This window comes from Syntrophorhabdaceae bacterium (assembly GCA_036504895.1).
GTDB lineage: Bacteria > Desulfobacterota > Syntrophorhabdia > Syntrophorhabdales > Syntrophorhabdaceae > PNOM01.
The window spans coordinates 1-45,802 of record DASXUJ010000119.1; the positions used below are offsets into that span (position 1 = coordinate 1).

At 52.8% G+C, this 45,802-nt stretch carries 46 protein-coding genes; 13 read left to right on the forward strand and 33 right to left on the reverse strand.

Annotation, left to right across the window (positions count from 1 at the left end):
• Positions 1-6: 6 nt before the first annotated feature.
• The 13 genes from VGJ94_16895 to VGJ94_16955 all read right to left on the reverse strand — a co-directional run bounded on the left by VGJ94_16895 (position 7) and on the right by VGJ94_16955 (position 11,488).
• A complete protein-coding gene (locus VGJ94_16895) occupies positions 7-918 on the reverse strand; it encodes a hypothetical protein (protein ID HEY3278294.1) in 912 nt (303 codons plus the stop codon).
• 250 nt (positions 919-1,168) lie between these two features.
• Positions 1,169-1,690: a sigma-70 family RNA polymerase sigma factor gene (locus tag VGJ94_16900; GenBank protein HEY3278295.1), complete on the reverse strand. Its 522-nt coding sequence runs from the start codon at positions 1,688-1,690 to the stop codon at positions 1,169-1,171.
• Positions 1,691-1,946: 256 nt separating this feature from the next.
• On the reverse strand, positions 1,947-3,215 hold the full coding sequence (locus tag VGJ94_16905) for a GAF domain-containing protein (GenBank protein HEY3278296.1): 1,269 nt from the start codon (positions 3,213-3,215) through the stop codon (positions 1,947-1,949).
• 95 nt (positions 3,216-3,310) lie between these two features.
• Positions 3,311-3,979 carry a Crp/Fnr family transcriptional regulator gene (locus VGJ94_16910; GenBank protein HEY3278297.1) on the reverse strand — a complete coding sequence of 223 codons (669 nt, stop codon included), beginning with the start codon at positions 3,977-3,979 and terminating at the stop codon, positions 3,311-3,313.
• A gap of 31 nt (positions 3,980-4,010) precedes the next feature.
• A complete protein-coding gene (gene alaS / locus VGJ94_16915) occupies positions 4,011-6,632 on the reverse strand; it encodes an alanine--tRNA ligase (GenBank protein ID HEY3278298.1) in 2,622 nt (873 codons plus the stop codon).
• A complete protein-coding gene (recA, locus tag VGJ94_16920) occupies positions 6,632-7,645 on the reverse strand; it encodes a recombinase RecA (GenBank protein HEY3278299.1) in 1,014 nt (337 codons plus the stop codon). The genes alaS and recA overlap by 1 nt, the downstream gene beginning before the upstream one ends.
• A 3-nt stretch (positions 7,646-7,648) precedes the next feature.
• Positions 7,649-8,194 carry an RNA 2',3'-cyclic phosphodiesterase gene (gene thpR, locus VGJ94_16925; GenBank protein HEY3278300.1) on the reverse strand — a complete coding sequence of 182 codons (546 nt, stop codon included), beginning with the start codon at positions 8,192-8,194 and terminating at the stop codon, positions 7,649-7,651.
• Complete coding sequence (locus VGJ94_16930) at positions 8,191-8,670, reverse strand: nicotinamide-nucleotide amidohydrolase family protein (protein HEY3278301.1); 480 nt, start codon at positions 8,668-8,670, stop codon at positions 8,191-8,193. The genes thpR and VGJ94_16930 overlap by 4 nt, the downstream gene beginning before the upstream one ends.
• The gene (locus tag VGJ94_16935; GenBank protein HEY3278302.1) at positions 8,667-9,116 is read right to left on the reverse strand and encodes a phosphatidylglycerophosphatase A; all 450 of its coding nucleotides are present in this window, start codon (positions 9,114-9,116) and stop codon (positions 8,667-8,669) included. The genes VGJ94_16930 and VGJ94_16935 overlap by 4 nt, the downstream gene beginning before the upstream one ends.
• Positions 9,100-9,477, reverse strand: a complete 378-nt coding sequence (hisI, locus tag VGJ94_16940; protein ID HEY3278303.1) for a phosphoribosyl-AMP cyclohydrolase — start codon at positions 9,475-9,477, stop codon at positions 9,100-9,102. Before hisI ends, VGJ94_16935 begins: the two co-directional genes overlap by 17 nt.
• A 27-nt stretch (positions 9,478-9,504) precedes the next feature.
• Positions 9,505-10,260, reverse strand: coding sequence for an imidazole glycerol phosphate synthase subunit HisF (gene hisF, locus VGJ94_16945; GenBank protein HEY3278304.1), 756 nt, complete (start codon positions 10,258-10,260; stop codon positions 9,505-9,507).
• Positions 10,254-10,958, reverse strand: coding sequence for a 1-(5-phosphoribosyl)-5-[(5-phosphoribosylamino)methylideneamino] imidazole-4-carboxamide isomerase (locus tag VGJ94_16950; GenBank protein HEY3278305.1), 705 nt, complete (start codon positions 10,956-10,958; stop codon positions 10,254-10,256). The genes hisF and VGJ94_16950 overlap by 7 nt, the downstream gene beginning before the upstream one ends.
• Positions 10,955-11,488, reverse strand: coding sequence for a hypothetical protein (locus VGJ94_16955; protein ID HEY3278306.1), 534 nt, complete (start codon positions 11,486-11,488; stop codon positions 10,955-10,957). The genes VGJ94_16950 and VGJ94_16955 overlap by 4 nt, the downstream gene beginning before the upstream one ends.
• 247 nt (positions 11,489-11,735) lie before the next feature.
• Here VGJ94_16955 and VGJ94_16960 point away from each other — a divergent pair, with 247 nt between their 5' ends.
• Together VGJ94_16960 and VGJ94_16965 are read left to right on the forward strand one after the other, a co-directional pair.
• Positions 11,736-13,121 carry a UTP--glucose-1-phosphate uridylyltransferase gene (locus tag VGJ94_16960; GenBank protein ID HEY3278307.1) on the forward strand — a complete coding sequence of 462 codons (1,386 nt, stop codon included), beginning with the start codon at positions 11,736-11,738 and terminating at the stop codon, positions 13,119-13,121.
• 108 nt (positions 13,122-13,229) lie between these two features.
• Positions 13,230-13,862, forward strand: coding sequence for a response regulator transcription factor (locus tag VGJ94_16965; protein HEY3278308.1), 633 nt, complete (start codon positions 13,230-13,232; stop codon positions 13,860-13,862).
• Positions 13,863-14,315: 453 nt separating this feature from the next.
• Here the strand turns inward: VGJ94_16965 and pyk are convergent, their stop codons facing one another.
• Positions 14,316-15,752 (reverse strand): pyruvate kinase, encoded by a 1,437-nt coding sequence (gene pyk, locus VGJ94_16970; protein ID HEY3278309.1) that lies wholly within the window; start codon positions 15,750-15,752, stop codon positions 14,316-14,318.
• 86 nt (positions 15,753-15,838) lie between these two features.
• On the reverse strand, positions 15,839-17,926 hold the full coding sequence (gene recG, locus VGJ94_16975; protein ID HEY3278310.1) for an ATP-dependent DNA helicase RecG: 2,088 nt from the start codon (positions 17,924-17,926) through the stop codon (positions 15,839-15,841).
• Between the two features lie 169 nt (positions 17,927-18,095).
• Between recG and VGJ94_16980 the strand changes: the two genes are divergently transcribed.
• From VGJ94_16980 to VGJ94_16995, 4 genes are all read left to right on the forward strand, one after another.
• On the forward strand, positions 18,096-18,644 hold the full coding sequence (locus VGJ94_16980; GenBank protein ID HEY3278311.1) for a macro domain-containing protein: 549 nt from the start codon (positions 18,096-18,098) through the stop codon (positions 18,642-18,644).
• Positions 18,645-20,027: an amidophosphoribosyltransferase gene (gene purF / locus VGJ94_16985; protein ID HEY3278312.1), complete on the forward strand. Its 1,383-nt coding sequence runs from the start codon at positions 18,645-18,647 to the stop codon at positions 20,025-20,027.
• 2 nt (positions 20,028-20,029) lie between these two features.
• On the forward strand, positions 20,030-20,575 hold the full coding sequence (gene pyrE / locus VGJ94_16990; GenBank protein HEY3278313.1) for an orotate phosphoribosyltransferase: 546 nt from the start codon (positions 20,030-20,032) through the stop codon (positions 20,573-20,575).
• A 78-nt stretch (positions 20,576-20,653) separates the two neighbouring features.
• Positions 20,654-20,962, forward strand: a complete 309-nt coding sequence (locus VGJ94_16995; protein ID HEY3278314.1) for a hypothetical protein — start codon at positions 20,654-20,656, stop codon at positions 20,960-20,962.
• 379 nt (positions 20,963-21,341) lie between these two features.
• Here VGJ94_16995 and yihA read toward each other — a convergent pair whose 3' ends face one another.
• A complete protein-coding gene (gene yihA / locus VGJ94_17000; GenBank protein ID HEY3278315.1) occupies positions 21,342-21,932 on the reverse strand; it encodes a ribosome biogenesis GTP-binding protein YihA/YsxC in 591 nt (196 codons plus the stop codon).
• A 360-nt stretch (positions 21,933-22,292) separates the two neighbouring features.
• On the opposite strand from yihA, the gene VGJ94_17005 reads away from it, so the two are divergent.
• The 4 genes from VGJ94_17005 to VGJ94_17020 are packed head-to-tail and all read left to right on the forward strand — an operon-like array spanning position 22,293 to position 25,951.
• Positions 22,293-23,291 carry a substrate-binding domain-containing protein gene (locus VGJ94_17005; protein ID HEY3278316.1) on the forward strand — a complete coding sequence of 333 codons (999 nt, stop codon included), beginning with the start codon at positions 22,293-22,295 and terminating at the stop codon, positions 23,289-23,291.
• Positions 23,292-23,349: 58 nt separating this feature from the next.
• Positions 23,350-24,246, forward strand: coding sequence for a phosphate ABC transporter permease subunit PstC (gene pstC / locus VGJ94_17010; protein HEY3278317.1), 897 nt, complete (start codon positions 23,350-23,352; stop codon positions 24,244-24,246).
• The gene (pstA, locus tag VGJ94_17015; protein ID HEY3278318.1) at positions 24,243-25,091 is read left to right on the forward strand and encodes a phosphate ABC transporter permease PstA; all 849 of its coding nucleotides are present in this window, start codon (positions 24,243-24,245) and stop codon (positions 25,089-25,091) included. Before pstC ends, pstA begins: the two co-directional genes overlap by 4 nt.
• A gap of 11 nt (positions 25,092-25,102) precedes the next feature.
• Positions 25,103-25,951, forward strand: coding sequence for a phosphate ABC transporter ATP-binding protein (locus VGJ94_17020; GenBank protein ID HEY3278319.1), 849 nt, complete (start codon positions 25,103-25,105; stop codon positions 25,949-25,951).
• Between the two features lie 28 nt (positions 25,952-25,979).
• On the opposite strand, the gene VGJ94_17025 is transcribed toward VGJ94_17020, so the two are convergent.
• The 15 genes from VGJ94_17025 to cysC all read right to left on the reverse strand — a co-directional run bounded on the left by VGJ94_17025 (position 25,980) and on the right by cysC (position 42,088).
• The gene (locus VGJ94_17025) at positions 25,980-26,870 is read right to left on the reverse strand and encodes a hypothetical protein (protein ID HEY3278320.1); all 891 of its coding nucleotides are present in this window, start codon (positions 26,868-26,870) and stop codon (positions 25,980-25,982) included.
• Positions 26,867-28,027 carry a glycosyltransferase family 1 protein gene (locus VGJ94_17030; GenBank protein ID HEY3278321.1) on the reverse strand — a complete coding sequence of 387 codons (1,161 nt, stop codon included), beginning with the start codon at positions 28,025-28,027 and terminating at the stop codon, positions 26,867-26,869. Before VGJ94_17030 ends, VGJ94_17025 begins: the two co-directional genes overlap by 4 nt.
• Positions 28,028-28,177: 150 nt before the next feature.
• The gene (locus tag VGJ94_17035) at positions 28,178-29,011 is read right to left on the reverse strand and encodes a class I SAM-dependent methyltransferase (protein HEY3278322.1); all 834 of its coding nucleotides are present in this window, start codon (positions 29,009-29,011) and stop codon (positions 28,178-28,180) included.
• Between the two features lies 1 nt (position 29,012).
• Entirely contained in the window at positions 29,013-29,597 is a 585-nt protein-coding gene (locus VGJ94_17040; GenBank protein HEY3278323.1) for an acyltransferase, read from the reverse strand.
• Positions 29,594-30,385: a hypothetical protein gene (locus VGJ94_17045; GenBank protein ID HEY3278324.1), complete on the reverse strand. Its 792-nt coding sequence runs from the start codon at positions 30,383-30,385 to the stop codon at positions 29,594-29,596. Before VGJ94_17045 ends, VGJ94_17040 begins: the two co-directional genes overlap by 4 nt.
• 109 nt (positions 30,386-30,494) lie before the next feature.
• Complete coding sequence (locus VGJ94_17050; GenBank protein ID HEY3278325.1) at positions 30,495-31,568, reverse strand: glycosyltransferase; 1,074 nt, start codon at positions 31,566-31,568, stop codon at positions 30,495-30,497.
• A 23-nt stretch (positions 31,569-31,591) separates the two neighbouring features.
• On the reverse strand, positions 31,592-32,209 hold the full coding sequence (locus VGJ94_17055) for a DapH/DapD/GlmU-related protein (protein HEY3278326.1): 618 nt from the start codon (positions 32,207-32,209) through the stop codon (positions 31,592-31,594).
• A complete protein-coding gene (locus VGJ94_17060) occupies positions 32,196-33,293 on the reverse strand; it encodes a Gfo/Idh/MocA family oxidoreductase (protein ID HEY3278327.1) in 1,098 nt (365 codons plus the stop codon). Before VGJ94_17060 ends, VGJ94_17055 begins: the two co-directional genes overlap by 14 nt.
• 6 nt (positions 33,294-33,299) lie before the next feature.
• The gene (locus VGJ94_17065) at positions 33,300-34,409 is read right to left on the reverse strand and encodes a DegT/DnrJ/EryC1/StrS family aminotransferase (protein ID HEY3278328.1); all 1,110 of its coding nucleotides are present in this window, start codon (positions 34,407-34,409) and stop codon (positions 33,300-33,302) included.
• Complete coding sequence (gene asnB, locus VGJ94_17070) at positions 34,409-36,328, reverse strand: asparagine synthase (glutamine-hydrolyzing) (GenBank protein HEY3278329.1); 1,920 nt, start codon at positions 36,326-36,328, stop codon at positions 34,409-34,411. The genes VGJ94_17065 and asnB overlap by 1 nt, the downstream gene beginning before the upstream one ends.
• 4 nt (positions 36,329-36,332) lie before the next feature.
• Positions 36,333-37,322: a sulfotransferase gene (locus VGJ94_17075; protein HEY3278330.1), complete on the reverse strand. Its 990-nt coding sequence runs from the start codon at positions 37,320-37,322 to the stop codon at positions 36,333-36,335.
• Positions 37,319-38,656 carry a flippase gene (locus VGJ94_17080; protein HEY3278331.1) on the reverse strand — a complete coding sequence of 446 codons (1,338 nt, stop codon included), beginning with the start codon at positions 38,654-38,656 and terminating at the stop codon, positions 37,319-37,321. The genes VGJ94_17075 and VGJ94_17080 overlap by 4 nt, the downstream gene beginning before the upstream one ends.
• Before the next feature lie 86 nt (positions 38,657-38,742).
• Positions 38,743-40,545 carry a GTP-binding protein gene (locus VGJ94_17085; GenBank protein HEY3278332.1) on the reverse strand — a complete coding sequence of 601 codons (1,803 nt, stop codon included), beginning with the start codon at positions 40,543-40,545 and terminating at the stop codon, positions 38,743-38,745.
• A gap of 35 nt (positions 40,546-40,580) precedes the next feature.
• Complete coding sequence (gene cysD, locus VGJ94_17090) at positions 40,581-41,465, reverse strand: sulfate adenylyltransferase subunit CysD (protein HEY3278333.1); 885 nt, start codon at positions 41,463-41,465, stop codon at positions 40,581-40,583.
• Complete coding sequence (gene cysC, locus VGJ94_17095; GenBank protein ID HEY3278334.1) at positions 41,462-42,088, reverse strand: adenylyl-sulfate kinase; 627 nt, start codon at positions 42,086-42,088, stop codon at positions 41,462-41,464. Before cysC ends, cysD begins: the two co-directional genes overlap by 4 nt.
• A gap of 344 nt (positions 42,089-42,432) precedes the next feature.
• On the opposite strand from cysC, the gene VGJ94_17100 reads away from it, so the two are divergent.
• Both VGJ94_17100 and VGJ94_17105 read left to right on the forward strand, forming a co-directional pair.
• Complete coding sequence (locus VGJ94_17100) at positions 42,433-42,750, forward strand: zinc ribbon domain-containing protein (protein HEY3278335.1); 318 nt, start codon at positions 42,433-42,435, stop codon at positions 42,748-42,750.
• A complete protein-coding gene (locus tag VGJ94_17105; GenBank protein HEY3278336.1) occupies positions 42,751-42,906 on the forward strand; it encodes a hypothetical protein in 156 nt (51 codons plus the stop codon).
• Between the two features lie 95 nt (positions 42,907-43,001).
• Here the strand turns inward: VGJ94_17105 and cobA are convergent, their stop codons facing one another.
• Positions 43,002-44,498: a uroporphyrinogen-III C-methyltransferase gene (gene cobA, locus VGJ94_17110; GenBank protein HEY3278337.1), complete on the reverse strand. Its 1,497-nt coding sequence runs from the start codon at positions 44,496-44,498 to the stop codon at positions 43,002-43,004.
• 361 nt (positions 44,499-44,859) lie between these two features.
• Between cobA and VGJ94_17115 the strand changes: the two genes are divergently transcribed.
• Positions 44,860-45,063: a cold-shock protein gene (locus tag VGJ94_17115; protein HEY3278338.1), complete on the forward strand. Its 204-nt coding sequence runs from the start codon at positions 44,860-44,862 to the stop codon at positions 45,061-45,063.
• A gap of 14 nt (positions 45,064-45,077) precedes the next feature.
• Here the strand turns inward: VGJ94_17115 and mazG are convergent.
• The coding region (mazG, locus tag VGJ94_17120; protein ID HEY3278339.1) for a nucleoside triphosphate pyrophosphohydrolase at positions 45,078-45,802 on the reverse strand (725 nt) is incomplete at its 5' end.

The following is a 45,802-nucleotide window of genomic DNA, read 5'->3' on the forward strand; positions in this document are numbered from 1 at the left end:
AGGACTTTAAAAATTGTATGCGAAATTTACTCCATACACGAAGTTGCTCGTTACATATCCGTTCGGATTAAAGGATATCCGTTGTCCGGTCGCCGGACTGGTGCCGAAGGTCCTGTTCGCATCCCCTGAAAGAGGGAAATAGTACTGGACGAGAGGCTGAATAATGAATGCCTTGGTCACAGGTATTGTAAAGCCCGCCTTGACCATGCCGTCATGAAGACCTTTATACCTGCTGCCCGTATAAGCGCCCGTGCCGGTCTCGTAAGTCCGCCAGAAATTGCTTTGCCCCGATTCGTACCCGAAGGAGGCGCCGAGATCGAGAGTAATATCCTTCGGCAGGTTGATCGAATGGGCAAAAGAAAGGTTCATATATGTCCCCAGATAAGAGTTGATGTCCTGATAAACCGTAAAGGTGGGTTTGCCGAGCATGTCGTAGGCGACGGTGAAGAAGAATTCTTCCGTATCCTGCGCATATTTCAGATTGTAGTAGATGTATCCGCCGGTAAGGGCCAGCTTATCGATATTGTAGGTATAGCTCAGGGTAAGGTCTGTCTCGTCCCACCCTTTCTGCCCCTCGTTCGAGAAGACGGCGGTAGTGGTATTCCTCTGATTTGTATCCATATTGCCCCACAACGTTGCGGTAAAACCTTTGAACGAAGCGGAGAGGGACGGCTGGATCACGAGACCGCTCTTACCGATCTCATATCCACGGAATATATACCTGTTGAGAAAAGCCATGGAAGCGGTGCCCGTAACCTTGTCCTCCGGAGCCTTTTCAGCCGCCTTTTCACCGGCAGGCCTGTCGGACGCCTTCACCTCCGGGAGACCCTGAGGTTCTTTCGCCTCCTGAGCAGAGACGATGCCTGTAAAAAGAGAGAAAACTCCACAAAACAGTGCCAAAAATATAAACCTTTTCATCTCACACCTCCTGATTATTCGATTCATTGTCGCCTATTAAACCCTTTTTTTATTACTAAACTTCTTTTCCCGTCCTGTCACCTCCTTCCATTTTTTTTAAAACTTTCTTTCCTTCCGCCAGAGGCTGATAATAAAAAAAAATGGCGCCCTGCCCTGCAGAACGCCATCGTTTCATTCACATCAATGTGAGGTTCCCACCCTTTACATCGGGTTATAGCACTACAAGTCGGATCGAGTAGACGCCGGTAACCTAATTCCTCATTTCCTTATTGAACCGGGTATATTTATCTTTAATCCTGTTTCGTATCTTGAGTACCATCACGTGGGAGATCCCGAGCCTCCCCCCTATCTCTCTCATGGACATCCCTTCCATGAAGAGCATGAGCACCCTTGTCTCCCTTTCAGTGAAGTACATCTTTTCCGCCACTTCCATCTGCATTCTGCTTTCGAGCTGCTCGAAGGTAAGGTTATCATCCGATGCCATGGAATCTTCGAGTCGTCCCCCGTCTTCACCCATGGGGGCATTCAGACTCAGGATGGTGACGTTGTCCTGGACCTTTCGGAGGTAATTCCTCAGATGGAAGTAACAGCCCTGAAGGATGTAACTGTCCGTTTTGTCTCCCAGCACCCCTTCCCTGTAATCAATCCACAGCCGCGTCAGGGCTTCCTGGTAAAGGTCCTCGTCATTGAAAAAAGAATAGTGTCCATTGAGTTTTCTGGTGATCCTTTTGAGTGTCGGAGAAATGCGGTGGACCAGACTATCGAATGTCATCTTAAGCCTCCCGAGGACCTCAAAATAAAAAAGGCGTCTCAAACCACTTTCGGTGATTTGGACGCCTGAGTCCTCTTTTCGTGTAGCAGCTCGCGCTGCGAGACCTCAATGTCTGCTTTGATATAGGATATAGACTAAAATGCCCGATGTCAAGTTATTCGAGCGGAGGCTTGGTAACCTCCCCCCCCCGGGGGCGCTACAATTGGTAGTCCTCCCTTCGGAAGCCCTACAATTGGTAGTCCTCCCTTCGGAAGCCCTACAATTTCCGTTTAAGGTCGGAAGTAAGTATTATGGCTTCGGCGATCTCTTTCATTGTTTTTCTTAGATCCATGCTCTTCTTGTGGATCTTCTTGTACGCCTCGTCTTCGGTTACCCCCAGTTCCTTCATAAGGATGCCTTTCGCTCGTTCTATGGTCTTTCGGGCTTCGAGGGCTTCTCTTGCAGCGAATATCTCCTGGCTCAGGTGGGTATTCTCTATTGCCACGGCAGCCTGGTTTGCCACGGCCTGGAGGATATCTATCTCCTCTTTTCTGAAGCTGTGCTCGCTTTTCGTATAGCTGTTGATAACACCGATAACCCTGTCCTTGATCATCATGGGTACCGAAAGGAGCGAGACTATGCCTTCCTTTTTCGCCACATCCGGGTACATGAAGCCCTTTTCCTTGGTCACATCGAGGACGGTTATGGGCTTTTTCTCGAGCACTATCCTTCCACTCACCGATTGACCCACTTTCAGGTTCGGCTTATTCACGTAGTCCTGGCTCAGGCTCTGGGTCGCCGCAATTACGAGCTCTTCTCTTTTTTCATCAAGGAGCATGATGGAGCATATCTTCGAATCCATCACCTTGGCCGTCATGGTGACAATAAGCTGAAGGATCTCCTTGAGATAATAATCGGAGACTATCGTGCGGGAGACCTCTGAAAGCAGATCGAGCTGTCGCGCCTTGCTCACTACCTCATCATAGGTGCGGGCATGGGAGATTGCGCTGCCAAGATACCGGCTGACGGTGAAAAGCAGATCTATCTGGTGGGACGGATAGGCGTGCTCTTCCCGGTTCCTTATATTCATCACTCCTGCTATCTCATTTTTAGAAAGTATAGGGATGGAGAGAAAGGCCTCATACTTTTCGTCATCCAGGGCGGCGAATGTTTTGAATCGCTGGTCTTTATACGCCTTCGACGCCAGGGCAAGTGGCTTTTTTTCTTTCGCTACCCATCCGGTCACGCCTTCCCCGAGCTTAAGCTTCACCATGCCCAGCATCTTGTGGTCCTCATTACTCGATGCGGTAAGGGTCAATTCATCGTTCCCTTTATCGTAAAGATAGATAAGGCATGAATCGGCCACTATCGTATTCATTACCATATCGACAATTTTTTCAAGAAGCTCGTGAAGCGAAAGATTACTACTGATGTCCTGGGCTATTTCATGCAGTATCTTCAACTCCTGCTCTTTTTGCTGCAAGCGCTCCTTCAATTCTTCGGTCATCATGTCCGTCTCTTTTTCCTTTTTTACCTTCAAAGTCATTGACTATAATATCTTTTCCCGCACCTTGTCAAACGATGCGCCCGCGACAAACCCCGAGTATGGCCGGGACCGCCATGACCTTCTTCTTCCGGGCGTCAGGTGGGATATACGGGACGCAGCGTATATTGCCGCTTGATCACGCTTATCTTATTCTTGTTGACGAGGCTTTTTATCATCCTCGAGACGGTCTCCCGCGAACAACCGCAGGAGTTGGCAATCTCGACCTGCGTGGGGCCCCGCTCGATGATCACCCTGTCCTTTATTCGTACCCCTGACTTCTCTCCTATATCGGCGAGATATCTTAATATCCTGTTTTCAACATTCAGAAAAGCGAGACCTTTAATGCGCTCGTTTGCCGCCCTTAATTTCTTGACCAGTGTCTTGAGTACATTTACGGTGAAGGCAGGATTGCTCATGAGGAGGTCAACAAAATCCTGCCTCTGTATTACCACGCATTCGGTCTCTTCCGTGGCGATGATATTGGCAAATCCGGTCAGCTCGTCGAACATGGAGAGCTCGCCGAAAAACCCGCCGGAGCCGATGACATCGAGCACGTATTCTTTGCCTTCTTCATCATAAAGGGAAATCTTGACCTTCCCGTGGAGTATGATGTGAAGGGCGGCACGGGTGTCGCCTTCTTCGAATATCACGTGCCCCTTATTGAATTTCCTGATCTTTGCGATTTTTAAAAGGATGGAAAGCTCACCCCCGGTCAATACGGAAAAGAAACTGGCACCCTGTACTCGCTCAAGATATTCCTTCATTCAGTCCCTCTCGTCATTAGGAATGTCGCTGCTATATCAGTTCCCGCGCACTCTCAAGCACCTCTGCTATCTTGTCGCCGGGCACACCGCCCTGAGCAATCTGGGCTCCCCCGCCCCCTTTACCCTGATATTTTTCGGTCAATGCTTTAATGATTTTGCCCGCATGAAAGGTTGCCTGCAGGTCGCGACTCACCGCGACGACCAGCATACCTTTCCCTTCTTCCTGTGACCCCGCCACCACGATGCAGCTTTTTACCCTGTCCCTGATCACATCCGTTACTTTCCGGAGATCGTCCGCTTTCCCGTTCACCACATTCATGGATATCAGTTTTACTCCATTCTTCTCGTATGCGGTAGTGATGGCCTCATCCACCCGGGAAAGGATGATCTCCTCCTTCAGACGCTCGATCTCTTTTTCCTTACGGTCGAGCTCGCCTAAAATCGATTCCACCCTCTCCTGCACCCTTTCGGTCTCCACATTGAGTGAGCCTGCAATCGACCGGATAGCGCCGTCAAGCTTTCTCTTGTACCGGATCGCCCCTTTTCCGGTAGCAGCTTCGATCCTCCGCACCCCTGAAGCGAGCGAGCCCTCGCTGATCACATAGAAACTGCCTATCTCGCCCGTATTACGCACATGGGTTCCCCCGCATAGTTCCACGCTGAAATCGCCAATTTTGACTACCCTGACCGTCTCCCCGTACTTCTCTTCGAAGAGCGCGGTAGCGCCTTCCTTTATTGCTTCCTCACGGTTTCTTACCTCCGTGGCAACTCCGTCACATCCCATGATCCTTTCGTTGACGATATCCTCCACCTTTGCCAATTCGAAGGCATCGAGCCCCTGGAAATGGGTGAAATCGAATCTCAGACGGTCCTTTTCCACGAGAGAGCCCGACTGTTTTACGTGATCGCCCAAGACCTGCCTCAGGGCATACTGAAGGAGATGGGTGGCCGTATGGTTTCTCGCCACACTGCGCCGTTTTTCCCTGTCTACCTCCAGGTTAACCTTCTGCCCCCTTGCGAGCGAACCTTCCTCAACGGTCACGCCATGGGAAAAGAGATCGGCCTTGACCTTTTTCACTTCCCGTATTATCGCTTTTCCGCCCGCCCAACTCACCAGCCCCTCGTCTTCAACCTGCCCGCCGCTCTCCGCGTAAAAAGGAGTGGTATCAAGGAAAATCTCTCCCTCTTCTCCCCGGGCGAGCTCCTGAACAGGTTTTTCCTCTTTCAGAATCGAGAGCACCGTGGCGTCTTTCACGCCGAGCCTCTCATATCCCACGAATTCACTTGTAATGCCTTCTTTAAGAACGGATATCTGGCCAACGCCCAGGGTCTCGCCTTTGAGCCTGGACCCCACTCTCGACCTCGTTTTCTGATCTTCCAGCGCCCGCTCGAACCCCTCCATATCCATGGTGAGTCCGTCTTCTTCCGCCATCTCCTGGGTGATATCGAGGGGGAAACCATAGGTGTCATAAAGCTTGTAGATGAGGTCGCCCGGTATGGTGCGCTCCCCCTTCTTCTTTATCTCTTCCTGGATTTCCCCATAGACCTTCATTCCCACGTTGAGGGTCTCCATGAACCTTTCCTCTTCTCCTCTTATCACGCGGGCAATATAGGGATGGTTATTCTTCACGTCGGGATATACATCTCCCATAAGGTCGACCACGGCGCCGGACAGACCGAAGAGGAACTCTTTCTCGATGCCTATCTTCTTTCCGTACCTGAGCGCCCTTCTGATGATTCTCCGGAGCACGTAAGCCCTGCCGTCCTTTCCGGGCAGGACCCCGTCGTTGATGATAAAGGTGGCACCCCTTGCATGATCGGCAATAACCCTGATTGCCGTGTCGACGGCTTCGTCTTCTCCGTAAATCCGCCGGGACATGTCTTCGATCTTCCTGATGAGAGGGAGAAAGAGGTCCGTCTCATAATTGCCGATCTTGCCCTGGAGTACGCTCGTGACCCTTTCGAAGCCCATGCCCGTGTCTATGGACGGCCTGGGCAGCTTCTTCATCTCCCCGTCGCTGGTGCGCTCGAATTCCATGAAGACAAGGTTCCATATTTCCAGATATCGGTCACAATCGCACCCCACCCTGCACTCGGGCCTCTTGCACCCTACGCTTTCACCGAGGTCATAGATGATCTCCGAGCAGGGGCCGCAAGGGCCTTCGTCGCCCATGGACCAAAAATTATCCTTTTCTCCGAGCCTGACGATCCTCTCCTTCCGGACCCCGATCGATTCCCAGATCGCGGCGGCATCGTCATCTTCCTCGTAGACGGTAACCCACAGCTTTTCCTCATCGAGCTTAATGACGCGGGTGAGGAATTCCCAGGCATAGGCGATCGCCTCTTTCTTGAAATAATCACCGAAGGAAAAATTGCCCAGCATCTCGAAAAAGGTATGGTGACGGAGTGTTTTCCCTATGTTATCGAGGTCGTTATGCTTTCCTCCGGCGCGCACGCACTTCTGGCACGTCGTCGCCCTATGATAATCCCTTTTCTCTATGCCCAGGAAGAGGTTCTTGAACTGCACCATGCCCGCGTTCACAAAAAGCAGCGTGGGGTCCTTCTCCGGCACCAATGAGGCGCTCGGCACGATTGTATGCCCCTTTCCGGCAAAATAATCGAGAAATATTCTTCTTATCTCTTTCGAATTCACTATTCACCCTTCTTCATTTCATAATGTGCGAGGATCTTCGCTTCGACCTCCTGAGCCACGGACTCGTGCTTCTTGAGAAAATCCTTGGCATTCTCCCTTCCCTGGCCGATCCTCGTCTCACCATAGGAGTACCATGCGCCCAGCTTCTCCACCACCCCTGCCTCGACCCCAAGATCAATCAGGTCCCCTTCCTTCGATATGCCGTAGCCGAAGATAATATCAAATTCCACTTCCCGGAAAGGCGGGGCAACCTTATTCTTCACGATCTTTACCCGGGTCCTGCTTCCCACCACTTCCTGACCGTCTTTAATGGCCGCTATCCGCCGGATATCGAGTCTCACCGACGCATAAAATTTAAGGGCATTTCCGCCAGTGGTAGTTTCCGGATTACCGAACATGACCCCGATCTTCTGCCTGATCTGATTAATGAAAATGACCGTGGTCATTGATTTGCTGATCGTGGCCGTGAGCTTTCTCAGCGCCTGGGACATGAGCCTCGCCTGAAGCCCCATATGGGCGTCTCCCATCTCGCCTTCAATCTCCGCCTTGGGCACGAGGGCCGCCACCGAGTCGACAACGATGATGTCCACCGCCCCGCTTCTCACGAGTATCTCAGTGATCTCCAGGGCCTGCTCGCCCGTATCGGGCTGGGAGATGAGGAGATCGTCCGTATTGACCCCGATCCGCTTCGCGTACGCCACGTCGAGGGCATGCTCCGCGTCGATGAAGGCCGCGGTCCCTCCCGTCTTCTGGATCTCGCTTACTACTTCGAGAGCGAGGGTTGTCTTGCCCGACGCCTCGGGACCATAAATCTCGACGACCCTGCCTCTCGGAAGGCCTCCGACGCCAAGGGCCATATCAAGGGCGATCGACCCTGTGGAGACCACGGGTATGGCTTCAATAGGCTTTTCACCAAGCTTCATTATCGAGCCCTTACCGAAAAGCTTCTCGATCTGGGTGACCGCCATATCGATGGCTCTTCCTTTGTTACCCTCTTTCGCCTCTTCTTTCACGCTCTATCCTCCAAGTTTGATGTCCCACTGAGGCGTGTACACGGCCCCCTCTTTTTTCAGGGTGGACTCAAAGAGCACCACCCTCTCCACGGGAAATTGCCTTCTCTCCAAAGGCTCTATATCTCTGTCGAGCAGGGGCCCGGGGATCTTTGCCCGCCCCAATGTAATGTGGGGCGTAAATTCCCGCGCCTCCGATTCAATATCCAGAGTGGAAAGTCCGATTTCCATGTCGTCAAAAATCTCTTTTATTGTGGCTGCTCCTTCTTCCAGATCGGCCATCACTACCCTCGCCCTCCTCCGGTTGGGGAAAGCGCCTATCCCTTTTATGGAAGCCGTAAAAGGCTTGTAGTCGGCACCGATAAAAGAGATGCTCTGCCTGATCCTGAGGGCGGTCTCCTGATCTATCTGCCCCAGAAACTTGAGTGTGACGTGAAGCTGCTCCTGCCGCACCCACCGGATCCCTTTGGCCCGCGCTGCCATGCGGGTAATCACATCGTAAAGATATTTCTTGAGGTCGTCGGGGATCTCGATTGCGAGAAAGGCCCTCACTCAAGCTCTCCTTTAAGGCAGGCATACAAGAGGTTCAGGGCCTCTTCGGCCGTCTTCGCCCTTATCTCGCCGCGGTCTCCCTGAAAAAGAAATTTTCGGACATGGCTCTTCCCCGCCCACGCCAGACCCACGAAAACCGTACCCACAGGTTTTTCGGGCGTGCCGCCCCCGGGTCCTGCTATGCCTGTCACGGAAAGGCTGATATCCGCCGACGCCAGTCTTCTCACCCCATCGGCCATGGCCGCCGCGACTTCGTTGCTCACCGCCCCCATTCGTGCCAGCAGTTCCCCCGGCACTCCCAGGATCGTTTCTTTTGCACGGTTGCTGTAGGTAATCACTCCCATCTCAAAATAATCGGACGCACCTGCAATATCGGTGATGAGCTTGGCTAAGAGTCCGCCAGTGCAGGACTCGGCCACGGAGATCTTCATCTCTTTTTCCCTGAGCAAGGCACCGACTTTCTCTTCCGGACTCATATTACCATTCCTATGGCGAGAAGGACAAGGTTTGCAAGAATTCCGGCAACCACGTCGTCGGCCACGACTCCGTATCCCCGCCTCAGTGCCTCTGCCTGGCGCACGGGGAAAGGCTTCACGATGTCGAAAAACCTGAAAAGGACAAAGCCCGCGACGATATTGACTATTGTCGGCCTATGGCCGGTCATGGTCACGTACATGCCTACCAGCTCGTCCAGAACGATGTAGCACGGGTCCTTCTCTGCCGACTTGAACAGGTTGATCAATATAACGGAAATCACACACAGGGAAGCGGTAAAAATTACATTAGCGGCAAGTGAGGAAAAAGGGAATAGGTACGCCAGGAGCGCCCCGAACGCCGACGCCCATGTACCCGGAGCAAAAGGCAGATAGCCTATGAACCCGCAGCTTACACAAAAGAGCAGGGCCTTATGTCTTATCTCCATAGACCTGTTTGTCGTCAAACACCTTTGTGCCTACCACTTTCCATCCTTTATCCCACACCCTGTAGAAGCAGCTCCAGAATCCCGTATGGCATGCAGCCACTTTCTGATTCACCATGAGCAATATCGTATCGTTGTCGCAGTCGATAAAGACCGACTTCACTTCCTGGGTATGGCCCGAGCTCTCCCCCTTGAGCCAGAGCTTGTTTCTCGAACGCGAGTAAAAATGCGCCTTACCGGACTGGAGGGTAAGGTCGAAGGCCTCTTTATTCATGTAAGCCACCATGAGCACGTCTTTCGTGCCCTCATCCTGGACCACCGCCGGGACCAGTCCTCTTTCATCCCATTTTATCTCTTCCATCATTATCCACCCATTCGGCTCGAGCCTCTGCTAAAGCCTTACGTTAACTCCTTTTCCCTTAAGATACCTCTTCGCGTCCATCACCGTGTGCTCCTTATAATGAAAGATGGATGCGGCAAGCACGGCATCGGCCTTCCCTTCTACAAACCCCTCGTAAAGGTGCTCCAGGGTACCCACGCCGCCTGATGCGATTACCGGTATATTCACTCTTTCCGAAATCATGCGGGTGAGCTCGATATCAAAACCTATTTTCGTCCCGTCCCTGTCCATGCTGGTAAGGAGTATCTCGCCCGCGCCGAGTTCCTCCACCTTCTTTGCCCATTCTATCGCGTCGACTCCCGTGGGCCGTCTTCCTCCGTAGGTAAAGACCTCAAAGCCATCGCCCTTCCTCTTCGCGTCAATGGCGATACATATGCATTGGCTGCCGAAGACCTCCGCGGCCTCCCGCACAAATTCCGGAAATTCCACCGCCGTGGTATTTATCGTTACTTTATCGGCCCCGGCAAGGAGTATCTCCCTGATGTCCTGCAGGCTCTTTATGCCTCCGCCAACCGTGAGGGGCATGAACACTTCGTGGGCGACCTTCTCCACTACCTTTATGATCGTTTTGCGTTTCTCATGGGACGCCGTGATATCAAGGAAACAAAGCTCATCGGCCATCTGCTCCTCGTAGCTCTGCGCATTCGCCACCGGGTCGCCTGCATCCCGGAGCTCGAGGAAATTTGTCCCCTTCACTACCCTTCCCTCCATCACGTCGAGACAGGGTATGATTCTCTTCGTCAACATAGGGCAACCGCCTCCTCGATATCGATCAATCCCTCGTATACTGCCTTACCGAGAATTGTCGCCCAGGCGCCCATATCTTTGAGCTTCTTCACGTCATCGATGTGCGTGACCCCGCCGCTCGCGATGACCGGAATAGAGGTCATTTTCATCATCTCCTCAAGTCCCCCGTAATCGGGCCCCGAAAGCATACCGTCTCTGGCGACGCTGGTACAGAGGATGGCCATAATGCCGATCCTCTCCGCCCCTTCGAGGATCTCTTTCACATCTTTATCCACCGCGGCCTTCCAGCCCCTCACCATGGGTTTGCCGTCGAGAAGGTCGAGGCCGAGCACCACGTTTTTGAATTTGGAAAGGCCTTCGAAAAAGGTCGGGTCCTCGAGGGCCTGTGTCCCCACAATGACCCCTTGAGCCCCACATTTCGTATAGTAGTCGATCTCAGCGTCGGTCCTGATACCGCCGCCCACTTCCAAATAGCCCTGCACCCTCGTACCGATATTTTCAATCACATCACGGTGGTGAGGCGTTCCCGTCCGCGCGCCGTCAAGATCTATGATATGGAAATCCCTGGCGCCCTTCTTCATCATCTCTTCGATTTTCGAGACGGGGTCATCGCTATACACAGTTACCTTCGTAAAATCGCCCTTCATGAGACGGACACACTTCCCGCCCATTAAGTCCATGGCAAATAAGGCTTTCATTCCACCACCTCAAGGAGATTATCGAGCCCTTTCGTGATTCCGTCTCCCGAAAGCCTTTCCACCGTCACCCATTTCCCGCCGCGTTTCATAAATTTCCCCAAAGTCAAAAGGTTATCCATAAGGGCTTGTTGGTCTTCTTCATAGACAAACACCCGTTTCATGACGCCTTTATTGATAAGATGCATGTGAAATCCCACCCGGGCCGGCCTGTCAACCGCAAAATCACCGCCCTGCCGCTCCTCGAACCTGTAAATAAGCACGTTGATATACTGTGTTCTTGCAGTACCTTCCAGAAACCCCATATCCTTATCCGTCAGGGCCGATTGCAATTGGTTTTTCACGATCAATTCCGCATCCTGGTGGACTCTTCCCACATTAATCAACCTTCCGCAATACCTGCACTTGTCAATGCCCCCTCCCTCGGATACCCTCTCCACTTCTATCCCGAGGTCGCCTATGGCCCGGCAGACATTGTGCCAGGGAGTAAAAATACTTAATATCAAAAAGAGCACGCTCAGGAAGGCACGCATTTTTCACCCCTTTCGAGTCGATAGTTCTTAATAATTGTATAGGAAAACGGCCATAAAGAAAAGACTAAAAGCGGAAAAGACCAAAGGATTTCGGGTTACATAAAGCGGTCCGCCTAAGGCAATACCGCCGGAGAGACAGGGGCGCCCGGTGCGGGGCCCATGTTTTCTTTCAAATCCTTCGGAAAAATGGTAAAAATATAAGAAATTGAGATATCGATAAGGAATCCTATCAACGGGTGTGGCCAAAATGACAGAAGAAATACTGGTTCAGATGTTGCGAAAATATCGACAGTCCTCAATCTTCGCTCACTACGCCTCTCTTTCGCAGGAGAAGAAAGTCGTCTTTCTGGAAGAATCGGGTCAGTTTGATTTCGACCTTGCCTTTTCTCTTTACGGTGATTCTCTCAAGACAAAAGCAGGCGCTGCCGGGGCAGACTCTATTGATCCGGCGCCTATCCTGACCATTCCCCGCACCGCCGAGGGGATCGCACGAAAAGAAGAAGCGCTCCGTGCGGGCGAGACCCTCCTCCGTGAAGGCAAGGTAGCAGTGCTCATCGTCGCCGGAGGCCAGGGTTCGCGCCTCGGATTCGAGGGCCCTAAAGGCGCATTCCCTATTTCCCCTATCAAAGGAAAAACGCTTTTCCGCCTCTTCTGCGAGTCCTTGAAAGCCATGTCCCTCCTTTACGGATGTCCCATCCCTCTCGTTATCATGACCAGCCGGGAGAACGATCTCGATACGAGGAAATACTTCGATTCCCATCGATATTTCGGCCTCGAATCCGGTAATGTCGATTTTTTTCAGCAGGGAATGCTGCCTACCGTCACGCCCGAGGGCGAATTTCTTTTAAAAGATGAAACCCATTTCTTCACAAATCCCGATGGACACGGAGGCTCTTTGAAGGGCATTTACGACTCGGGCCTCCTTGACCGTCTCATGTCCAGGGGTGTATCCGAACTTTTTTATTGTCAGGTAGACAACCCCCTGGTGAGAATGGCCGACCCGGTATTCCTCGGCTATCATCACCTTAAAGGATCGGAGATGAGTACGAAGGTGGTGAGGCGTGAAAATATCGAGGAAAAAGTAGGAGTTTATGTTACGGTGGGCGGCAAGGAAGCCATAGTCGAATATAGCGACCTCGGCGGCAAACATATGGAAGCCCTGGACGACAAGGGAAATATCCTTTATTGGGGTGGGAATACGGCAATTCATATCCTCAGCCTCGAATTCGTGAGACGCTTGAATTCCCACGGCTTCGTCCTTCCCTACCACCGCGCCTCAAGGCCTGTCGATGCGTGGAAGCCTGAGGGCGGCTTTGAACGGGCCGAAGGATGGAAGTTCGAGACTTTTGTATTCGATGCCATACCTTTTGCGGGAAAGACATGCGCCATTGAAGTCTCCAGGGAAGAAGAATTCTCCCCTGTCAAGAATAGCGAGGGCCCCGATTCACCCCGCACCGCCTCGGAGGCTATGAACAGGCTCTTCCGGAAATGGCTCGAGGATTCGGGGGTCTCCGTGGCGCCCGGCGCCCGGGTAGAGATCAGCCCTTTATTCGCCGTCGATAGGGAGCGGCTTGCGTTGAAACTGGCGGGTGAGAAAATCGAGATCACCCGGGATACCTACCTTGGCGATTAGGCGAATGAACACCATCACGGCAACAGGTGATCACGCAGGCGGTGAGTCTGTGCTGCCGGACCGTCATGGGTGCACCTGCGCCGGAGTGCGGGGAAGGGAGTGTCTCTCATGATAAGAATTCTCATTGCCGACGACCATCCCATCGTGCGACGGGGCCTGAAGCAGATACTCTCCGACGAGCCCGATATGGCGGTACCCGGCGAAGCCAGTGACGCCAATGAAGTGCTCGCCCTCATGACAAAGGGCACCTGGGATATCGTGATCCTCGATATCAAGATGCCCGGACGGAGCGGCCTGGACGTACTGAAAGAGCTGAGACAGAAATACCCTAAACTGCCCGTCCTCGTCTTAAGCATCCATCCGGAAGACCAGTACGCGGTGCGGGCACTGAGGACCGGGGCCGCGGGCTATCTCACCAAAGAGAGTGCCCCCGAAGAACTGGTAAAAGCCATCAGAACCATTCTCAATAGGGGGAAATACGTAAGTGCCAGCCTGGCCGAGCGCCTCGCCTTCGAATTGGAGACGGACGGCGGAAAGGCATCTCATTTTAAGCTGTCGAACCGGGAGTACCAGGTAATGCTCCTGATCGCCGGAGGTAAGCGGTTAAGCGATATCGCAGATGAATTATCCCTGAGCGTGAAGACGATCAGCACCTACAGGGCCCGTATCCTTGAGAAAATGAGTCTCAAAAATAATGCCGAAGTCACCCATTATGCGATAAAAAACCTTCTGGTCGAATAAATCTCCCTATTTGTAGGACAAATTCGGACATATAAATCAGAAATCAACCTATTTTCACACTTTCATCGATTTGATATGCTTATAGGGTAACAGATGAGGTGGCATACGGATGTTCGCACCGTGCGAATACTTCAAAAGACCGGACATCCGTAAGCCGATTCACTGAGTGAGGTACCGATTTTTAACCGGTCGAAGTTTAGTGGATTATCCCTCCGACACATCCTTTGGTATTTCAGAATGGAGGGTGACCGCTCACTGAAATAGGCTGCACCCCTGCCACCCCCCCTTCAGGTATGGGGTGCATCTATTTCGTGAGATTTTCGCTTACAATTTCTCAGCCATTTCTCTAAAGGGTTAAGCTTTTTAGATAATCCTGCGCCGCGCTGCCGGCCACCCTTCCCGGACCCGGACAAACAAAGGTATCAAAATCTTCGGATATACTTCGAATTCCCCCTAACGGCCCTCCAGCACATGAATCTTTATAAAATTAGTCGTACCTCCCACGAGCAGCGGCAGGCTCGCCACGATCACCAGTTTGTCGCCCACAGACGCGTATCCTAACTCGATGAGCTCCCGATCGAGGCGCCTTACAAGCTCTTCGGAGGTTTCGAGGCTTTCCACGCGATAGGGGAGGACCCCCCAATAAAGGGCCATACGGTTCACCACTTTTTCGTAGGGAGAAAAGGCCACTATGGGTGTTTCCGGCCTGAATTCAGAAATGAGGTGGGCTGTGAAGCCGGTGGTGGTGAAAGCGACGATAAACTTCGCCCCTACCTCCGCGGCCGCCCGTGACGCCGCATGGGCAATAGCTTCGGGTATCTCGCAGATCCTGTCCGGCCCGAAAGAGAAGGGCCGGTGTTCACCCGGGCCCACCCTGGAGCTTTCGGTATATCGGATAATTCTGCCCATGGTCTCCACTGCCTGGACAGGAAACTTCCCCGAGGCAGTCTCTTCGGAAAGCATGAGTGCGTCGGTCCCGTCAATCACCGCATTCGCCACATCAGTGGCCTCCGCCCTGGTCGGTCTCTCGTGGACCGTCATCGACTCGAGCATCTGGGTTGCCGTAATGACGAGCTTCCTGTTCCCCCGGGCTTTCTCGATGAGCATCTTCTGATAGAGGGGAACCTGTTCCAGGGGAGTCTCGACCCCGAGGTCCCCCCGGGCTACCATGATGCCGTCTACCTCTTTGAGAATCTCGTCGATGGCATCGATGGCTTCCTTTTTTTCGATCTTTGCGATAATGGGAATAGACGCATTTCTCTTCGCGAGCCAAGTCCTGGCCGCACGCACGTCCCTCACGGACCGTACAAAAGAAAGAGCCACATAATCGATCCCCATTGCAAGCCCGAACTCGAGGTCCTGCTTATCCTTTGCCGTGAAAGACAACTCCTTGAGCTTCATCCCGGGCAGGTTTACCCCTTTCTTTTCCCTCAGTACGCCCCCTTCGACTATTGAAGTAACAAGCCTCTCTCCTTCTTTGTGAAGGACCTTCAACTGGATCATGCCATCGTCGAGGAGAATGACGTCGCCCGTCTTCGCCGCATCGATAAGGGTGGGATAGGGGATGAAGAAGGCTTTTGCAGTACCCAACCCTTCGCCTGTTAAAATATCGACCTGGTCTCCCGCCGTCAGTTTTACCTTGCCCCCCTGAAGCCGGCCGACTCTGATCTTTATGCCCTGGAGGTCCTGGAGTATGGCAACGGGTTTCTCGAGCTTGAGCGATGCCCTGCGAATCTTCCCGATCACTTCTCCATGGGAGGCGTGATCCCCGTGGGAAAAATTGAGTCTCGCCACATTCATTCCGCTCGCGATCAGGGCTTCAATTTTACTCTCCCTTTGTGTGGCGGGTCCTATGGTGCAGACTATTCTCGCTTTTCTCCCATCCTCCATGGAGGTCCTCCTTCAGATTTATTTTCCCGGGACAGAGACCCGGGGCTGTCTCCCCCGCCGCTTTAGTCCATCGGGCGCCGGTCAAATTATGCAATATCGAAAACATTGAGGCCGTGAGACCACCTTTTAGCAAAGATCGCCTTGATCTCCTCCGCTTCAGGATGGGACCACTCTTTCAGGGCCTCCGCGGCTAATTCGCGGGCAAGGGCCATCGTTTCCCCGTCACGGCGGAGGTCTCCTATCCGGAAACCGGTGAGACCCGATTGCCTTAGCCCCAACATCTCTCCCGCCCCCCTGATCTTCAGATCCTCCTCGGCAATCAGGAAGCCGTCATTCGTTTTGGCAAGGATTTTGAGGCGGCGCGACGCCTGCTCCGTTCGTTTCGCTTGGGTTAGGAGAAGGCACTTCGAGGGAAAGGTGCTTCTTCCGACCCTCCCCCTGAGCTGGTGCAACTGGGAAAGACCGAACCTTTCCGCATGTTCTACGGCAATCACGGTGGCGTTCGGCACGTCGATTCCGACTTCAACCACGGTCGTGCAGACCAGCACGTCCACCTCTCCGGCCTTGAAAGCGGACATGATCTGCTCCTTCTCCCGGGGTTTCATTTTCCCGTGGAGAAGGCCTATCCTTCTGCCGGGAAAGAGGGTCTCCGCGTGGGAAGCCATGGCCGTGGCATCGAGAAGGTCCACTTTTTCGGACTGTTCCACGAGGGGATAGACCATGTATGCCTGCCGGCCCTTCTCAAGCTCGGCCTCTATCATGCGATACGCTTCAGACCGCAGGGAATCGGGCAGGACATGGGTCGCGATCCGGTGCCTGCCCCGGGGGAGCTCGTCGAGGATCGACACGTCGAGGTCTCCATGGAGGACCAGGGAAAGGGTTCTCGGGATTGGGGTGGCGCTCATCACGAGGACATGGGGCATGAACCCTTTCTGCTTCAGGGTCCTCCTCTGGCTCACGCCGAACCTGTGCTGCTCGTCCACCACCACGAGCCCGAGCCGCGTCAGAGTGACATCCTTTTGCAGAAGGGCGTGGGTACCGATCAGGATGAAGGACTTTTCGGACTCCATTCGCCTGAGTGTCTCCTCCCTCTCCTTTCCCATGTCGCCCCTCAGGTAAAAGACCGGCACCCCTGTCTCCTCGAACATCCTGTGGACCGTCAGGTAATGCTGCTCGGCCAGTATCTCCGTGGGCGCCATAAAGGCCGCCTGCAACCCGTCTCCTACCGCAATACAGGATGCGAGGATGGCGAGAATCGTCTTGCCGGAGCCCACGTCCCCCTGGAGCAGGCGGTTCATGGGGCGCAACCCCGCCATGTCTCCTTCTATTTCTTCCAAGACCCTTTGTTGTGCGGTGGTGAGATCGAAGGTGAGGTTTCCAAGGGTCCCCCTGTAAAGGTCATTATTGATGTCAAGCCTGATGCCCGGAAATCTTCTCCCCTCTTCCCGCTCAAGGAGCACTGCCGCTTGGAAAAGGAAGAATTCTTCTATAATGAGCCTTTTTCGCTCGACAAAATCTTCATCCGATAATGGAGGAGGGACATGAGGGAAATGGAGCGCTTCCAGCGCCTCCCTGAGTGACGGCAGTCTGTGGCGACTCTCGATTCCAACGGGTATGAGGCTTTCCAGAGAGGCGCCATGGTCCTCGAAGGCTTTCTTCACCAGTCTCTTTAATATTCCCCGTTTAACCCCCTCGATCTCCGGATAGAGTGGGATCACGGCCTTGTACTCTCGCGACTCCTCCTCGTTTTCAAGTGGCATCACATCGGGATGAACGATCTGTCTTTGCGCGCCGAAACGCGTCACTTTGCCCGATATCAGGAGAAGGGTGCCCTTCGAGGCGCTTTCCTTGAGATAACGAGGGGGATGGTGGAACCATTTCAGGCAGATCGTACCCGTATCGTCCGTCACCACCGCCTGATACCCGGCTTTTCCGCCCCTGCGGAAAGAGAGGGAGCCCTGGGTGAGCACTCGAGCGACAATGAGTGCCGGCTCTCCTTCTTCGATCTCCGAAATGGGCCTTATCTCCCTCCTGTCCTCGTACCTGGTGGGCAGGAAAAAGAGGAGGTCCTCAATTGTATGAATGGCCCTGCCTGCAAGTCCACGGGTTATGGCAGGTCCTACCCCCTTGAGGTCGCTCACGGGCCGGTCGAGATTTTCATTTCTCTTTCGCATTTGCGATTTTTATATTACAATATACGAGAGCCGATTTAAACGACAAATGAACCTGACCGCCAAGGAGAGTCCGGGCGTGGCCTCCTGTCCTTCGCCTCACGAGGATCGCAATCGGTGGTCGATCGGGTCCCGGGAAATACACAGATCGTCAGCGGCCTCTATGGAAGCCATGGAATCAGACAACCTTCTCATTGCAAATAATGGGGTGATAAAGATCGTTGAAGGTGATCTCACTGAAAGCGACGTGGACGCGATCGTCAATGCCGCAAACTCGCACCTCCAGCATGGAGGCGGTGTGGCGGGGGCCATCTCGAGAAAAGGAGGGCCAGTCATACAGGAGGAGAGTAATCGCATAGGCCATGTCCCCGTGGGCGGATGTGCACTCACCTCGGGAGGCAGACTCAAGGCGCGTCACGTAATTCATGCGGTAGGACCCAGATGGGGTGAAGGGGATGAGGAGCGCAAACTGACGGAGGCCGTCCGAAATACCTTATCCCTGGCCGCCGAGCAAGGTTTCAGGAGTATCTCCTTTCCTGCCATAAGTGCGGGTATTTTCGGTTTTCCCAAGAAACGATGCGCCGAGATCATGGTCGGGGAGGTAACCGACTATCTCAAAAGTAAGGCCACATCGCTCAAGGAAGTTAATTTTTATCTTACTGATGCGGAGATCATTCGGTTCTTCAAAGAAGAGCTGAGAAAAAAAGAAAAAGGGATATAAATGTGCGGTATATTTGGAATATTTAATCATAAGGACGCAGCGAACATTGTCTATCTGGGTCTTCACGCACTTCAGCACAGGGGGCAGGAAAGTGCGGGAATCGCAAGCTCGGACGGCGACGCCATACTGTCCCACCGGCAGATGGGACTCGTATCGGATATATTCAATGAGACTACCCTCAGGCGATTGAAAGGTAATTCGGCCATCGGACACGTGAGATATTCGACTGCCGGATCGAGCAACATCGGCAATGCCCAGCCCCTTGTGGTGGAGTACTCAAAGGGATTCATCGCCCTCGCCCATAATGGAAACCTCACCAATGCAAAGATCATAAAAGACGAGCTTGAGAGTTACGGCTCTATTTTTCAGTCCTCCACGGATACGGAGGTTATCATCCATCTTGTGGCCCTCTCTCACGAAAACTCTACCCTCGACAGGCTCATTGCCGCCCTCAGAAGGCTGGAGGGCTCCTTTTCCCTCCTTGTCATGACGGACCGGGAGCTTATCGCCCTGAGAGACCCTTACGGGTTCCGGCCCCTGGTGCTGGGCCGGCTCAAAGATTCCTACGTCGTCTCCAGCGAGACCTGCGCCTTCGATCTGGTGGAAGCCGAATACTTACGGGAGATAGAGCCGGGCGAAATCCTCCACATTACCCATGACGACGTAAAAAGCTATATGCCTTTTAAAAAGGTGAATAAAAAACGCTGTATCTTCGAATATATCTATTTTGCACGACCCGACAGCTTCATGTTCGGCAAGACCGTCTATACCGTGAGAAAGGCCCTGGGAAGGGAATTGGCGAGGGACACTCATGTGGAGGCCGATATGGTGATTCCCATCCCCGATTCGGGCATAGGGGCGGCCATAGGTTACTCTCAGGAGACAGGCATACCTTTCGAGCTCGGGCTCATAAGAAACCATTACGTGGGCAGGACCTTCATAGAACCCGAAGAGTCGATCCGCCATTTCGGGGTAAAGCTGAAACTGAACGCCGTACGGGACGTAGTGAAAGGGAAAAGGATCGTCGTCATAGACGATTCCATTGTAAGGGCTACCACCGGCCGGAAGATCATAAAGATGCTGAGACAATACGGAGCAAAGGAAGTCCACTTCAGGGTAAGCTCTCCCCCTACGGAGTATCCCTGCTTCTATGGCATAGACACGCCTTCAAGGGGCGAGCTGATCGCATCCTCTCACTCGCCCGAAGAGATCAATAAATACATGGAATCCGATACGCTTAAGTACCTGACTGTGGACGGGATGAAAAGGGCCCTCGACAATGGAGAGTATTCTTATTGCGATGCCTGTTTTACAGGCGCCTATCCATCGAAATTTCCGTGGGGCATGGAGCTCGAGCAGATGGAACTATTCGTGAAGAGGTGAAAATGAACGAGGAAAAACGGCTGTTGGAACTATTGAAGCATCTGTCCTACGAAGAGGGCGATTTTGTCCTTACGAGTGGGAAGAGAAGCACCTATTACATCGACGCCAAGGAGACCACTCTCAACCCGGAAGGCATGTCTCTCGTGGGCAGCATCATGCACCGGATGGTGCGCGAATTACCGGGAATCCAGGCCGTGGGCGGCGTGAGCATTGGCGGCGATCCCCTGGTCTGCTCCGTGGTACTCCGGGCGGCAGCGCAAAAGGATCCGCTCCTCGGCTTTTTCATCAGGAAAGAGCCCAAAGGACACGGGAAGAATTTATGGGTAGAGGGCGGGAAGAACCTCGAGAGGGACATGAATGTGGTGATCCTCGAAGACGTGGTCACCACGGGCGGCTCGTCTCTTAAGGCAATAGAAGTAACCGAAAAAGAGGGATATAAGGTCAAGGGTATCGTGGCCCTCCTCGACCGCCTGGAAGGCGGGAAGGCTGCCATCGAGGCCGGAGGATATAGTTTTAGATCCATATTCACCCTCACCGACTTACGGTAATAAGTCAAATTTGCGGGTCGGGCGCGAAAGAAGGTAATGCCGGGGTTATACCGGAAAAAATGTGAAGGGGAGGTCAGGATGAAACGCATTGCATCGACTATTCTTACTGTAGTTGCTCTTTCTCTTATTTTTACGGGAATCGCCGCGGCCAAAATGGAAACGGCGACAGGCAAAGTTACCGCCATAGATCCCGCAGGAAAGGCCATAGTGATCGTACAGGGAAAAGGTTACGGCGCCCGCACAGTGGGACCCATAATCGGCCCTGATACGGTAATCAAGGTGAAAGGAAAAAAAACCGACCTGAATTCCATAAAGGTAGGCGACAAAGTAACGATCAAGCTCGAAAGGTCCGACAACGAATACGCAAAGCAGATAATAAAGAAGTAACTTTAGCTCCCACCGCGAGCGACAGGCACCCCGGGTTTTTGCCCCCGGACCAACAGCAGGCGCTTAAAGGCGACGAGTTCCTTCTCTTGTTTTCTGTTTCACCTTAGCTCGCCTAGCGAGCGAGAAGGGGAGGCTCCGCGGGCTTTGCCCGTGGACCAACAGTAGGGGCCTTAAGGCCGGGGGGCGACGTGAGCCCGTTCAAATAGCTGGCGACGCAGGACCCTGCAAATAACCGACGGAATGAGTTCTTGTTTCTATTTAGCTCGCACCGCGAGCGAGAGGGGAAGGCTCCGCGGGCTTTGCCCGTGGAGGGGGCGACGTGAGCCCCTAAAATAGCTGGCGACGTGAGCCCCTAAAATAGCTGGCGACGTAAGCCCCTTTAATGTTCCGCCACAATATGCGAGAGCAACTCCTTTCTCCCATAGCCGTCCTTTGCTGAAAAGGTAAGGACACGGCTTTCGCCGAAATATCGCGAGAAGAGCATCTTCTTCTTCATTACATTACTTCTCGTCTCTTTGTCGATTTTCGTCAATACCACCGAAAATTCAAGTTCCAGGGAAAAAACCCAATCTATCAGGGCCTTATCAAGATCGTCTATATCCCTTCTCACATCGTAGACCCAGATAAGGTCACGGATGCGCCGGCTTTCGGCTATATAACCCCCGATCATGGATTCCCAGCCCTTATACATCTCTTTCGATACCTTGGCGTAACCGAATCCCGGAAAATCGGAAAAGATCATCGACTTCCTGCCGCCTCCGAGTTCATAGAGGACCTTGTAGAGGTTGATAATCCTCGTCGCCCCGGGCGTCGAGCTGGTCTTCGCCACTTTTCGCATAACCAGCCTGTTGATCATCGATGATTTTCCGACATTCGACCGCCCTATAAAAGAGACCTCGGGGACAGTCTCGTCTGCGGTCTCGTCCGGTCGAGTAACTCCCTTCATATATTCGGCATTTAATATCTTCATATTCCTTCCTTTATTGCCGAACCGGAAGCTCGGCCGCGCTATAGTATACCACAGGTTCACACGCAGACAAGGGGCAGGTCCCGGTAAAGCGGAGCGGCCAAAAATCCGTTGACACCCTCAGGAGGGTATGGTAGGTTAGGCTCAAATAAGGTTTCATGGATATTACCTAAAATAGTCATTCCAGGGTTTCAAAGGCTTTATGAACACCATTGAGCGAAAGTTGTCCCGTCTTTCATCATCCATGTCTCGCAAGATGCAATATACCGAAAAGGCGGAGACGTCGATGGTTCACGATAAACACGAGGTGCAGTCCAAAAGAAGAACCTCAATCCTCGGGTATCTGCTCAAGGAGGATATCATTTGATAACCGAAGGGCACAAATTCCTCTCGTCCCACTCCCTCATTCTTTGCTTTCTCTTCATCTTTTTCCTCTTCTCGGGCCTCGCCGGCTGCGGACAAAAGGAAGATGCAGTCTCTTCGGGCATTCAACTTAAAGGTACTGTTCGCGTTTCAGGCGCTTGGGCCCTTTACCCTATGATGGTGAGGTGGGCGGAAGAGTTCAACAAGATCTATCCTCACGTCAGAATCGATGTTTCGGCAGGCGGGGCGGGAAAGGGCGCGGCCGATGCCCTTGCGGGTCTCACCGATATCGGTATGGTTTCACGGGACATCAAAGAAGAAGAGATTCGGCAGGGAGGCTTTTTCGTTCCTGTGGTAAAGGACGCGGTCTTCCCCACTATGAATGCAGAGAATCCGGCGGCAAAAGAGATACTGACCCGGACAGGGCTGAAGAAAGATCAGTTCATAAATCTTTGGGTTAAAAGCCGCGCCCTCACGTGGGGCGAGCTCGGAGGCACACCGTCAAAGGATAAAGTTCAGGTCTACACAAGGTCCGATTCCTGTGGGGCTGCCGAGACATGGGCCGCCTACCTCGGCGGGAAAAATCAGGAAGACCTGAAGGGAGTCGGCGTATACGGCGACCCCGGCGTGGCGGATGCGGTCAGGAAAGATGTAATGGCTTTAGGCTTCAACAATCTTAATTATGCCTATGACTCCAAAACAGGACTCGCCATCAAGGGACTTGCCGTTCCTCCGGTCGATGTAAACGGAAATGGAAGAGTAGATCCTGAAGAAGATCTGAGCACTAAGGAGAAGGCAATCAAAGCCGTCATGTCCGGCATTTATCCCTCCCCCCCTGCGCGGTCATTAAACCTTATCACAAAAGAGCGTTTTAAAGGACCGGCAAAGATCTTCGTAAAATGGATACTCACGGAAGGTCAGAAATACGTGGATGAAGTCGGCTATATCAGGCTCGAGGATTCGCTGATTAAAGATACTATTCGGAAGATGGACCAATGAGGTCAGGACCAAAAAAGACGATCAGCCTCTCGGTTTCAGGGCGGGAGGTGTGACCGGCGTGAAGTGGCGGTACCTTAAGGACAGTGCGGCGAAAATATCGATCCGCTCTTCTCTTATTCTCATCAATCTTTTAGCGCTGGCTGTGGTGGCGGTGCTCCTTATAAAATCTAAACCCATATTGATGACTCACCCCCTCAGCCGCCTCCTCTTCTCCTCTTCCTGGCATCCGGTGAAGGGGGAATTCGGTTTCCTCCCTTATATAGTAGGAACCATCGAGGTAACCGCCATTGCCATGATTCTGTCGGTGCCCATGTGTCTCCTCTCCGCAATCTATCTTTCTGAATTTGCCCATAAGCGGTTCAGGGAATTGGTGCGTCTTGTGATCGATATCCTTGCCGGCATTCCGTCCGTTATCTACGGACTTTGCGGCGTCATAGCCGTGGTACCTTTTGTCCACGAGCTCGGCCGCCTTCTGGGTTCGCCCACCACGGGCTATAGCCTTCTTTCCGGAGGCATCATACTCGCCGTCATGGTCGCCCCGGTAATCATTTCAGTAACCATGGAGGTGCTTGCTGCCGTGCCGAAGGAGGCGCGGGAAAGCGCGCTTGCCCTGGGGGCCACAAAATGGGAGACCGCCCGCCACGTGGTAGTGAAGGCGTCCCTTCACGGGATAATCGCGGCGATCGTCCTTGGTTTTGCCCGCGCCTTCGGGGAGACCATTGCCGTCCTTATGGTGATTGGAAATGTGGCGAAAATCCCTGTTTCCCTCTTCGATCCCGCCTATCCCCTGCCTGCGTTGATTGCGAACAATTATGGCGAAATGATGTCCATACCCCTTTATGACTCAGCCCTTCTTTTCGCGTCTCTGATCCTTCTCTTCCTGGTAGGCGTCTTCAGTCTCGGCGCCAATATCACGCTTTCACGTCTCATGAAGAGGGGGTATTACGGCAATTGAGGTCACGAAGAGCTACGGAATCCCTATTTAAGGCGCTCATGATAATATCCCTTGCGGTGGTGCTGACCACCCTCGCCGGCATCATCTTCATCATTTTAGTGAAGGGTGCGCCGGCCCTTACCCTCAGCATGCTTATCGAAACCCCTAAAGGCGGATATTATCTCGGAAAAGGCGGAGGCATCGCAAACGCTATTGTGGGCTCCCTCTATCTATCCCTCGGGGCCTCCATCATTTCGATTTTATTAAGCCTTCCCGCCGCCTTCGCCCTGCAGAAGGAGTACGCGAACCGGCACATTGCAAATTTCACGAGACTGACCCTCGACGTGCTGTGGGGCACCCCTTCCATCGTGTACGGCGCCTTCGGCTTCGTCGTCATGATCTATTTTGGTTTGAGGGCCTCTCTCCTCGGGGGCATTATCGTGCTTACCCTTCTCATGTTGCCTATCATGGTGCGGTCGATGGAAGAGGTGATCCGCATGATACCCCTGGAGCTTAAGGAAATCTCCTATGCCCTGGGCGCCACAAAGCTCGAGACTACCTTTTCGGTAATTTTGCGACAAGCCCTCCCCGGTATTGTAACCGCCGTGCTCCTCGCATTCGGGCGAGGGATCGGCGACGCGGCATCTATCCTCTTTACCGCCGGGTACACCGATTACATTCCCCGCTCTCTTTTCGATCCGGTCGCCTCTCTTCCCCTTGCGGTCTTTTTTCAGATCGGGACCCCCAGCCCCGAGGTGCAGGAGCGGGCGTATGCATCTGCCCTTATTCTTCTGGTAATCATCCTCATCGTGTGCGTCGTCTCCCGTCTTCTCGGACGCCGCTTTTCCAAACATATCGTAAGGTAGGTAGATCATCTATGTCCCATATAAGCCTCACAAACCTCACTATTAGCTATGGAGACCACAAGGTGCTCCATGATATCACCGCGGACATTCCCGACAGCCGCATCACCACGATCATAGGTCCTTCAGGGTGCGGTAAGACTACTTTGCTCAAGAGTCTCAACCGGCTGCTCGACCTCACGGAGGACGTGAAGGTGACAGGGAGCGTGCTCATAGACGGCGTCAACACCTATGACCCCAATGCGGATGTCCTGGCACTGAGAAAGAAGGTGGGTTTTCTTTCTCAACGGCCTTATCCGCTCCCCATGTCCATCTACGACAACATTGCATTCGGTCCGCGGATTCACCGTATGACTGAATCGGAATTAGGCAAGCAGCTTTCGGATCTGGAGGAGCAAAAGTTTCTCTCCCTCGCAGGCGCCCCGGGCTCCATTATAGGCAAAAAAACTCCCAGGGGCGGGCTCATGGACCTCCTGGTCGAGTCGTACCTCCGCGTAGCAGGCCTATGGGATGAGGTAAAGGACAGGCTCCACTCGCCGGCCTCGCGCCTTTCGATCGGACAGCAGCAAAGGCTGGCCCTCGCAAGGGCCCTCGCTGTGGAACCGGAGGTTATTCTGGCCGACGAACCGACTTCAGCCCTGGACCCGATCTCGGCCCAACTCATCGAGAAACGGTTTAAGATCCTGAAGGAGAAATATACCATCATCGTCGTCACTCATATCCTGAGACAGGCCCGCAGAATATCCGACTACGCCCTCTTCCTCTATATGGGCGAGCTTGTCGAGCACGGTCCGGCGGAGCAATTCTTTGCCTCGCCCAGGGACGACAGGACGAAGGCATATATTTCGGGCGAGATCAGTTAAAAATAATCGGGTTTAAAAAGGTAGGATGCTACCGGCGGGCTGATATGCGGGCCCCTGCTGCCTTGATAAGACGCACAAGGGGCTTAAGCGGCGGAAGATAGAGTGAGAGGATAACAAGCTGCTTGTACAGATAGAAAGGCTGGTAAAGGGGCGGATAGCGTCGCGCAATCCCCTTGTCCGTCAGCCTGTATGGTGCGTCAAGAAGGCTATGGACATGGGCCGCTTCTCCTGCCAAAGCAATATTCCGCTTCGATTCCTCACCCTGCATAGCCCCTTTCCACCCTTCGGGATGGTGAGAATAGTCGTGGTTCTCATGAACCACGGTCACTGCCTCTGTCAGGTCGACTACAGGCATGCCGGACGAGCAGGCCTTGTATATAACCCAATTATCCCATGCGGGACGACCGATTGCGAAGGGGGGAATTCTGCCGAGACCGTTCTTCGGGAATACGAAATAATCAATCGCATAATAAGGGTAAAGGGCGCCCCGGCTCCTCGCCAGGGAGAAAAGCGCATCCTGCCAATGGTCATCAAATGAGATAGGCTCGATGATATCCACGTTCCACCTTCTGCCCACCATGAGGGCCCCCGGCTTCACTGCAGTTACCCTCTTAATCCCTTCCATAAAATCCTGCATAAAGATTATATCGGCATTTGCGTAACACATGAGAGGACGAGTCGAAGCCTTCTCCGATTCGTGGAATATGGAGCTGATGAGGGGCGTGCCGAATTCATTGCATTCGACCTTGGGGACATGCTTCACCCCGTATTCGCACGCTGCTTGCGCCACCCCGTCATCATTGCCCACGAGAATGATTTCAGGCGTGGGATCGAGCCTGAGCCAGCTCTGCACCGCGTTGCGCTGAATAATCTCAACATGACCGCGAAAGGGTTTTGGGCAACTGAATATGGTAATCATCGGCTCAAGACCCTCCTTACGATCGAAAGAAATCTCCTTCCGTAATCGACAAGTCTTTCCCCGTTGGCCGTCTGCGCGCGCGCTTCACGTTCCGGGTCGGGGCCGGGCTCGTATGTGTCCCAAGCCTTTGCCATCAGGTCCGCAAGCTTCCCATAATCCCCTCGTGGGAAATAAAAGGCGTCCGGCGGGTCCTGTTCTATATGGACAGGGAAATCGGAGAGGAGAATCGGCTTGCTTAATGAACGGGCGTCTTCCACCACCGTGCTCCACCCTTCAAAAAGAGACGGCTGAATTACGGCGAGAGACCTTCTCATGAGCTGTATCTGATCGATGCGGGGGATAAAGCCCAGGATCGGGATCCGACGCTCGAGGCCCATGCTTTTAATCTTGTCCCCGATCTTTTGAAAATAAGAAACGTCCTTTTCATCGACACTCCCCGTACACGCGACGACGCATTCGGTCCCCCTTTCTTTCAACCTCCCTACGGCCTCTATGACGGTAAGGTGGTCTTTGTGTTTCCAGAACTGATTGCTCACCAGGAAGAAACGGTCCGGGAGGCCGTACTTCGCCTGGGCTTCTGTCGGGTCGGGTCGAAGCCACTCCGGATCGATGGGGCTCACAAATGTCATAACCGCACTCCGCGATGCGGCATGGGGGTAGAAGCGCTGAAAATCCTGCTCGGCAGATTTGCTGCTCAGGATTACCACAGCCGCATTTCGAGCGACGGAGGAGTATGCTCTTTCGAATCTGTCTATTTGAGTATGGGTAAACATTTGTGGCAGGTAACGGTATTGGAAATCAGGAATCCATCCTCCCCAGATGTACGGCGCCGCTGCGCCCGCCACTTCCGGATAGACAAAATCATATTGCCTGGGGTTGAGGAGCTTCCCGCGCATAAAAGATACACGGGCGGCCTGCTTTGCGACTTCGGAAAGGGCAAGCTTCCACAGCCCATTTGCGTATACCGTATCCGCAAATGGGCCGAACACCCTTTCCCCTTCTCCCTTTTTCGCACGGACCACCACGCTCAGCAGGATAGCTTCCCGTTCCTCCCGGGGAAGACTCGCCACCGCGCGCGCGAGATTCTGCATATAGAGGGAACCGCCCAACCAGGAATCGCCAAAGATGCTTTTCAGGCAGATATGGATCTTATCCATTACGAAGCGCCTCGTCCCGGGACCATCGCGAATAGCGTGGCGTCCCCTCTTCGAACCCTATGGCAGGCATGAACCCCAAACGGGTAATGCGGAAACGGTGCCCTATGGCTGCCGATGAACCCCGAGAGCCTGGCCATAAGAACCTTTTTTTCATATGATTTTACGCGCTAAAAACGTATAAAGACGTCCGGGGGTATTATCCACCCTCGTGAGGAGACGGAAGAGCCCTTTTCTCGCCGCAGCGGGGCCGCAAATAATACGTGCCATAAAAGAACCGGTGAGCCTTGAGATTAGCCTTCTTATCTCTTCTTCCTTCTCATTCTTAGTCATGGGAAAATAATTGATGGGCGACTGGTGGGGCCCGAATACGGAATCGATCGCGAAACCGGAAGCCTTTATGGCTTCGGTGTATTCATCGAGGAGAAATGCATTCTCCCCCCCATAGAGGGCCTGAAGGGGGTGACTCTCGAGAAATCGGGGCAGGTCCTCCTTTCTTGATATCACATGTTCCCTGGTCGCGAGAAAACCCCCCCCGGACCGCAGCACCCGTGCCGCCTCACGGCACACGGCCCTGAGGTCCTCCGCATGGTGGAGCACCTGCCTTCCGTAGGCGATATCGAATGTGCCGTCCTTAAAGGGCAGCTCTTCCCCATAGCCCTGCACCACCTCTATGCGCGATTTTGTCTCCCCTGCAAGGGTCTTTATCGCGCCGCCCCCCACCTTGAAACTATGATCGGGCTCCAATGCGGTCACTATGCATCCGGAGCGGGCAAAGGCGTAGCTCGAAATGCCATTGCCCGCTCCGAGGTCAAGGACCTTCCCGGGCATCCAGGGCGTCAGAATTCTCGCGACCTCCCGCCATTCTCCGCCTGAGGCAAATCGCTTTGCCGCCTCCGCCGCAGGCTCGTCATAATAGGCTGCCTCGACAAGGTACTGTTTATCCGGCTGGGACTTGAGCCACTCGACTGCTTCTTCCCAGGTCATGCTATTGCCGGTCCTCCGGCGGGATCTCCCTTATTACCTCTGCCGGATTTCCCACCACAACGGAAAAAGGCGGCACATCCCTGATTACCACGCTTCCCGTCCCTATGACCGCACCCCTGCCTATTTTCACTCCTTTGAGAATGCTTACGTTGGCACCGACAAGCACGTCATCCTCGAGGACGACCTCCTCGTCGTTGAGGTAAACGGCCCGGGGATGCCCGGTCGCGATTATCTCCCTGAATTGTTCATGCCTCTCCCTCGGGTTGAGGGGATGGGTATCGTTATCGAATATATTGCAGTTATGCGAAATGAGTACCCTGTCCCCTATGGTGATCGATTTTCCTGACCATATCCGGGTGTTCTCCCCCACATAGCAGTACTCCCCGATCTTTATGGCGCCGCCATGACCGAAGGTGAGGAGCTCCCCCTTTACATGAGAAAAGGCCCCTATCACAATCGCGTTGTCCTGACCGAGATTGTTGATGATCGAGGTATTGCGGTAGAACCTGGCGGTTTTATGTTTCCTGCAACGCCTGTTCGAGCTGCCTGCCCTGCGAATCATATAAAGGAGGCGGTCGGGTATCATTTTTTAAGCTCCAGGCATGCAATTGCCTCCGAAAAGGAGGGATAGCCTTTCTTATAGTTTTTCCGCGCGGTGGCGTCAAAACAGACCGCCCTTCCGCTCTCTTCGCGGTTCGATATCTTCCAGCCCCCCGGTTCATAACGGAAGATGAGCTCAGCTACGGAGGAAGGGGAGAAGACATCGATCACGCGGTCAATCATGGGGTCATCGAACACCTGGAACCATCCATGATTCTTATATGCGCCGAAAGGAAAACTGAGATAGAGGAGTCCGCCTTTTTTCAGTATCCTGCCATACTCCTTGACGGCGGTCAAATAGGCGTCGGGAATGTTCTCTCTCTTGGAGCCGTCCTTCGTGTAGATCAATGTGTTATCGAGACCTATATGCTCGATGGTCGAAAGACTCACCACCCAATCAAAGAAACCATCCCTGAAGCACGTCTCCCTCAAGTCCTCGAATACGTAGGATATTCCATATTTCCAGAACGCCCGGCTCTCAGGGGCAAGGGTGGAGATGAACACCTTCTTGGCTTTCATATCGTTACGGGTCAGCAAAAAATCATAATTCAAAACGGAACCCGCATCGAGGAGCCTCCCCGCTCCCCTGGGCAGCCTGGCGAAGAGCCATGGATATTCAATGGCACGCTCGTCAAGACCCACGCCATATCCTTGAGGCAATGCACGGGGGTCAAAAGTGCCGCTCCGCAGTACGGTTGATATGAACCGGTCCCGGTACGGCACGTATCCCCGGGTCCACGGCCTCTTTCCCGTCACCTGGAACCTGATTCGCATGAGCGCATCATATGAAGTTCTCAAATCGATCATGAGCAATTATCTGTCGGCCTTTTTCGCGCTCGCCACACCCTGAGGACCAATAGGCCGCAATGAACCGGCAGCCCCGTCAGGTGGAATATTTCTTTAGAATTGCATCGAATTCGACGATCCTTCTGTCGTACCCGTGCCGTTCGATGCACGCCCTCTGGCCTGCCGCGGCTATGGCTTCCCTCTCGGCTTCATGGGCAAGATAGTATGTTATCTTTTCTACGAGATCGTTTAAAGAATCATATACCACTATCTCTTTCCCCACATCGAACATCTCATCAAGGCCCTCTGCGCTCTCCGTGAGCAAAACGGTCCCGCACCCTGTCCCCTCATAGAGGCGCATGTTTCCTGCCCAGTTCTTTACGAAATCGATATGAAAATTGAGGGATATTCTGGAATGGTTCAAGGCCCTGTACATCTCCATTCCCCAAAGCGCTCCCCCATAACTCCTGTGGATCGGATCGGGCCGAAAAGGGATGAGCTGCCTTTTGAGGCCGTAGCCGTAGGTTTTGAGATCGATGCCGCTCTTCAGAACATATTCGAGCCCATCCATCCTGCGCGCATGCGTTCTCCTCGATAATCCGCCCACAAAAGAGACATCCATTGTCCTTTTATTATCAAGGCGCGCCGCAATATCGGCGTCAAATGCCGCTTTCAATACTTCCGAGTTGACCTTTAAGTTACGAAACCGAGCGACGAAGTCTTCCACCGATGAAATTACGCACCTTACATGCGAAAAATCGAGGTTCTTCGGATAGGACGCGGCGATCCACGTAAAAATGTTCGGGGTCGTCTCGGCTACCTCTTTTAGAAAAGTTCCGTAATACTCGTACATGCTGCTCATGAAAAAGACATGGGGCTTGAATTCACGCACTTGAAGAAGGACGGTCTCCTTCTTGTTGGCCGGGCCGGCACCCTTTTTTATGCCCCTCTCCTTGAGCCATTTGTTCTGAAGGAGAAAATCGTTGCCTATTACAAGTTCCACCTCATGTCCCAGACCTCTGAAATACTTGAGATATGAACCGAAACTGCCGAAGTAATCGTCGATCAGATATGATAAATGCTGATCGTAGGGGAGATCGGCGAAGCTCTTTTTCTTGTAAAAGTCGTTCAGATAATGGGAATAATATTCGACAAAAAGAAATATTCGCATATGAGAGTGGAAATTCCGCTATTTTAAAACGTATAGGGGAGATTATCGATGGAATTGATCACTTTGGCGGGGTTTCCCGCCACGACGTTCTTTTCCCCCACATCACGCGTCACCACGCTGCCGGCTCCCACAAGGGAACCCATGCCCAGCACCACGCCCGGCAGAAGCGTGCTGTTGGCTCCGACCATGGCCTGTTGCTTGATATGAGCCCCCTTAAGGGTCTCCTTCACGTTTCTTGATTTGGGATATCTTGCGTTGGTGATTACCACGTTAGGTCCTATCCAGCACCCGTCTTCCAGAATCGTGTACTCGGGGATAAAGGCTTGAGAGTGAATGCTGACCCCGTCGCCGATCGACACGTGATGCTCCACTATGGAAAGGGTTCCGATGCTCACCCCTTTTCCGATCACGTTCAGCTCCCTGATATTTGTCTTATTGCCCGTCTGAAAATTGTCGCCTATCCTATTGCCGGCGTAGATAACCGTGTGTGAGCGGATCACCGCATTGTCGCCGATGACCGTTTCCAGATCTCCCGCCTCATACCCCCTGGGCACTGCTCCTATGATCGCAAAATCCTCCACGATGCAATTTTGTCCCAGTTTCACATTAGGATAGATAATCGCACTCTTACTTATCGACATCAGCCACCTCACCGAGACGGCATTTTTTTGGGGAGAATCTCAGGAAAACCTCCTTGCCTGTTTCCGCCGACTCGTAAATTGCATTGATCAGTTCCACTGATTTCCGCCCCTCTATTCCGTCTATCAATCCCTTTGTCCCATTGAGCAAGCTCGATACCACGTCTCTGAAAAATTCTGTGTGGTTCCACGCCTGTTCGTTGGGCACCTTCCCGTATTCTCGTCGCACCTCCTCATCCATAGGGTGAGAATCGGTAAATTCCCAGATCTTCAGTTCATTCATGAAGAACCCCCCTACTTCAACGGTGCCCCTTTCTCCAAGAACGCTGATCGACCCCTCCAGGTCCCTGGGCCTTGCCGCTGTCGTGGCCTCTACGATGCCGAGAGCGCCATTTCGAAATTTGAGGACCGCCACACCCGTATCCTCAGCTTCAATGTTGACCAACCTGGTTGACGTCTTGGCGATTACGCTCTCGACCTCGCCCATCATCCATATAAGCATGTCGATGTGGTGGCTCGCCTGATTGGTAAGCACGCCTCCGTCGTTACTCCACGTACCTCGCCAGGGCCTTTGATCGTAATAAGATTGATCGCGTTTCCACCTGACCCTCACCGTACCTATCACGAGTTTTCCGAACCTGCCGCCATCCATTGCTTCTTTTAACTTTCTTATGGGGGGATTAAACCGGTTTTGCTGTACCACAAACAGCTTCAGCTGTCTTTTGTCGCACTCTTCGAGAATGCGGTCGATTTGGTCCAAACGCAGGGCCAAAGGCTTCTCCACCACGAAATGCCTGTTAAACCTGATTGCCTCAAGCACGTTTTCGCCGTGCAACCCTGAGGGCGTCAGCACGCACAGCACATGGGGGTCCGTCTTCCCGACCATCTCCTCAATACTCTCAAAAACAGGGACCCCATGCTTTGAGGAGAATGCATTGGCCACTCCCGCCTCGACATCATAACCTCCCACCAGTCGCGCATTCTCTAGTCGCCCGATGGCGAGGGCGTGCTTTGCCGCGATCGACCCGCAGCCGATAAGAGCGAACCTGATAGTCTCCTTACTCGAACCCGTCAACGTCTCCATCATTCCCCCTTAAAATCCCAGAACATTCTTTATTTGGTCTATAACGTACGACACGTGTTCTTCCGTCATGCTCCCGTGCATGGGGATGCTCAGAATTTGATCCTTCATTGAATAAGAGACTGGGTAATCCTCGGGCGTGCTCCTCATGTACTCGTACGCCTTGAGATAGGGCAGAGGAATAGGATAATGAATCCCCGTCGCGATCCCTCGCTCTTCCAGGGCAGCCTTCACCTTCTCTCTCTCTTTTACTCTTATTACATAAAGATGATAGACGTGCTTCACCCCCGCGCGCTTTTCCGGAGTGACACATATTCCGGCGAGCCCTCTATCATATGCCCCTGCAACGGCGATTCTCCTGGCCGTCCATTCTTCTAGATGCTTCAGCTTCACATCAAGGATTGCAGCCTGAAGCCCGTCAAGCCTGCTATTCGTTCCCTCGAATTCATGGCCGAATTTATCCAATCTGCCGTGGTTCGCATACATCCGCACCATTTTCGCGAGATCATCGTTGTCCGTGACCACGGCCCCGCCGTCCCCATAGGCACCGAGATTCTTCCCGGGGAAAAAACTGAAGCATGCGCAGTCGCCGAGGGTGCCGACTTTTCTTTCCCCCAGGGAGGCCCCGTGCGCCTGGGCAGCGTCTTCAATTACCCTGAGGTTATGTTTCTTCGCGATCATGCCTATCCCTTCCATGTCTGCCGGTTGCCCATAAAGGTGGACCGGAACGATCGCCTTCGTTCTTTCGGTAATGCGTTCTTCAATTTTTTGGGCATCTATGTTGAAGGTCACGGGATCGCAATCGACGAAGACCGGCCGTCCTCCCGCGAGGGTAATAGCCTCCGAGGTGGCTATAAAGGTATTTGCAGCAGTTATCACCTCATCCCCGGATTTCACTCCCGCGCATTTGAGGGAAATTGCGAGTGCGTCCGTCCCGTTACCTACGCCGATACAATGTCTGGCTCCAACATAAGCGGAGAAATTGCGCTCAAAGGATTTCACATAATCCCCTCCTATAAACGAGGATTTTGCAATCACGTTTTCAATGGCCTCATCGACCTCCCTCTTTATAGAGAGATACTGGGCCTTTAGATCCACGAAGGGTATAGTCAGTCTTTCCATTAAAACGCTCCTTTCACACCGTTCATTATTTTTGTCAGCCTTAGGGCATTGAGATATTTCCAGAAGGTGAGCCCCTCATCCCATCCGATCTTACCTGTAGCTACTTTGGCAGAATAGTATTCCCCAAGCTTCCCCATGTCGATTAGTCCCCGCAGGGGGCTCTCGCTGCCGAGAACGTCCTCTACCCACGGACGCAGGATGCCCTTTAGCCAGTCCGGCAAGGGCGAATTGAAACCTATTTTCGTTTTTCTCAGCCTGATTTCTTCCGGGAGTAAGCCTGCCATTGCCTGCCTCAAAACAAGCTTCGAATAGCCTCCGCCGATCTTACTCTGCCCGGGCAGGGAGAAGATGTAGTTCACCAGCCTGTAATCCATGAAGGGCATCCGCACCTCCACCCCATGCGCCATCGACACGGTATCGAAATTCTTGAGAATCCTCGGGAGGATCAGATGGTGAAAATCCTGATAGAGGACACTGTTCAATGCACCGAAGCCATCCGGAAGAGAAGAGATCACCTCGGGATAAGGCTCAATCTTCCGCGCGGCCCGTGACATGAAATCAGGCACGAGGGGATTTACGGTCACGGAACGCGCCGCCCACCGATATGCCTGTCTCGCGAGGGGGATAGATCTGAGTATGGCCTTGAGGGCGAAAAGAGGGGGTACCGAGGTGCCGTACATCTCTTTCTGCTGTCGCAGCAACGACCAATAAGAGCGGGAAAGAACCGGGCGGTTCTCCATTGCGGAGCTGAGATACCAGTTGTAGCCGCCGAGGGCCTCGTCCGCTCCGTGACCGTCGAGGGATACCACCACCCCGTTCTTTCTCTGTGCCTGATACACACGCCATGCACTGTCCGGCATTCCCTCATAAATACTCTCAAAAGAATAAAGGACATCATCGACATGGCGGCAGAAATCTTCCGGTTCCGCAGAGACATAAATCTTTTTCGCCCCTACACTGTCTGCCACCATGTCGGCATAGTGCTTTTCGTCGAGCGCCGTGCCGTCGAAGGTATGGATGAACGTGCGCTGCCAATCTTCAGCGCTGCGCTCGGCGCGGCCCCTTTGATTTCCGAGAAGAGAGACCGCTGCCAGGACGCTGCTCGAATCGAGTCCCCCACTCAACGATGTGCCGACAGGGACGTCGCTTCGTAGCCTCAACCGGCAGGAATCGATAAAGAGGTCCCGGAAAAGAGCCGCCTGATCATCAAGGCTTCGGGGACATTCGACCAGATGATCAAGCGTATTCCACCAGCGAGACATTTCAATACCCGATTCGTTGATCTTCAGGTAATGACCGGGGAGCAGATTATAGACATTCTCAAAAAGCGTATGGCCGGAGCTTTCCAGTTGAAATGCGCTAATGAGAGAAGTCTTGAGCGCCCTTGCGTCCCATTTCAATCCTATTTTTCCGGCTATGGCAAGAAATGACTTATATTCGGAGCCGAAGATTAGTTGGCGATTATCGGTGTAATAGTAGAGAGGCTTGATCCCGTACCGATCACGACAGAGAAAGAGATCTCCCTTTTTCTCATCATAAATCGCAACGGCCCACATGCCATTAAAAAGAGAAAAGCAATCGGTTGCCCATTCCGTGTACGCCGCGAGGATTACCTCCGTGTCGGAATCGGACACGAAAGAATGGCCTTTTGTTTCCAGTTCTCTTCTGATTTCAAGGAAATTGTAAATCTCACCGTTAAAAACTATCCAAAGCCGTGAATCGCGATAGGTCATGGGTTGATGACCTGAAGGGCTCAGATCGATTATGGAAAGCCTCCGATGGCCCAGGCCCGTGCCCGTGGACTCATCCGAGTATTGACCTTCATCATCCGGGCCCCGGTGACTCAGGGCATCCGTCATGGCTTTTAGATCGGCGGTCCCCAAACAGGTCGAATGATAATATCCCGTTATACCGCACATATATTCAGTATACTACCCTGGTTGCGGGACGAGGAATTCCGAGCATCGCATCCAGCAAAGCGAGATGGAGTTTCCGTTTCTGCGGTTTCACTCGCCCCCCCAGGCACTTGTGCCGGGAGTCGTCGAGGATGTAGCCATACTCAGAGGCCAACCGGGCCAGCGTGAATCGGGGGGCCCCCAGGAGCGCCGCAAATCCCTCGGTAAGGGTCATGGAATATACCCTATCCAGTAAAACAACTCCGCTCTTATCGTATTTGCCTATAGAATTTGCAGAAATACCTTCTGACGGCTTCGAGGCCCATGTGTCAAGCCCTTCGGCTCTCGTGATGCCCCTGCTCTCGCCCCCGCTGTCAAGAAATAGCCTCATGTCGAACTCCACACCCAAATGTCCGCATACCTGCCGAAGGGTACTTTCCGTCTCCAGGACAAGGTCTTCGTATCTGATCTCCTGCACCCTCGGGTCCTGCCTGTGCTTCCAGATCGCGGCAACGGAGGTAAGCCAGACTTCCGCTGCTCTTTCCACGGTAAGACCCCGCCTCATCAGGGAGAGGATGGTATCTCTGGGGTCCCTCACTATGTGAATTACCTTTGAATCGACAAAAGCTCTGAGAAACCGGTCGATAGCGTAAATATTTTCCGGGGTCTTTTCTCCCCATATCTTCTTTCCCGTAAGAGAAAAGATGTGCACTTTAAGCTTTTGTACAAAGGCCGGGCCATCCTCCGACGTCACCAGCATCTCCCAAATCCTGCTCCGGGTGAGCGAAAAAGACTCCGGATTTCTGAGAAGAGAGCGGTCCTCGAAATAGGGGTTGCTCGGCACCCCAACCCTCCGAATTATAAAGGACCACCTTTTCAGACGATCGAAGTCATCGTATAGGATAGGTTTTGAAAAAAGGCCCATCTCTTCCCCGCATACAATATCCGGATGCCTATTGAGCAGGTTAGAGAAGAAAGTGCTGCCCGACGATCCGCTGCAGCAGATGTTCACGATCATTTAAGGACACTTCTCCCATAATAGGCGAGCCGGAAAGGGAGGATATAGGATCTCAGGCACATGAGAAGGTTCACCCTCAGTACGGGGTGAAAGATTGAGGCGAGATAGACGGGCAGGCTGTAAGAGAGAAGGGTCGCCACTGCAGCGCCCACGATGCCGTATCTCGGGATCATAACAAGGTTGAGCCCCGTATTGACCAGAATAGCGAGGATTCTGAACCAGAGCCCGATCTGTTGCTCATTCTCGAGAATAAGGAAATGGCCCCTGATCCCTCCCTGGAATACGAATACTACGGACCATATGTATATAATGAGGACCACCCGGGCGCCCATGAAACTCTCGCCGAAAAGGGTGTTGATGATTATTCCGGAGCAAAGGGAGACGGCTATACCTATTACGAAGGCAATCATGAAAAACACGTCGTGGAGTCTCTGAAGCAGGTTCAAATACAGCGCGGGGTCTCCCTTCTTTGCATTTATTATGGCTGGGAACAGGGAGCTTACCACAATAGTCGGAATGAAATACCATATCTCGGTGAGGTTTACCGCTACCGCATATATGCCGACCGCTTTTGCATCGAGCATGCTCCTTATCAACACCTGGTCGAGCCTCATATAAAGTGATATGGCAACGCCTGATAGAATGAGAGGCCACGAATCTTTAAGGAGCCTTGTTGCCGTCACGGTCCTGAACCGCCACAAGCGCATGGTGGCGCCAAGCTTTTTATATACAATGATAAATCCCAGTGCCATCACGCTGTTTTCGAGTGTCACCGCAAAAGCAAACCAGATGAGAGAGGCATGGTTGAAGATCAGGATAATTTTGAACGCCGATCCAATGACCGACGAAAAACATCTCACCCATACGGGATACTTCGACAGAACCCGGGACTGAAAGAAGAAATCTATCACAAAAATCGATTGAAATACGGATGCAAAGGCGATGATAAATACTGCCCAGCTCGTCAGGCTATCGTAAGGCTTGAATGCAAGTATGGAGAGAAGGACTATCAGGACAAGCAACGCACCGAAGAGTTTAAGCACGAACGCGGTGCCGAGAAGCTCATCGTTCCGGTCTTCATTCTGGACTAAATCGCGAACCACAATGCTGTCGAGACCCAGGGCCGCCACGCCTGAAAAGAGACTTACGAAGCTCAATGCATAGCTAAATATGCCGAAGTTAACCGGCCCCAGGTATCGTATTACATACACTCCGACCAGAAAAGAGAGGAACGCCGCAAAGGCTTTTTCGAAAAGGAGCCAGCCTGTATTGGAGGAATATCTCTTTAGACCGTTTGTTGCCGCTCCCCAGTCCATGGGAAGAATGAGCGTCAACAAACGGGAAAATATCGCTGTTCTGCGGTTAACCATTCTTGGTTGGGAACAGATCGGACGAGTGTGGAAACGGCTATATTGCAGGCCTACCAGGGTCTGAATATGATCCCCCGGTCCTGCATCAGGGTTTTTATCAAACTGACCGATTCTTCCGTATTTCTCGGCTCGGGAATAATTAGGTCACAGGGGATATCGGTGGTCACCGGATCGCCCGTCCAGACCACTCCGATACGCTCCGGCTCGATGACCGTTCTTATTATCTCCAGATCATCCCTTGTAAGCTCGATGGCAGTGGCCAACACGATGACGCCCGCATCGAGGAGAAGGTTCGTCGCCTCCGACAAGCGCCGGATGTGCTCCTCCCTCTTATTCCCCGTCCCTTTGATATCAGCGTCTATCCCATAGAGGACGTTCCCGATGCCCAGGAAGTAGACAATCTTGCCGTCGGAGAAAAGCCTGCCCTCCAGGGCTTTCGCCACGGGCTTCTTCCCGGCGTTCTTCTGTCCTGTGATAATGATCAGCGTCGGCTTCTGATTATACTTTTCAGCCCGCATCTCCAGGGAAATGGCACTTCTCTCCCATTTATACTCCCTCTCAAAGACCTTATCCCTGACCCATGCCTGTTTATCCTCAAGGGCTTCCCGGATAATGCCTCCGCCCGAGATCTCGTAATCATCTACGATCACGAACCTACCGGTGAGGGCCGAATCCTGGGACAGGTCAAAGGCCACGGCGCGATTGCACTTGAGTATGCAGTCGGCCACTTCGTGCCTTTCCACCATTTCCCTGTCGGTATCGGAATGAAGATCGGATGCATTCACGACCCTCGTTATCTCCTCTACGAATACTGCTACCCGGGATGTACCCAGCTTGAGGATATATTCGGTTTTCTTACGGAACGGTTCCTTGCCGAGCCAGAACAGATTGATCCTCAGACGAGTCGTCACCCGGGGCCTCGACTCGCCCGCCTTGGCCGCCAGTTCACCTCTGGCTACATATATCTGCTCATCGAGAGTGAAACCTGAGGCCTGGCCCGCCTGAATCTCCGTCCTCGCTTCCGTATTGAACGATTCGATCGTATTGATCCTGCCTTTTTTACCCGAGGGATAGAATACTATCTCATCGCCTATCCGGGCGGAACCCGCAAGGGCGGTTCCCGCGATAATCCTTCTGCTGTCGCCGAAACCCGTGAATTTATAGATGTCCTGCACGGGCATGCGAAATGGTTTTGCGGTCGGCGGTTCTTCCTTTATGAAGGTGTCGAGTACCTCGAGAACAGTAGGTCCTTTATACCAGGGCATCGAGCCCTGGAAATGCGCGATGCCCTCGCCCGTCCTCGCGCTTGCGGGAAGGAAGCAGAGGGGCGTAATCCCGATCCGCGCCAGAAATTCCGTGTACTCAGTAACGATCCGTTCATAGATCGACCTGTCGAAGCCCACAAGGTCCATTTTATTCACGATAATGGCGGCCTGGGCGATCCCCAGCATCGAAAGCAGATACCCGTGGCGTCGCGAGTTTTCCCGGACCCCCTCTTCGGCATCGATCACGAGAAATGCGGCTTCAGCCCTTGAAGCCCCGGTAACCATATTCTTGAGAAACTCGATATGACCGGGCGCGTCTATAAGGGTATAATTCCTTTTCTTCGTCTTGAAGAAGACCCGTGCGGAGTCGATGGTTATTCCCTGGGACTGCTCGTCCTTCAGGGCATCGATCAAAAAAGCATATTCAAAAGGCTTGGAATTCCTTTCGCAATTTGCCCTGATCTGTTCGATCTTCCCTTCGGGCAGAGAGCCCGTATCGGCGAGAAGTCTTCCAAGCACGGTACTCTTCCCGTGATCGACATGTCCCACAATGGCAAGACTAATATGTTCCTCTTCAGCTTTCATCATTCACCCTAATCGGGAGAGCCAATGAGCGCGGACCATCACATGTATCCGTCACGACGCAATGTCTCCAATCCGCCTCCGTCATCCTTATCCTGTGCCCGTCCCGACCTCTCGGCAACGTTTTTCAATTTACCGCTTTTGAGCTCCAATATGATCTCCCCGATAGTGCGGGATTCGGAATCAATCGGGTAGGTGCAGGGATAGCATCCGAGGGAACGGTATCGCTTCCCTTCCCCCTGGTCGTAATAGAGGGAGACCGTGGGAATCCGCTCCCTTTCGATATATTCCCAGATGTTAAGCTCGGTCCAGTCGAGGAGCGGATGAATCCGCACATGGGTCCCGGGTTTAAAATCGGTTTTGAACTGGCTCCAGAACTCGGGGGGCTGATCCCCCACATCCCAAAGGTTTTCTTTGTCCCTCGGTGAAAAATAACGCTCTTTCGAACGCGAGCCCTCCTCGTCCGATCTGACGCCCACGATAATTCCTGTAAAAGCATCCGTATTTCTGTCTATTACATAATCTCCCTTCTCATGATCGAACCTGTAACGCCGCCCTTCACCGCTGATGGTGCTCTTGAGCGCCTCGGTCTTCAGAAGCCGGCAACAGGTGATCCGGTCCACTTGTCCGTCAGGGAACGTCTGGCGTCGCGAAAGGGCATCTTCATTCATTCCGTAAATCATCTGGAGCTTCCATTCCCTGGTAAGGCGATCGCGATATTCGATCATCTCAGGTATCTTATAATGGGTATCGATATGTATAAGGGGGAAAGGCACATGGCCGAAGAAGGCCTTTCGTGCCAGCCACAGGAGAACGGTGCTATCCTTGCCTATGGACCAGAGCATCCCCAGGCTCTTGAAGTTGGCGTACGCCTCCCGGAGTATATGGACACTCAGATTTTCAAGCTGCTCAAGGTGATCCATCATGCGCCCCCAAGTATCGGAATGGATCCGGTCCTTTCCAGATAGACCAGGACCTTCTCCACCCCTTCATCAATTCCGGTATTATCTGTTTCTATGACGAGCTCCGGGTGCTCCGGCTCCTCGTAGATATCCCCTATGCCTGTAAAATTGGTGATGATGCCCTGCTCTGCTTTTGCATAGAGACCTTTTACATCCCGAGCCCGGCACACCTGCAGAGGGCATTTCACGTAAATTTCCACGAACTCCTCTTTCTCGACCATTTTTCTTACCCCTTGCCGGTCCTTTCTATAGGGGGAAATAAAGGAAGTGATGGCGATGATCCCCGCATCCATCAATATTTTCGCGGTTTCGCCGATCCTTCTTATGTTTTCTTCCCTGTCTGCAGCACTGAACCCAAGGTCTTTATTGAGTCCCATTCGTATATTGTCCCCATCGAGGACATAGGTAGTTATCGATCTGTGAAAGAGCCTCTCTTCAAGCCTGTATGCCAGGGTGGACTTGCCGGAGCCTGACAAACCGGTAAACCAGACGATCAGAGATCCGTGGCCGTTACGCTCACGTCTCGCATTTCTTCCTATGATACCTATGTGGCTGGTCAGGTGGGGTTCTATGGTTTCAATTCCCATGTTTTGTTCTGAAACAGGCACATCCTTTTCGCGGCGCAGCCCTTCTTCGCACAGGCTACCGCCCTCGCGCGATTACCGGAACCAATCTGATACCTGGGAATGCACGGAAAACCGGCCCGAAATTATACCTCAACCCGCAAACCCTTGCAACCTGATTAAAGATGGAATTCGCGATGTTGAATCTTATCACTCCTGTCCGCCAAAGTCTAGAGACAAGAAGGCCGCCTCCAGAAGCCGCACCCCCTGTTCGCGGCGCGCAAGGCCGCGGTTCCTTAACTATTCTTGACGGGGGCCGTGAAATCGGATTATATTAATAGAACATGTGATTTTTTGGAGGATGAGTTATGCCTATCTACGAGTACAAGTGCACAAAGTGCGGAAAGACTTTTGAGATATTTCAAAAGATCGCGGATGACCCTCTGTCCGAATGCCGCGCCTGCGGGGGCACGCTTGCGAAGCTGATTTCCCAGTGCTCTTTCCATCTGAAGGGTACAGGGTGGTATGTAACCGATTATAAAAAGCCCGTGGATTCCGTCGGGGGCAAGCACAAGGAGAAAAAGGAAGAATCAGCCGCTGAAACAGTCACGGAGACAAAGACGGAGACTGTAACGGAAACTAAAACTAAAACCGAGACGACAAGCGCGGGACAGACTGGAGGATAAATGAAAATCGGAGACAAAGTAAAATTTGCTTTTGCGAAGAAAGAGATGGAAGGGATAGTAGAGACTCTGTTTGAGAAGACGGTCTATATCAAAGCTGATTTTCCCCACGACAAGGGAAAGATCGTGAAGCGAAAAGTCAAGGACATCAAAGCCTAAAAGCTTCAGGGGACCGGACCCGATGCCTCTTCAACGTCCGGTCTCATCCAGCCTCCCCAAAAACTGGCAAAAAGAACCGTGTGAAAGTTTCTCTTCTATAGGTCCTTTCTCTGCAGTGCATCGAGGGTAACGGCATCCACGAGCCCCTGGATGTCATATCGCGAAGCGGTGATATGAGGCTCGATCCCGTATTTCCGCAACGTCTCGGTAGTAATAGGGCCGATGGATGCGATAAGCCCTTCTTTCAGAACATCCGCGCCATAGAGGGTCATAAAATTCCGCACCGTTGATGAACTGGTAAAGGTAATGATGTCCGGTTTCGAGGCAAAAGCCTCCGGCCGCCGGGGGAGTTCGGTTCTATATATGGGTATCTGATCGCAGACACCGCCTCCATCCTGTATATATTTCGTCACCACATCCCGCCCCTCTTCCGCTCGGGGCAGAAGAAACCTGCGCCCCTTCACCCCCACCTCGTCGAGAACCCTCACAATCCCTTCCTGGGTAAATTCGTGAGGCATATGGTCCGGCACAATGCCGCGGCTCTCCAGGAATCGCGCGGTTGCCGTGCCGATGGGAAGGACCTTCGCCGGCCCCAGGCTCCTTGAGTCTTTTCCCTGCTTTCGAAGGGCTTCAAAAAAAATTGAGGCCCCGTTCACGCTCGTAAAGATTATGCAAAAGTAGTCTTTCAGCCCTTCTATGGCTGCCGATAAAGGCAGGTTGGGCTCGATGGGTACTATCTCTATGGTGGGCGCATAGATTACCTCGGCCCCTCTTTCCACCAGCAATTCACCCAGTTTTGCTGATTGGTGAGATGCCCTGGTAACCGCCACCCGTTTTCCGAAAAGGGGCCGCCTCTCGAACCATCCGAGCTTCTCCTTCAGGCTTATGACCGCGCCGACCACGATTATTCCCGGCGGACTTATTCCCGCCTCTCCAACCAACCGTTCGATATCCTTAAGCGGCCCGGTGACGGACCTCTGGGTTGGCAAAGTGCCCCACTGGATTACACAGGCATCCGTATCAGGGTCCCTGCCCTCCTCGATCAGTCTCCGCGCGATCTCCCCCAGATGCTTCATTCCCATAAGAAATACAAGGGTATCGATTCCGGTCGCCAACTCGTGCCATCGTATAGCCGAAGCCTCTTTACGCTCATCCTCGTGCCCGGTGATAAATGCAACGGTCGAGGCGTAACCCCGGTATGTCAGGGGGATACCTGCATAGGCCGGGACCGCGATGGCCGAGGTTATCCCGGGGACAACCTCAAATTGAATGGCCCGCTCTGCAAGATAGGCAGCCTCCTCTCCCCCTCTTCCGAAGATATAGGGGTCGCCGCCTTTAAGCCGCACTACCGTCTCCCGGAGCAGAGCCTTCTCCACGAGAAGCGCGTTGATCCCGTCCTGAGACATCGCGTGGCGGGATGCCTGTTTTCCCACATAAATAACCTCCGCGTCCGCTCTCGCAAAAGCAAGAATATCCTTGTGGGCAAGATAATCATATATGACGGTATCGGCCCGGCGGATCACCTCCCTTCCTTTTACGGTAATCAGCTTTGGGTCGCCTGGACCGGCGCCTACTAGATATACTTTACCCATCCATTCTCATCCTGTGAATTATTTTCCGCCTGGCTTCACGGATACCACACATTATACGTGGGAACATTGCGAGGTTCAAACACTTATTTCTTTACCAAAGCAAGATTCTTCTTTCGCCGCGCAACGAGGGACCGAGACCGTGGGACAGTTCAACTACATTCGTACACATTTGTGTTACACCTTCGTATACAGAAATAGCCCTTCCAATTTCAAGCCTGTGCGGTTTTCCCCCGTTTTTACGCGGATGAAGAAATATTTTCCCCTTTGTCAAGATTTCGCTTGACACATCTTTTCCAATGAGAATAATATTAATTTAAAGCACAATTGCTTTAATACCAACTAATGAAAGGAGTCCAGTAGTATGCCAGTAGGTAAGGTAAAGTGGTTCAACGATTCCAAAGGGTACGGGTTTATCGAGCAGGACAGTGGGGAGGACGTATTCGTCCATTTTTCTGCAATCAAGCAGAATGGCTTTAAATCATTGAAGACCGGGGAACGGGTAGAATTCGAGATAGTCAAAGGCCCGAAAGGTCCTCAGGCCGCCAATGTGGTGAAGGCTGAATAGAAGAGGGAGGGAGACTAATCTCTCCCTTTTTCATTATTCTTAGCCTCATTCCAAAGCCTGTCCATTGTCGCGAGAGAGGCTTTTTCTACGTCTGTCATTGTTTCAATGTAGCTGAATCTTCTGATAAATTTATCGCACGTAAACCTGAGAGCGTCTTCCGGGTCTATGCCCTGAAACCTCGAGATATTTACTACGGTAAAGAGCAGGTCACCGATCTCTTCCCGCACGGCTTCTTTTGATCCCGATTTTTCCGCCTCTTTCAGCTCCCCTATCTCTTCCGTCAATTTTTTATAGATATCCTCTATTTCAGGCCAATCAAAGCCGACTTTGGCGGCTCTCCGCGAGATGATCGAGGCGCGAAGTAGTGCGGGCATCACTCTCGGCACATCGGCAAGGGGTGAATAGTTTTCTTTCTCTTTCTTTTTAATCTCTTCCCATCTCAAATCGACAGGCATATCGCCGGAAGCGTCTCCGAATACATGGGGATGCCTGCGGTACATCTTTTCATATACGCGGGAGACTACCTCCCGTATGTCGAACCGGCCATCTTCCCTGCAGATCTGAGCGATAAATACAATATGGAAGAGTAGGTCCCCCAATTCCTCCTCCATGGCGGAATAATCATCCTTTTCTATCGCATCGATCAACTCGTATACTTCCTCAAGGAGATAGGTCTTGAACTCCTTCACCGTTTGCTTCTTATCCCAGGGGCAGCCCTTACCCCCTCTCAGGGTCTCCA

Bases quoted from the DNA above. Each gene is read 5' to 3' on its own strand.
- VGJ94_16895 (HEY3278294.1), bottom strand. From the start codon at position 918: ATGAAAAGGTTTATATTTTTGGCACTGTTTTGTGGAGTTTTCTCTCTT.
- VGJ94_16900 (HEY3278295.1), bottom strand. From the start codon at position 1,690: ATGACATTCGATAGTCTGGTCCACCGCATTTCTCCGACACTCAAAAGG.
- VGJ94_16905 (HEY3278296.1), bottom strand. From the start codon at position 3,215: ATGACTTTGAAGGTAAAAAAGGAAAAAGAGACGGACATGATGACCGAA.
- VGJ94_16910 (HEY3278297.1), bottom strand. From the start codon at position 3,979: ATGAAGGAATATCTTGAGCGAGTACAGGGTGCCAGTTTCTTTTCCGTA.
- VGJ94_16930 (HEY3278301.1), bottom strand. From the start codon at position 8,670: ATGAGTCCGGAAGAGAAAGTCGGTGCCTTGCTCAGGGAAAAAGAGATG.
- VGJ94_16935 (HEY3278302.1), bottom strand. From the start codon at position 9,116: ATGGAGATAAGACATAAGGCCCTGCTCTTTTGTGTAAGCTGCGGGTTC.
- hisI (HEY3278303.1), bottom strand. From the start codon at position 9,477: ATGATGGAAGAGATAAAATGGGATGAAAGAGGACTGGTCCCGGCGGTG.
- hisF (HEY3278304.1), bottom strand. From the start codon at position 10,260: ATGTTGACGAAGAGAATCATACCCTGTCTCGACGTGATGGAGGGAAGG.
- VGJ94_16950 (HEY3278305.1), bottom strand. From the start codon at position 10,958: ATGAAAGCCTTATTTGCCATGGACTTAATGGGCGGGAAGTGTGTCCGT.
- VGJ94_16955 (HEY3278306.1), bottom strand. From the start codon at position 11,488: ATGCGTGCCTTCCTGAGCGTGCTCTTTTTGATATTAAGTATTTTTACT.
- VGJ94_16960 (HEY3278307.1), top strand. From the start codon at position 11,736: ATGACAGAAGAAATACTGGTTCAGATGTTGCGAAAATATCGACAGTCC.
- VGJ94_16965 (HEY3278308.1), top strand. From the start codon at position 13,230: ATGATAAGAATTCTCATTGCCGACGACCATCCCATCGTGCGACGGGGC.
- pyk (HEY3278309.1), bottom strand. From the start codon at position 15,752: ATGGAGGATGGGAGAAAAGCGAGAATAGTCTGCACCATAGGACCCGCC.
- recG (HEY3278310.1), bottom strand. From the start codon at position 17,926: ATGCGAAAGAGAAATGAAAATCTCGACCGGCCCGTGAGCGACCTCAAG.
- VGJ94_16980 (HEY3278311.1), top strand. From the start codon at position 18,096: ATGGAATCAGACAACCTTCTCATTGCAAATAATGGGGTGATAAAGATC.
- purF (HEY3278312.1), top strand. From the start codon at position 18,645: ATGTGCGGTATATTTGGAATATTTAATCATAAGGACGCAGCGAACATT.
- pyrE (HEY3278313.1), top strand. From the start codon at position 20,030: ATGAACGAGGAAAAACGGCTGTTGGAACTATTGAAGCATCTGTCCTAC.
- VGJ94_16995 (HEY3278314.1), top strand. From the start codon at position 20,654: ATGAAACGCATTGCATCGACTATTCTTACTGTAGTTGCTCTTTCTCTT.
- yihA (HEY3278315.1), bottom strand. From the start codon at position 21,932: ATGAAGATATTAAATGCCGAATATATGAAGGGAGTTACTCGACCGGAC.
- VGJ94_17020 (HEY3278319.1), top strand. From the start codon at position 25,103: ATGTCCCATATAAGCCTCACAAACCTCACTATTAGCTATGGAGACCAC.
- VGJ94_17025 (HEY3278320.1), bottom strand. From the start codon at position 26,870: ATGATTACCATATTCAGTTGCCCAAAACCCTTTCGCGGTCATGTTGAG.
- VGJ94_17030 (HEY3278321.1), bottom strand. From the start codon at position 28,027: ATGGATAAGATCCATATCTGCCTGAAAAGCATCTTTGGCGATTCCTGG.
- VGJ94_17035 (HEY3278322.1), bottom strand. From the start codon at position 29,011: ATGACCTGGGAAGAAGCAGTCGAGTGGCTCAAGTCCCAGCCGGATAAA.
- VGJ94_17040 (HEY3278323.1), bottom strand. From the start codon at position 29,597: ATGATACCCGACCGCCTCCTTTATATGATTCGCAGGGCAGGCAGCTCG.
- VGJ94_17045 (HEY3278324.1), bottom strand. From the start codon at position 30,385: ATGCGAATCAGGTTCCAGGTGACGGGAAAGAGGCCGTGGACCCGGGGA.
- VGJ94_17050 (HEY3278325.1), bottom strand. From the start codon at position 31,568: ATGCGAATATTTCTTTTTGTCGAATATTATTCCCATTATCTGAACGAC.
- VGJ94_17055 (HEY3278326.1), bottom strand. From the start codon at position 32,209: ATGTCGATAAGTAAGAGTGCGATTATCTATCCTAATGTGAAACTGGGA.
- VGJ94_17060 (HEY3278327.1), bottom strand. From the start codon at position 33,293: ATGATGGAGACGTTGACGGGTTCGAGTAAGGAGACTATCAGGTTCGCT.
- VGJ94_17065 (HEY3278328.1), bottom strand. From the start codon at position 34,409: ATGGAAAGACTGACTATACCCTTCGTGGATCTAAAGGCCCAGTATCTC.
- asnB (HEY3278329.1), bottom strand. From the start codon at position 36,328: ATGTGCGGTATAACGGGATATTATCATTCGACCTGTTTGGGGACCGCC.
- VGJ94_17075 (HEY3278330.1), bottom strand. From the start codon at position 37,322: ATGATCGTGAACATCTGCTGCAGCGGATCGTCGGGCAGCACTTTCTTC.
- VGJ94_17085 (HEY3278332.1), bottom strand. From the start codon at position 40,545: ATGATGAAAGCTGAAGAGGAACATATTAGTCTTGCCATTGTGGGACAT.
- cysD (HEY3278333.1), bottom strand. From the start codon at position 41,465: ATGATGGATCACCTTGAGCAGCTTGAAAATCTGAGTGTCCATATACTC.
- cysC (HEY3278334.1), bottom strand. From the start codon at position 42,088: ATGGGAATTGAAACCATAGAACCCCACCTGACCAGCCACATAGGTATC.
- VGJ94_17100 (HEY3278335.1), top strand. From the start codon at position 42,433: ATGCCTATCTACGAGTACAAGTGCACAAAGTGCGGAAAGACTTTTGAG.
- VGJ94_17105 (HEY3278336.1), top strand. From the start codon at position 42,751: ATGAAAATCGGAGACAAAGTAAAATTTGCTTTTGCGAAGAAAGAGATG.
- cobA (HEY3278337.1), bottom strand. From the start codon at position 44,498: ATGGGTAAAGTATATCTAGTAGGCGCCGGTCCAGGCGACCCAAAGCTG.
- VGJ94_17115 (HEY3278338.1), top strand. From the start codon at position 44,860: ATGCCAGTAGGTAAGGTAAAGTGGTTCAACGATTCCAAAGGGTACGGG.